Source organism: Microbacterium sp. UBA3486 (assembly GCF_002377845.1).
Lineage (GTDB): Bacteria > Actinomycetota > Actinomycetes > Actinomycetales > Microbacteriaceae > Microbacterium > Microbacterium maritypicum_A.
The window spans coordinates 1-54630 of the sequence record NZ_DFQP01000088.1 but is presented as its reverse complement, the minus strand read 5'-3'; the positions used below and the strand labels follow the sequence as shown (position 1 = coordinate 54630).

Annotated in this window: 57 protein-coding genes, 1 tRNA gene, 2 pseudogenes and 2 riboswitches; of the genes and pseudogenes, 28 read left to right on the top strand and 32 right to left on the bottom strand. The window is 68.3% G+C overall.

Going from position 1 to position 54630, the window contains the following annotated elements; translation table 11 throughout:
• The 6 genes and pseudogenes from B2869_RS14180 to B2869_RS14155 all read right to left on the bottom strand — a co-directional run.
• A pseudogene (locus tag B2869_RS14180) lies at positions 1–728 on the bottom strand (glycine cleavage system protein T); the annotation flags it as partial.
• A 54-nt stretch (positions 729–782) separates the two neighbouring features.
• A riboswitch (glycine riboswitch) is annotated at positions 783–881 on the bottom strand.
• 1 nt (position 882) lies between these two features.
• Positions 883–977: riboswitch (glycine riboswitch) on the bottom strand.
• Positions 978–1122: 145 nt separating this feature from the next.
• Entirely contained in the window at positions 1123–1998 is an 876-nt protein-coding gene (locus B2869_RS14175; RefSeq protein WP_292767869.1) for an ABC transporter ATP-binding protein, read from the bottom strand.
• Complete coding sequence (locus B2869_RS14170; RefSeq protein WP_292767867.1) at positions 1995–2846, bottom strand: ABC transporter ATP-binding protein; 852 nt, start codon at positions 2844–2846, stop codon at positions 1995–1997. The genes B2869_RS14175 and B2869_RS14170 overlap by 4 nt, the downstream gene beginning before the upstream one ends.
• Positions 2843–3820, bottom strand: coding sequence for an ABC transporter permease (locus B2869_RS14165; protein ID WP_021199588.1), 978 nt, complete (start codon positions 3818–3820; stop codon positions 2843–2845). Before B2869_RS14165 ends, B2869_RS14170 begins: the two co-directional genes overlap by 4 nt.
• Positions 3813–4808: an ABC transporter permease gene (locus tag B2869_RS14160; protein WP_021199587.1), complete on the bottom strand. Its 996-nt coding sequence runs from the start codon at positions 4806–4808 to the stop codon at positions 3813–3815. Before B2869_RS14160 ends, B2869_RS14165 begins: the two co-directional genes overlap by 8 nt.
• 40 nt (positions 4809–4848) lie before the next feature.
• Positions 4849–6537, bottom strand: a complete 1689-nt coding sequence (locus B2869_RS14155) for an ABC transporter substrate-binding protein (RefSeq protein WP_021199586.1) — start codon at positions 6535–6537, stop codon at positions 4849–4851.
• A 269-nt stretch (positions 6538–6806) separates the two neighbouring features.
• Here B2869_RS14155 and B2869_RS14150 point away from each other — a divergent pair, with 269 nt between their 5' ends.
• Genes B2869_RS14150 through B2869_RS14120 form a run of 7 tightly spaced genes read left to right on the top strand, consistent with a single transcriptional unit; the run spans position 6807 to position 14176 of the window.
• Complete coding sequence (locus tag B2869_RS14150) at positions 6807–7523, top strand: NUDIX hydrolase (RefSeq protein WP_292767860.1); 717 nt, start codon at positions 6807–6809, stop codon at positions 7521–7523.
• Entirely contained in the window at positions 7520–8857 is a 1338-nt protein-coding gene (gene nadA / locus B2869_RS14145) for a quinolinate synthase NadA (RefSeq protein ID WP_292767857.1), read from the top strand. Before B2869_RS14150 ends, nadA begins: the two co-directional genes overlap by 4 nt.
• Positions 8854–10377: an L-aspartate oxidase gene (nadB, locus tag B2869_RS14140; RefSeq protein WP_292767854.1), complete on the top strand. Its 1524-nt coding sequence runs from the start codon at positions 8854–8856 to the stop codon at positions 10375–10377. The genes nadA and nadB overlap by 4 nt, the downstream gene beginning before the upstream one ends.
• Positions 10377–11228 (top strand): carboxylating nicotinate-nucleotide diphosphorylase, encoded by an 852-nt coding sequence (nadC, locus tag B2869_RS14135; RefSeq protein ID WP_292767851.1) that lies wholly within the window; start codon positions 10377–10379, stop codon positions 11226–11228. The genes nadB and nadC overlap by 1 nt, the downstream gene beginning before the upstream one ends.
• A 35-nt stretch (positions 11229–11263) precedes the next feature.
• Positions 11264–12400: a cysteine desulfurase family protein gene (locus tag B2869_RS14130; protein ID WP_292767883.1), complete on the top strand. Its 1137-nt coding sequence runs from the start codon at positions 11264–11266 to the stop codon at positions 12398–12400.
• Positions 12401–12422: 22 nt separating this feature from the next.
• Positions 12423–13370, top strand: a complete 948-nt coding sequence (locus tag B2869_RS14125) for a glycosyltransferase family 2 protein (protein ID WP_292767847.1) — start codon at positions 12423–12425, stop codon at positions 13368–13370.
• 32 nt (positions 13371–13402) lie between these two features.
• Complete coding sequence (locus tag B2869_RS14120) at positions 13403–14176, top strand: SDR family NAD(P)-dependent oxidoreductase (protein WP_292767844.1); 774 nt, start codon at positions 13403–13405, stop codon at positions 14174–14176.
• A gap of 50 nt (positions 14177–14226) precedes the next feature.
• Here the strand turns inward: B2869_RS14120 and B2869_RS14115 are convergent, their stop codons facing one another.
• Positions 14227–16284, bottom strand: a complete 2058-nt coding sequence (locus B2869_RS14115) for an ABC transporter ATP-binding protein (protein ID WP_292767880.1) — start codon at positions 16282–16284, stop codon at positions 14227–14229.
• A 165-nt stretch (positions 16285–16449) separates the two neighbouring features.
• Between B2869_RS14115 and B2869_RS14110 the strand changes: the two genes are divergently transcribed.
• Positions 16450–17928 carry a DHA2 family efflux MFS transporter permease subunit gene (locus tag B2869_RS14110; RefSeq protein WP_292767841.1) on the top strand — a complete coding sequence of 493 codons (1479 nt, stop codon included), beginning with the start codon at positions 16450–16452 and terminating at the stop codon, positions 17926–17928.
• Positions 17929–17962: 34 nt separating this feature from the next.
• On the opposite strand, the gene B2869_RS14105 is transcribed toward B2869_RS14110, so the two are convergent.
• Positions 17963–18109, bottom strand: a complete 147-nt coding sequence (locus tag B2869_RS14105; RefSeq protein ID WP_168441045.1) for a hypothetical protein — start codon at positions 18107–18109, stop codon at positions 17963–17965.
• Between the two features lie 95 nt (positions 18110–18204).
• Here B2869_RS14105 and B2869_RS14100 point away from each other — a divergent pair, with 95 nt between their 5' ends.
• Complete coding sequence (locus B2869_RS14100; RefSeq protein WP_292767837.1) at positions 18205–18798, top strand: 1-acyl-sn-glycerol-3-phosphate acyltransferase; 594 nt, start codon at positions 18205–18207, stop codon at positions 18796–18798.
• 25 nt (positions 18799–18823) lie between these two features.
• Here B2869_RS14100 and B2869_RS14095 read toward each other — a convergent pair whose 3' ends face one another.
• Entirely contained in the window at positions 18824–19027 is a 204-nt protein-coding gene (locus B2869_RS14095) for a hypothetical protein (RefSeq protein WP_021199574.1), read from the bottom strand.
• Between the two features lie 69 nt (positions 19028–19096).
• Here B2869_RS14095 and B2869_RS14090 point away from each other — a divergent pair, with 69 nt between their 5' ends.
• Entirely contained in the window at positions 19097–19624 is a 528-nt protein-coding gene (locus B2869_RS14090) for a DUF6328 family protein (RefSeq protein ID WP_167254566.1), read from the top strand.
• Between the two features lie 26 nt (positions 19625–19650).
• On the opposite strand, the gene B2869_RS14085 is transcribed toward B2869_RS14090, so the two are convergent.
• Entirely contained in the window at positions 19651–20193 is a 543-nt protein-coding gene (locus B2869_RS14085) for a Dps family protein (RefSeq protein WP_167254567.1), read from the bottom strand.
• Positions 20194–20317: 124 nt separating this feature from the next.
• On the opposite strand from B2869_RS14085, the gene B2869_RS14080 reads away from it, so the two are divergent.
• From B2869_RS14080 to B2869_RS14065, 4 genes are all read left to right on the top strand, one after another.
• Positions 20318–20824: a GNAT family N-acetyltransferase gene (locus B2869_RS14080; RefSeq protein WP_373695382.1), complete on the top strand. Its 507-nt coding sequence runs from the start codon at positions 20318–20320 to the stop codon at positions 20822–20824.
• Between the two features lie 107 nt (positions 20825–20931).
• A complete protein-coding gene (locus B2869_RS14075; RefSeq protein WP_017828684.1) occupies positions 20932–21231 on the top strand; it encodes a hypothetical protein in 300 nt (99 codons plus the stop codon).
• Between the two features lie 122 nt (positions 21232–21353).
• Positions 21354–22016: a hypothetical protein gene (locus B2869_RS14070; RefSeq protein WP_292767829.1), complete on the top strand. Its 663-nt coding sequence runs from the start codon at positions 21354–21356 to the stop codon at positions 22014–22016.
• A 60-nt stretch (positions 22017–22076) separates the two neighbouring features.
• Entirely contained in the window at positions 22077–22421 is a 345-nt protein-coding gene (locus B2869_RS14065) for a helix-turn-helix domain-containing protein (protein ID WP_292767826.1), read from the top strand.
• Between the two features lie 39 nt (positions 22422–22460).
• On the opposite strand, the gene B2869_RS14060 is transcribed toward B2869_RS14065, so the two are convergent.
• The 6 genes from B2869_RS14060 to B2869_RS14035 all read right to left on the bottom strand — a co-directional run bounded on the left by B2869_RS14060 (position 22461) and on the right by B2869_RS14035 (position 27786).
• The gene (locus B2869_RS14060; RefSeq protein WP_292767823.1) at positions 22461–23036 is read right to left on the bottom strand and encodes an alpha/beta fold hydrolase; all 576 of its coding nucleotides are present in this window, start codon (positions 23034–23036) and stop codon (positions 22461–22463) included.
• Positions 23037–23193: 157 nt separating this feature from the next.
• Positions 23194–23748: a GNAT family N-acetyltransferase gene (locus tag B2869_RS14055; RefSeq protein ID WP_292767820.1), complete on the bottom strand. Its 555-nt coding sequence runs from the start codon at positions 23746–23748 to the stop codon at positions 23194–23196.
• On the bottom strand, positions 23745–25406 hold the full coding sequence (locus B2869_RS14050) for an ABC-F family ATP-binding cassette domain-containing protein (protein WP_292767818.1): 1662 nt from the start codon (positions 25404–25406) through the stop codon (positions 23745–23747). Before B2869_RS14050 ends, B2869_RS14055 begins: the two co-directional genes overlap by 4 nt.
• A gap of 133 nt (positions 25407–25539) precedes the next feature.
• Positions 25540–25683: a hypothetical protein gene (locus B2869_RS14045; RefSeq protein ID WP_292767815.1), complete on the bottom strand. Its 144-nt coding sequence runs from the start codon at positions 25681–25683 to the stop codon at positions 25540–25542.
• Positions 25684–25911: 228 nt separating this feature from the next.
• Positions 25912–26994, bottom strand: coding sequence for a redox-regulated ATPase YchF (ychF, locus tag B2869_RS14040; protein WP_292767812.1), 1083 nt, complete (start codon positions 26992–26994; stop codon positions 25912–25914).
• Positions 26995–27045: 51 nt separating this feature from the next.
• Positions 27046–27786, bottom strand: coding sequence for a class I SAM-dependent methyltransferase (locus B2869_RS14035; protein ID WP_292767809.1), 741 nt, complete (start codon positions 27784–27786; stop codon positions 27046–27048).
• Positions 27787–27845: 59 nt separating this feature from the next.
• Between B2869_RS14035 and B2869_RS14030 the strand changes: the two genes are divergently transcribed.
• Together B2869_RS14030 and B2869_RS14025 are read left to right on the top strand one after the other, a co-directional pair.
• Positions 27846–28448: an exonuclease domain-containing protein gene (locus tag B2869_RS14030; RefSeq protein ID WP_021199560.1), complete on the top strand. Its 603-nt coding sequence runs from the start codon at positions 27846–27848 to the stop codon at positions 28446–28448.
• A 96-nt stretch (positions 28449–28544) separates the two neighbouring features.
• Positions 28545–29840, top strand: coding sequence for a DNA recombination protein RmuC (locus tag B2869_RS14025; protein ID WP_292767805.1), 1296 nt, complete (start codon positions 28545–28547; stop codon positions 29838–29840).
• A gap of 30 nt (positions 29841–29870) precedes the next feature.
• Here B2869_RS14025 and B2869_RS14020 read toward each other — a convergent pair whose 3' ends face one another.
• Complete coding sequence (locus B2869_RS14020; RefSeq protein WP_029260379.1) at positions 29871–30155, bottom strand: hypothetical protein; 285 nt, start codon at positions 30153–30155, stop codon at positions 29871–29873.
• Between the two features lie 180 nt (positions 30156–30335).
• Positions 30336–31322 carry a class II fructose-bisphosphatase gene (glpX, locus tag B2869_RS14015; protein WP_017828697.1) on the bottom strand — a complete coding sequence of 329 codons (987 nt, stop codon included), beginning with the start codon at positions 31320–31322 and terminating at the stop codon, positions 30336–30338.
• Between the two features lie 185 nt (positions 31323–31507).
• Between glpX and fbaA the strand changes: the two genes are divergently transcribed.
• Positions 31508–32536: a class II fructose-bisphosphate aldolase gene (gene fbaA, locus B2869_RS14010; protein WP_021199556.1), complete on the top strand. Its 1029-nt coding sequence runs from the start codon at positions 31508–31510 to the stop codon at positions 32534–32536.
• A 93-nt stretch (positions 32537–32629) separates the two neighbouring features.
• Here the strand turns inward: fbaA and B2869_RS14005 are convergent, their stop codons facing one another.
• The 3 genes from B2869_RS14005 to B2869_RS13995 form a co-directional block, all read right to left on the bottom strand.
• A complete protein-coding gene (locus tag B2869_RS14005; RefSeq protein WP_292767797.1) occupies positions 32630–33169 on the bottom strand; it encodes a DUF6264 family protein in 540 nt (179 codons plus the stop codon).
• 247 nt (positions 33170–33416) lie between these two features.
• On the bottom strand, positions 33417–34208 hold the full coding sequence (locus tag B2869_RS14000) for an IclR family transcriptional regulator (RefSeq protein ID WP_167254585.1): 792 nt from the start codon (positions 34206–34208) through the stop codon (positions 33417–33419).
• 2 nt (positions 34209–34210) lie between these two features.
• On the bottom strand, positions 34211–35290 hold the full coding sequence (locus B2869_RS13995) for a 4-hydroxy-3-methylbut-2-enyl diphosphate reductase (protein WP_172889151.1): 1080 nt from the start codon (positions 35288–35290) through the stop codon (positions 34211–34213).
• A gap of 66 nt (positions 35291–35356) precedes the next feature.
• On the opposite strand from B2869_RS13995, the gene xseA reads away from it, so the two are divergent.
• The 5 genes from xseA to B2869_RS13970 are packed head-to-tail and all read left to right on the top strand — an operon-like array spanning position 35357 to position 39631.
• A complete protein-coding gene (xseA, locus tag B2869_RS13990) occupies positions 35357–36634 on the top strand; it encodes an exodeoxyribonuclease VII large subunit (RefSeq protein WP_292767789.1) in 1278 nt (425 codons plus the stop codon).
• A gap of 36 nt (positions 36635–36670) precedes the next feature.
• Complete coding sequence (locus B2869_RS13985) at positions 36671–36913, top strand: exodeoxyribonuclease VII small subunit (protein ID WP_292767786.1); 243 nt, start codon at positions 36671–36673, stop codon at positions 36911–36913.
• Positions 36910–37554, top strand: coding sequence for a DUF4245 family protein (locus B2869_RS13980; RefSeq protein ID WP_021199550.1), 645 nt, complete (start codon positions 36910–36912; stop codon positions 37552–37554). The genes B2869_RS13985 and B2869_RS13980 overlap by 4 nt, the downstream gene beginning before the upstream one ends.
• Positions 37551–38240, top strand: coding sequence for a carbonic anhydrase (locus B2869_RS13975; RefSeq protein ID WP_029266660.1), 690 nt, complete (start codon positions 37551–37553; stop codon positions 38238–38240). The genes B2869_RS13980 and B2869_RS13975 overlap by 4 nt, the downstream gene beginning before the upstream one ends.
• Positions 38237–39631 carry a class II fumarate hydratase gene (locus tag B2869_RS13970; protein WP_021199548.1) on the top strand — a complete coding sequence of 465 codons (1395 nt, stop codon included), beginning with the start codon at positions 38237–38239 and terminating at the stop codon, positions 39629–39631. The genes B2869_RS13975 and B2869_RS13970 overlap by 4 nt, the downstream gene beginning before the upstream one ends.
• 63 nt (positions 39632–39694) lie before the next feature.
• Here the strand turns inward: B2869_RS13970 and B2869_RS13965 are convergent, their stop codons facing one another.
• The 3 genes from B2869_RS13965 to B2869_RS13955 form a co-directional block, all read right to left on the bottom strand.
• On the bottom strand, positions 39695–41077 hold the full coding sequence (locus tag B2869_RS13965) for a PhoH family protein (protein ID WP_373695383.1): 1383 nt from the start codon (positions 41075–41077) through the stop codon (positions 39695–39697).
• Positions 41078–41235: 158 nt separating this feature from the next.
• Positions 41236–42366, bottom strand: coding sequence for an aminotransferase class V-fold PLP-dependent enzyme (locus B2869_RS13960; RefSeq protein ID WP_292767780.1), 1131 nt, complete (start codon positions 42364–42366; stop codon positions 41236–41238).
• 55 nt (positions 42367–42421) lie between these two features.
• Positions 42422–43201: an isoprenyl transferase gene (locus B2869_RS13955; RefSeq protein WP_029266653.1), complete on the bottom strand. Its 780-nt coding sequence runs from the start codon at positions 43199–43201 to the stop codon at positions 42422–42424.
• A 97-nt stretch (positions 43202–43298) separates the two neighbouring features.
• Between B2869_RS13955 and trhA the strand changes: the two genes are divergently transcribed.
• Complete coding sequence (trhA, locus tag B2869_RS13950) at positions 43299–44030, top strand: PAQR family membrane homeostasis protein TrhA (protein ID WP_292767777.1); 732 nt, start codon at positions 43299–43301, stop codon at positions 44028–44030.
• Between the two features lie 7 nt (positions 44031–44037).
• Here trhA and B2869_RS13945 read toward each other — a convergent pair whose 3' ends face one another.
• A complete protein-coding gene (locus B2869_RS13945) occupies positions 44038–44337 on the bottom strand; it encodes a hypothetical protein (RefSeq protein WP_021199543.1) in 300 nt (99 codons plus the stop codon).
• A gap of 67 nt (positions 44338–44404) precedes the next feature.
• Between B2869_RS13945 and B2869_RS13940 the strand changes: the two genes are divergently transcribed.
• Both B2869_RS13940 and greA read left to right on the top strand, forming a co-directional pair.
• On the top strand, positions 44405–44791 hold the full coding sequence (locus B2869_RS13940) for a DUF4307 domain-containing protein (protein WP_021199542.1): 387 nt from the start codon (positions 44405–44407) through the stop codon (positions 44789–44791).
• 99 nt (positions 44792–44890) lie between these two features.
• On the top strand, positions 44891–45379 hold the full coding sequence (gene greA / locus B2869_RS13935) for a transcription elongation factor GreA (RefSeq protein ID WP_021199541.1): 489 nt from the start codon (positions 44891–44893) through the stop codon (positions 45377–45379).
• A gap of 68 nt (positions 45380–45447) precedes the next feature.
• Here greA and ilvA read toward each other — a convergent pair whose 3' ends face one another.
• Together ilvA and B2869_RS13925 are read right to left on the bottom strand one after the other, a co-directional pair.
• A complete protein-coding gene (gene ilvA / locus B2869_RS13930; RefSeq protein ID WP_029266649.1) occupies positions 45448–46677 on the bottom strand; it encodes a threonine ammonia-lyase in 1230 nt (409 codons plus the stop codon).
• Positions 46674–47870: an AI-2E family transporter gene (locus B2869_RS13925; protein ID WP_021199539.1), complete on the bottom strand. Its 1197-nt coding sequence runs from the start codon at positions 47868–47870 to the stop codon at positions 46674–46676. Before B2869_RS13925 ends, ilvA begins: the two co-directional genes overlap by 4 nt.
• An 87-nt stretch (positions 47871–47957) precedes the next feature.
• Here B2869_RS13925 and B2869_RS13920 point away from each other — a divergent pair, with 87 nt between their 5' ends.
• Entirely contained in the window at positions 47958–49211 is a 1254-nt protein-coding gene (locus tag B2869_RS13920) for a winged helix-turn-helix domain-containing protein (RefSeq protein ID WP_292767771.1), read from the top strand.
• Positions 49208–50113 (top strand): hypothetical protein, encoded by a 906-nt coding sequence (locus B2869_RS13915; RefSeq protein ID WP_292767768.1) that lies wholly within the window; start codon positions 49208–49210, stop codon positions 50111–50113. The genes B2869_RS13920 and B2869_RS13915 overlap by 4 nt, the downstream gene beginning before the upstream one ends.
• Before the next feature lie 25 nt (positions 50114–50138).
• Here B2869_RS13915 and B2869_RS13910 read toward each other — a convergent pair whose 3' ends face one another.
• The 3 genes from B2869_RS13910 to B2869_RS13900 form a co-directional block, all read right to left on the bottom strand.
• Positions 50139–50705, bottom strand: a complete 567-nt coding sequence (locus B2869_RS13910) for a LemA family protein (RefSeq protein WP_021199536.1) — start codon at positions 50703–50705, stop codon at positions 50139–50141.
• Positions 50706–50793: 88 nt separating this feature from the next.
• Positions 50794–52107, bottom strand: a complete 1314-nt coding sequence (locus B2869_RS13905) for a D-arabinono-1,4-lactone oxidase (RefSeq protein ID WP_292767761.1) — start codon at positions 52105–52107, stop codon at positions 50794–50796.
• On the bottom strand, positions 52104–53351 hold the full coding sequence (locus B2869_RS13900; protein WP_292767758.1) for an alanine racemase: 1248 nt from the start codon (positions 53349–53351) through the stop codon (positions 52104–52106). The genes B2869_RS13905 and B2869_RS13900 overlap by 4 nt, the downstream gene beginning before the upstream one ends.
• 86 nt (positions 53352–53437) lie before the next feature.
• On the opposite strand from B2869_RS13900, the gene B2869_RS13895 reads away from it, so the two are divergent.
• Positions 53438–53510: transfer RNA gene (locus tag B2869_RS13895), tRNA-Leu, on the top strand.
• Positions 53511–53534: 24 nt separating this feature from the next.
• On the opposite strand, the gene B2869_RS13890 is transcribed toward B2869_RS13895, so the two are convergent.
• Positions 53535–54200, bottom strand: coding sequence for a DedA family protein (locus B2869_RS13890; RefSeq protein ID WP_292767755.1), 666 nt, complete (start codon positions 54198–54200; stop codon positions 53535–53537).
• Between the two features lie 6 nt (positions 54201–54206).
• Positions 54207–54630 (bottom strand): annotated as a pseudogene (locus B2869_RS13885) (hypothetical protein); the annotation flags it as partial.

Sequence of the window (54630 nt, the reverse complement as noted above, 5' to 3'; positions counted from 1 at the left end):
CCCGCCTCGAGCCGCAGGGTGTCGCGCGCGGCGAGTCCGGCGGGGACGAGGCCGTGCGGCGCGCCCGCGGCGAGCAGCGCATCCCAGAGCGACGCGGCGCGGTCGGCGGCGACCAGAAGCTCGAAGCCGTCCTCGCCGGTGTAACCGGTGCGCGCGAGGAGGACGGGCACGCCGTCGAAGTTCGCGGACGCCCAGGCGTAGTACTTCTGCTCGGTCCAGGGAATGCTGACGTCTGTGATGCCCGGCGTCTCGGCGAGGATGGCCTCGGCGTTCGGCCCCTGCACGGCGATGAGTGCATAGTCGTCGGAGACGTCCTGCACCACGACGTCGAAGCCGTCGGTGCGATCGCGAAGAGCAGCGGAGACGGCGTCGCGGTTGCCCGCGTTGGAGATGATGAGGAAGTCGTCGCCCTCGAGGCGATAGACGATCACGTCGTCGATGATCCCGCCGGACTCGGCGAGCAGGAGCGAGTACTTCGCCTTCCCGACGGCCAGCGCCGAGAGGCGGCCGGCCAGGGCGTTGTCGAGGAAATCGGCGGACCCGCTGCCCTGGACCGTGAACTCGGCCATGTGCGAGATGTCGAAGATGCCCGCGCTCTGGCGCACGGCGTGGTGTTCGGCGAGGTCGGAGGTGTACCGCACCGGCATCTGCCAGCCGCCGAAGTCGGTGAACGATGCGCCGAGCGCCTCATGGCGTGCGCGCAGCGGGGTGTAGCGGGGGTCGGACATGGAGTTCTCCCGGGCTGTGTCGGGCGGAACGGCGGCACCGTCGTTCCTCGGAACTCCCCCTCTGTCATGGGCCTGAGAGCTTCACCCGTGCACGGAGGCGGGGCTTTCACCGTCGGCGGATCCGCAGAGTCGCCGGATCGCTTTTCAGAGTGGCCGGAACCGCGCGGTACGCGTACCTGAGAGATTGGCGGGGAGGCTTGCTCCTTCGGTGCCCGGCTGCGTTCGCCGGGGCTCTCCCGCGTGGTTCATTCGGCCTGTCTTCAATTGTGGGTCCAGTCTAGCCGGTCGGATCCTCGGTGCCGGATTCTCCGGAAGCGCGTTCGAATCGCGCGAATGGTCCCGTTCCGGGGTCAGACGCGACCATTCACGCGATTCGAAGGCGGAGCGCCGGCCGTCAGCGGGTGATGCCGAGTTCGGCCCGCACCTCGTCGCGCAGGCGGCCGAGGTTGTCGGGCTCTGGTGCTGCACCGAGGAGCGTCTTGGTGTATTCGTGCTGCGGGTTGAGGATGACCTCGTCCGCGGGGCCGCGCTCGACGACATCACCCTTGTAGAGCACCATGATCTCATCCGAGAAGTGCCTCGCCGTGGCCAGGTCGTGTGTGATGTACAGCACACCCAGGTTCTCCTCGCGCTGCAGATCAGCGAGAAGGTTCAACACCCCCAGCCGGATCGACACGTCCAGCATCGAGACCGGCTCGTCGGCGACGATGAACCGGGCGCCCGGGGCGAGAGCCCGCGCGATCGCGACACGCTGTCGCTGCCCGCCCGAGAGCTCGTGCGGGCGCCGCTCCGCGAAACTCTCCCCTGGGGTCAACCGCACCCGCTCCAACAGCTCCACCGCGCGCTCCCGCACCTGCGCCCGCGACAGCTCCGGGTGGTGCAGACGGATCGGCCGCTCCAGATGATGAACGATCGTGTGGAACGGGTTCAACGACGCGAACGGGTCCTGGAACACCATCTGCACGTCCGCGCGGTAGCGCTCCAACGCCCGCCCCCGAGCCCCGGACACCTTCCCGTCCAACAGGATCTCGCCGCTGGTGGGCGTCTCCAGCTTCATCAGCATCCGGGCGATCGTCGACTTCCCCGACCCCGACTCCCCCACCAGGGCGACCGTCTTGCCCGCCTCGATGGTGAACGACACGTCCTTCACCGCATGGAGGATGCTGGTCTTGAATCCCGACCGCAGGTGGAAATCCTTCACCAGATTCCGCGCTTCCAACGTCGCCACCTGCGGCCCGGCCGCGGTGGAGCTCGTGATGCTCGTGGTCATCGGACGCCCTCCTGGCTCACACCGGTGCGGACGAAGTCGCCCCGCTCGCCCTTGAGCGACGGGAAGCTCGACAGCAACCGCTTCGTGTACTCGTGCTTCGGAGTCCGGTAGATCTCCTCCGCCGTTCCCTCCTCGACGATCTGCCCCTGCAACATGATCGCGATCCGATCACTGATCTCGATCAGCATCGGCAGATCATGCGTGATGAAGATCACCGCGAATCCGAGCTTCTCCCGCAGCCGCATGATCTCCCGGATGATGCCCCGCTGCACGACCACGTCCAGCGCCGTGGTCGGCTCGTCCATGATCATCACCTGCGGATCGAGGGCCAGAGCCATCGCGATCATCATGCGCTGCCGCATGCCACCCGACAGCTCATGCGGGAAACTCGACAGGCGGTTGGGGTCCACGCCGACGAGCGTCAGCAGTTCCTCCGCCCGCGCCGTCTTCGCCTTCTTGCTCATCCCGGGCCGGTGCGTGTCGAAGATGTCGAAGATCTGTGCCTTGACACTGATCACCGGGTTCAACGAGTTCATCGCCCCCTGGAACACCATCGAGATCTTGTCCCACCGGAACGCGCGCAGACCCTCGCCGTCCAGTCCCACGATGTCGATGTCATGACCATCCCGGTCATGGAACACGATCTCCCCGCCCGTCATCAGAGCCGGAGCCTTGAGCAGACGGTTCATGCCGTAGGCCAGGGTCGTCTTCCCGCAGCCCGACTCCCCCGCCAACCCCAGGATCTCGCCCCGGTTCAACGTCAGCGACACATCCCGCACGGCCTTCACCGGCGGATCCACCTCATACTCGATCGACACGTTCCGCGCCGTCAGGACCGGCTCGCTCATGCGGTGACTCCCTTGGTCTTGGCGGCCTTGCGCACACGCCGCGCGGCTTCGGGCGCATTGCGCAGCTTCGGATTGATGACCTCGTCGATCGCGAAGTTGATGAGCGACAGGCCGGCACCGAGAATCGCGATCATGAGCCCCGGCGGGACGAACCACCACCAGGCACCGCGTCCGAGGGCCTGCCCCGACTGCGCGTCGTTGAGGATCGATCCCCACGTGATCGAGGAGTTGGGGCCGAGACCGAGGTAGGACAGGCCGGCCTCTCCGAGGATCGCGAAGATGATCGCGAAGAGGAACTGGGCCGTGAGCAGCGGCAGGAGATTCGGCATGATCTCGACCAGGATTACGCGGAACGACCGTTCCCCTGCGACCTTCGACGCATAGACGTAGTCACGCGTGCGGAGCGATCGTGTCTGGAGCCGGAGCACATATGCCGCCCCGGCCCAGGAGGTGATGCCGAGCACGAACGCGACGAGCTGCCAACTGCGCTGCGGCACGAACGAGGCGATGACCATCACCAGCGGAAGCCCGGGGATCACGATCATCACGTTCGTGAGGAGTGCGAGACCGTCTTCGCGCCAGCCGCCCAGATATCCGGCCAGAACGCCGAAGAACAACGACAGCACGATCGCGATGCCGCCGGCGGTCACACCGATGAGCAGGGACCCCTGAGCGCCGATCGCCAGTTGCGCGAACATGTCGTTGCCGAGCTTGGTGGTGCCGAGCCAGTGTTCCGCGGAGGGCGGCTGGAGCGCAGGGTTCGCCGTGCTGCGCGGGTCCTGCGAGAAGATCGGCGCGATGATCGCGAACAGCACGATGGCCGCGACCAGGATCACGCCGACGATGAACTTGGGCGAGGTGCTGGGAAGGATGCGACGACGCTTGCGCCCCTGCTGCGTGGCGAGCGAGACCGTGCTGGCCGGGGCGGTGACGGGCGGTTCCTGGGTCAGGAGCGGGTTCTTCGTGTCAGACATTCTGGCGAGCCCTCGGGTCGATGAAGCCATAGACGAGGTCCATGATGAAGTTGGCGGCGAGCACCGTCAGGGTGATGACGAGGAACAGTCCCTGCATCAGCGCGTAGTCGTTGTTGGTCACGGCCTGGAACATCAGCTTGCCGATTCCGGGGTAGGTGAACACCTGCTCCATCACGATCGAGCCGGCGACCACGAAACCGAGCGTGATCGAGAAGCCCGCGATCGAGGGGATCGCCGCATTGCGGGCCGCGTAGGTGGTGAGCACGCGACGGGGCCGGAGACCCTTCGCCTCCGCCGTCAGCACGTAGTCCTCGGCGAGCGTGGAGACCATCATGTTGCGCATGCCGAACATCCACCCGCCGACCGAGCTGATCACGATCGTGATAGCGGGCAGGATCGCGTGCGCGACGGCGTCGGTGAAGAACGCCCAGGTCGGCTCGGGGCCGTCCGGGTAGTCGAAGACGTCGTACCCGCCGAAGATCGGGAACCAGCCGAGACCGACCGCGAACACCGAGACGAGGATCAGCGCCAACCAGAAGTACGGGATCGACTGGAGCACAGTCGTGACGGGGATCAGGTGGTCGACCCAGGTGCCTCGTTTCCATCCGGCCCAGGCGCCGAGCACGACGCCGAGGACGAAGGAGATGACGGTCGCGGTGCCGACTAGGACGAGCGTCCAGGGAAGCGCACCGGCGATGAGCTCCGTCACCGGAGTGGGGAACTTGGTGACCGATACTCCGAGATCGCCCTGGAACATGCGTCCCCAGTAGGACAGATACTGCTCCCAGAGAGAGGAATCGTCGCCGCCGAGCAGCAGCTTGATGTTGCGGATGGCGGTCTCGGAGACCTCACCGCCTGCTCGCTGCATCTTGGCGATCATGATGTCGGCCGGGTTCCCCGGCATGAGCCGGGGAAGAAGGAAGTTGATGGAGATCGCGGCCCAGAGCGTGAACGCGTAGAACCCGATTCTTCGTGCATAGAACTTCATGTCACTGTTTTCCTGACTTCCTTCTTCCCCGACTCCTTTACTACTTGACCGGCTGCAGCTGCGTCAGCACGTAGCCTGCCGCGATCGCACCCCAGGACGGCGGGAAGGCGTAGAGGTCTTCCTCGGTCGGCCAGCCCGTGTAGTCCTTCGTGTTGTAGAAGGTCTGCGTCGCGTTGATCACGAGCGGGATGTAGGGCAGGTCACGGACGATCTCGGTCTGAATCGTCGCGTACAGCTCCTTCTTCGTCGCCTCGTCGTTCGTGCTGATCGCCGACTGGATCGCGGTGTCGACGACCGGGTTGCTGTAACGGCTGAAGTTCCAACGGCCTGCCGGGACCTCCGTGCCGACGGGGCTCGTCGACTCGACGGCGGTGCCGCCGAACCAGTCGCGGTAGATCTGGAACGGGTCGGCGACGGACGTGCCGATCACACCGCCCATGATCAGCTGGAAGTCGCCACCCTGACGGGAGTCGGAGAACTCCTGCCACTGCACGGTCGATGCCGTGATCTTGATACCGGCGGCCTCAGCCTGCTCAGCGATCAGCTTCGCGGCGTCGTTGTAGTCGGTCCAGCCGTCGACCGAGGTGAGCGTGAGCTCGAGCGGCACACCGTCCTTCTCGTAGATGCCACTGGAGCCCTTGGTGTAGCCGGCGGCCTCGAGGATAGAACCGGCCTCGGCGGCGTTCGCCTCCTGCGGGCTGACCTCGTTGGCCGGATCGGCGAGCCACTTCTCGTCGCGCGGCAGCAGAGTGAACGCGGGAGAGATGTCGCCCGTCAGCCCGACGAACGCCTTGTCCTTGATGGTGGAGCGGTCGATTGCGACGTTGAGCGCCTGACGCACGGCGACGTCGGTCTGCGGACCGGTGCAGCCGAGGTCGGCGTTCGAGCAGGTGTAGAGAACCGTCGGGTCCTGGGGCGTGTTGATCCAGTCGATCTTGCCGTTGCCGGTCACGTCGTCCGGGTTCGGGATGAACATGCCGGTCCAGTCGAGCTTGCCGGCGGCGAGCAGATCCTGAGCGGTCTGGTTGTTGTCGACCGCGATGTACTGGACCTTCTTGATGCCGAGCTTGTCGGCATCACGGTAGTTCTCGTTGGCCACCAGCGTGTAGGACTCGCTCGTGGTCTTGTCGACGACGTAGGGGCCGGATCCGACGGGGTCCTCGTTCGTGAAGTTGGCGAAGTCCTTGACGTCTTTCCACACGTGCTCGGGGAGGATGTAGCTCGACCCCATCCGCTGGAATTCCGTGGTGTACTGCGCGGACGAGTAGGTCAGGACGGCGGTCGTGTCGTCGGTGGCCTCGGCGGAGACCAGACCGTTGCCTTCGGGGTTGTTGGCCTCGTAGTTGAACGAGAACGCCACGTCCTTGGCCGTGAGCGGCTCGCCGTCGCTCCACTTGAGGTCGGGCTTGATGGTCACGGTGATGACCGTGCCGTCCTCGTTGTACTCGAACGAGTCACCGATCAGGCCGACCGGCTCGGAGTCCGCGGTCTTGTTGTAGAAGAACAGCGGTTCGTAGATCGGTCCGAGCGCGCCATGGAGCACTGTCGGTGCGAACGGGTTGTAGTTCGCGGCGATCGGGGTCTGGCTGCCGGCCCAGACACGCAGGGCCCGGTCGCCATCGGCGTTGCCGCTGTCGCTGCCGCCACCACAGGCCGTGAGGCCCAGGGCGAGGACGGATGCTCCGGCAATCGCGGTGAGCGCAATCTTGCGCCTTCCGTTACGGATCATTTCTCTTGTTTCCTCTCGGTGCTGCACTGCAGGAGGGATCGCTCCGGATGGAGCAGAACCCCGGAGGTGGGGTTCCTGGGCCCTGGGAGGCAGCCGGTCGGCTCCTCCCGAAGGGGTTTGTTAGGACAGTAACCTAACAAACCCCGCCCCGCCGAACAAGCTTCCCTGCGCCCACGAGATAACGTTTCGGACTCGACGCGGACCGCCGTCATCTGCGCCCACTAAGTGTCCGAATGACACTAAGATCGGTCTCGGAGGTTAAGGTGTCCATGACTCAAACTAGCGACATCCGGGTCGCCGTCTCGACGGTCATCCTGACGTTGCGTCGCACGGACGACGGACGCGCGGTCCTCGCGCTGCCCCTCGTGCGGCGCACCCGCGAGCCGTACGCCGATCAATGGGCTCTCCCCGGCGGCTGGCTCACCCCGACCGAATCGCCCGTCGACGCCTCGGCACGCACCCTGGCCGAGACCACAGGACTCTCCCCCAGCTACCTCGAGCAGCTCTACGCCTTCGGCGCCGTCGACCGCTCCCCCACCCGGGTCGTGTCGATCGTCTACTGGGCGCTGCTGCGACAGGACGATGTGACAGCGCAGAGCGCGGCGCATCGCGCGTCCGGTCACGCCCCCGAGAACGTGGAGTGGTTCGACATCGACGAGCTGCCGCAGCTGGCCTTCGACCACGCGAAGATCGTCGAGTACGCGCTGTGGCGTCTGCGCAACAAGGTCGGCTACAGCCGCGTCGCCCAGGGATTCCTTCCTACGGAGTTCACCCTCGCCGAGCTGCGCGAAGCCTACGAGGCGATTCTCGGCCGCACCCTCGACCCCGCCAATTTCCGGCGTCAGGTGGAGGCCGCGGGCAACCTGCTCCCCACCGACCGGTTCCGCACCGGAAGCCACCGACCTGCACGTCTGTACCGCGACAACACCGACGTCGAGCTGGCCGATCGCGGCCCGCTCGGTCCCGAAGAAACGAGCACCCGATGAGTATCACCTTCGTCCCCGCGCCGGCCGTCCCGCCGCTGGACGCCTCGGTCGACCATGCGATCCAGGCCATCGTCAGCGGCGCGTCGACCGACGCCACGTGCACCACCGACCTCGCTGCCGGCCCGTGGGACTTCGACGCGCGACCGGGCTACGGACCCGGCTCTTCCATGGGCGACGTGATCCCGACGGGGGCGCCGCGTCAGGGAGAGCTGCCCACCGAGTACCGAGAGGCGACGGAGGAGGAGCTCGACAGACGGATCCGCGCCGCGAAGGCCACCCTCGGCGACAGCGTCGTGATCCTGGGCCATTTCTACCAGCGCGAGGAGGTCGTGCAGCATGCGGACTACGTCGGCGACTCGTTCCAGCTCGCGACCGCGGCCAAGGGACGGACGGATGCCGAAGCCATCGTGTTCTGCGGCGTGCACTTCATGGCCGAGACCGCCGATCTGCTCTCGCAGCCCGACCAGGCGGTGATCCTGCCCAACCTCGCCGCCGGATGCTCGATGGCGGACATGGCCGACATCGACCAGGTCGAGGACTGCTGGGAACAGCTCGAAGACGTGCTCGGCGACCTCGACGCCGTCGACGCCGACGGCCGCGTGCCGGTGATCCCGGTGACGTACATGAACTCCTCGGCGGCGATCAAGGGCTTCGTCGGACGGCACGGCGGGATCGTCTGCACCTCGTCCAACGCTGAGACCGTGCTCGAGTGGGCTTTCGAGCGTGGGCGCCGCGTGCTGTTCTTCCCCGACCAGCACCTGGGTCGGAACACCGCGAAGGCGATGGGCGTGCCGCTCGAACAGATGCCGATGTGGAACCCACGGCGAGCGCTCGGCGGATCCTCCGCCGCAGAGCTGCTCGACTCGCGCGTGATCCTGTGGCACGGCTTCTGCTCGGTGCACCGGCGCTTCACCGTCGGCCAGATCGACCAGGCCCGTGCCGAGCACCCCGGCGTGCGCGTGATCGTGCACCCCGAGTGCCCGATGGAGGTCGTCGACGCCGCGGATGAGGCCGGTTCGACCGAGTACATCCGCCGAGCGATCGACGCGGCCACCGAGCCGACCACGTTCGCGATCGGCACGGAGATCAACCTCGTCCGCCGGCTCGCCGCCCAGTACCCGCAGCACGAGATCTTCTGCCTCGACCCGGTGGTGTGCCCCTGCTCGACGATGTACCGCATCCACCCCGGATACCTGGCCTGGGTTCTGGAGGAGCTGGTGGCCGGCCGCACGCCGAACCGGATCACGGTCTCCGACGAGGTGGCCGACCCCGCGCGTGTGGCGCTGGAGCGGATGCTCGCGGCGAGGCCTCCGGTGGTCGCGGGCGCGCGATGAACGTCATCGTCGTCGGGTCGGGCATCGCGGGACTCACCGCGGCGCTTCACGCGCACGAGGCCGGACACGACGTGACGATCGTCACCAAGCGCGACCTCGGAGACGGCTGCACCGGGCTCGCTCAGGGTGGCGTCGCCGGCATCTACGGTCCGGACGACTCCGCCGCACTGCACGCCGCCGACACCCGAGACGCCAGTGCGGGACTGTCGGACCGGGACGCCGTGCAGGTGCTGGTCACGGACGGAGCGGCACGGATCGCCGAGCTGATCGCACGCGGTGTCGGCTTCGATCGTGCGGTGGACGGCACCCTGCTGCTCGGGCGTGAGGCCGCCCACCGCCACGCCCGCATCGTGCACGCGGGAGGTGACGCCACGGGCGCGGCGATCTCCGCGGCGCTCGTCGCGTCCGTACGGCGGACGGACATCCCCCTCGTCGAACATGCCTTCCTGGTCGACCTGCTGAGGCACGAAGGCGCCGTGCGCGGAATCCGGATCCTCCTCGGCGGTGAGGTCTCCGAGATCCCCGCCGATGCCGTCATCCTCGCCACCGGCGGCGCCGGCCACCTCTACGCGCACACGACGAACGCGGCAGGGACGACCGGAGACGGCATCGCCGCCGCGATACGGGCGGGCGCTGCGGTCGCCGACCTGGAGTTCGTCCAGTTCCATCCGACGATCCTGGCGAAGGGCCCCGCGTTCCTCATCTCCGAGGCGGTGCGCGGCGAGGGCGCGACCCTGGTCGACGACGACGACCGTCGGTTCGTGTTCGACAGCCACCCCGACGGCGAGCTCGCACCGCGCGACGTGGTGGCGCGAGCGATCGCACGCCGCGCCACGGCTCAGGCCGCCCCGGTCAGGCTCGACGCCACGATGCTCGGCGCCGAGACCCTCGCGCGGAGGTTCCCCACGATCGACCGGGTGACGAGAGAACGCGGCTTCGACTGGGCCCGCGAACCGATCCCCGTGACGCCGGCCGCGCACTACCTGATGGGTGGCGTGGTCACCGACCTCGACGGCCGCACCACCGTGCCCGGCCTCTTCGCCGCGGGCGAGGTGGCACGCACCGGGGTGCACGGAGCAAATCGTCTGGCGTCGAACTCGCTGCTCGAAGGCGCGGTGTTCGGGGCCCGTGCGGCGGCGGCGTTGACGAGACCCTGGGCGGATGTCGCGCACGGCTCCCCTCAGGCCTGCCCCCGTGCGGAAGGGAGCCGCGGTGCGATCACCCCCGCGTTCAGCCGCTCCGCGCTGCAGCGGCTGATGTGGGAAGACGTCGGACTGCTGCGGAACAGAGACGGTCTCTCCCGCACGCTCGACGTCCTGCAGACCTGGACCGCGGAGAGCTCGGCGCCGACGACGATGTCGGCGCACGAAGACGCGAACCTGCTGCTGCTCGCCCAGGCGACAGCCGCCGCAGCGCTCGCCCGCACGGTATCCGTCGGCGCCCACCATCGTGTCGATGCGGCCCGACCCGCCGCCGATGCCTCTTCCCGCCTCCCCTCATCGATCCTGGAGACCGTCTGATGCTGACCACCGCCACCATGAACCGCGTCGTCGGCGCGGCCCTCGAAGAAGATGCGCCCTGGGGGGACGTCACCAGCACCACGCTGCTGCCAGCGGATGCCACCGCGACCGCCGATCTCGTCGCCCGGGAAGCCGGAGTCTTCAGCGGTGGAGAGGTCTTCGCCGCCGCGTTCCGGCTCACCGACGCGACTCTCGACATCGACCTGCACGTCGGTGACGGCGACGAGTTCGCCGCGGGCGACGTGCTCGCCTCGGTCTCGGGGTCGGCCCGCAGTGTGCTCACCGCAGAGCGGGTCGGCCTGAACTTCACGCAGCGGATGAGCGGTATCGCCACCCTCGCCGCCGCGTACGTCGCCGCGATCGAGGGCACTGGTGCTCGCATCGCCGACACCCGCAAGACCACGCCGGGACTGCGGGCGTTCGAACGGCATGCGGTCGAATCGGGCGGCGGTCACAACCACCGGTACTCGCTGTCGGATGCCGTGATGGCTAAGGACAACCACCTGGCCGTGCTCACGCGTTCGGGGCTCGACCTCGCGACGGCGCTCCGCGAGGCGCTGTCCCGCCTCCCGCACACGACCCACGTCGTCGTCGAGGTCGACCGGCTCGACCAGATCCCGGCCGTCCTCGACGGTGGTGCCCACACCGTGCTGCTCGACAACTTCTCGCTCGCCGACCTGCGCGCGGGGGTGGCCCTCATCTCCGGCCGTGCCACGGTCGAGGCCTCGGGAGGCGTGAACCTCGACACGGTCGGCGACATCGCCCGCACCGGAGTGGACGTGATCTCTGTGGGGGCGCTGACGCACTCCGCGCCCGCCCTCGATCTGGGCCTGGATCTGCGGATCGACTGAGCGCGATGTCGCCCTCGGACCTGCCCCGCACCGGCATGCTCTACCTCGATCACGCCGCGTCCTCCCCGGTACGACCGGAGGTGCTCGAAGCGATGCGGCCGTTCCTCTCCGGCGTGTTCGGAAACCCGTCGAGCCGTCACACGGCCGGCGAGGCGGCGGCGGACGCGCTCGACGATGCCCGTGCACGGGTGGCGCGCGTGCTGGGGATGCGGACGGGCGACGTCGTGTTCACCGCCGGCGGCACCGAAGCGAACAACCTCGCGGTGAAGGGCATCGTGCTCGCGGCTCTCGAGACGGGGCGGCGGCATCTGGTGATCTCGCCGATCGAGCACGAGTCGATCCTCGAGTCCGCCGACTATCTGCGACGCTTCCACGCCGTCGAGGTCTCCTTCCTGCCGGTGGACTCGCGGGGAGGGATCGACCCGGATGACCTGGCTGCGGCGATCAGGGACGACTCGGCTCTGATCTCGATCGGCCATGCCAACAACGAGATCGGCACCGTCCAGGATGTGACGGCGCTTGCGGCCGTCACCCGTGCCGCCCGCGTGCCCCTGCATCTGGATGCCGTGCAGTCGGCGGGGTGGCTCCCTCTGCATGACCTCGGCGCCGACGCGGTGTCGATCGCCGGGCACAAGCTCGGGGCACCCAAAGGCATCGGCGCCCTGGCCGTACGCGGGCGCGTGCCGGTGGAGCCGCTGCTGCACGGCGGCGGCCAGGAGCGCGGGAGACGCTCCGGCACCGAGAACGTCGCGGGCGCCGTAGCACTCGCGACGGCGCTGGAACTCGCCGAGACGGAACGCGAGACGGTTGCGGCGCAGGTCGGCTCGGCGACCGCGCGGTTCATCACCCGGGTGCTCACGAGCATCCCCGAAGCCACGCTCACCGGGGATTCCCGAGGCCGTCTGCCCGGAACGGCGAGCTTCACGTTCGCCGGCACCAGCGGGGAGTCGATTCTGCTCGAGCTGGAGCGCCGCGGGGTCATCTCGTCGAGCGGATCGGCATGCGCGGCGGGCAGCGACGAGCCGTCGCACGTGCTCCTCGCCTGCGGTGTGGCCCCCGAAGTGGCGCAGACCGCCGTTCGTTTCACGTTCGATCGCGCGGCTCTACCCTTGGATGCTCCCGAACGGCTGGCTGTGCTCGTCGCCGAGTCGGTACGCGCGGCCCACGGCTGAGCCACGGTCATAGACTCAGCAGGTGACTGCCTCCGCCCCGATCGTGACGCTGATCGTCCCCGGACGCGACATCGCGGCCTTCGCCCCCGCCGCTCTCGACTCGCTGCGCGCGCAGACCGAGTCACGATGGCGGGCGATCCTCGTCGACGACGGCTCGACGGATGACACAGGAGCGATCTTCGACGCCGCCGCAGCCGAAGACCCCCGCTTCACGACGATCCGCCACGGGGCCTCCCGAGGTCTCGGCGCCGCGCGCAATGTCGGTCTGGAGCTCGTCGACACCCCGTACCTCGGTTTCCTCGACGGCGACGACGAACTGCTGCCGAACGCCCTCGCCCGCATGACGCAGACACTGGGCCGGACCGGAAGCGACTTCGTCGCCGGCGCCTACGTGCGCTCGCGGGTCCTCGGTGACGGCTACGTCGCCGGCCGCGTGCAGCCCTGGGTCGCTGCGGCCACGTCTCCGGAGCGACTCGGCACGACCCTCGCCGCGCACCCCCTGGCGGTCTCGAACATCGTCGCCTGGTCGAAGGTGAGCCGCACCTCGTTCTGGCACGACCTGCGCTTCCCCGAGGGGGTCGCCTACGAAGACCAGGTGGTCGCGCAGCTCATGTACACCCGGGCACGCGCATTCGATGTGATCCCCGATGTGGTCGTGCGCTGGCGGCTCCGCGCCGATGGCACCTCGATCACTCAGGGCAAGGCACAGCTGCCGGTGCTGCGCGACTACCTCGCGGCCCTCCGCGGCGGCATCCACGTGCTGCACGAGGCCGGTGCCCGCGCCTCGGTGACCGCTCGCATCGAACTCATCCTCGCGATGGACGTCGCCTCGCTCCTCGGGATCGCCGAGAGCCATGCCGACCCGACCTACGCCGCCGAGGTCGACGCCTTCATCTCGGAGCTGCGGGCCCTCCCCGAGTTCGCCGACGCCGCGCCCGACCCCGCCATCGCCGCCGCGCTCGCGTGGTGATCCCCGCCCTCCGAACCCCTGACGGTGAACACATGAACGACTACCTCTCCTCCCTGTTCTCACTCGACGGTCGCACCGCCGTCGTCACCGGCGGCAGCTCCGGGATCGGCCGGGGGATCGCCACCGCACTCGCTCGCGCCGGAGCGTCGACGGTCATCGTCGCGCGCGGTGAGGATCGCGTCCGCGCGACGGTCGACGAGCTGCGCGCGCTCGGATGCCGCGCCCACGGCGTGATCGGCGACCTCAGCACGAGGGACGGGATCCACGCCGTCGGCGAAGCAGCGGCCGCACCGTTCGGCGCGCCCGACATCCTCGTCAACTCCGCCGGCATCAATATCCGCCCGCCGTTCGCGGAGATCACCGAAGACGACTGGGACGCGACGATGACAGTCAACGCCCTCGCGCCGTTCCTGCTCGGTCAGCGCTTTGCGCAGGGCATGGCCGCACGCGGGTACGGTCGACTCATTCACATCAGTTCCCAGCAGGCCCACCGCGCCTTCGTGGGCAGCGGCATCTACGGCGCGTCGAAAGGCGCGGTGGAATCGCTCATGCGCTCCGAGGCCGAGGCCTGGGGTGGAACCGGCGTCACCAGCAACACGCTCGTCCCCGGCTTCGTGCTCACCCCGTTGAACGCCCGGCTGCAGCAGGACCCGGAGAAGGTCGCGGAGCTCGCCGCGCGCACGATGATCGGGCGCAACGGTCTGCCGAGCGACTTCGCGGGGGCCGCGGTGTTCCTTGCCGGAGCCGGCTCGGCCTACGTCACCGGCCAGTCGCTGTTCGTCGACGGCGGCCTCTCGGTGCACTGACGCTCGCCGCCACGACGCCGCCTCAGGGTGCAGTACTCAGGGCTCAGGGCTCAGGGCTCAGGCGGGTAGACCCGTTCGTCCGGTCGAGGCTCGGCGAGCAGCGGCACCGCAGCGGTGATGGTCGCGACCGCATCCGCCCCCGCGGAATCGGCGGGCGCCTTGTCCGCGCGGCGATCGGCGAGGGGTGCCACGGTGCCCCCGGTCACTTCGTCCTCGACGGCGGCCTCGGTCTCGAGCACGCGCGACGCCGCCACCTGCTCGGCCGCGAGCTCGGCATACAGACCGCCGCGGGCGAGCAGTTCGACGTGCGAACCCGACTCGACGATGCGCCCGGCCTCCAGAACGTGGATCACGTCCGCGCCCATCACGGTCGAGAGCCGGTGGGCGATGGAGAGGGTCGTGCGCCCCTTCGCGGCCTCGTCGAGCGCCTCCTGCACCACGCGCTCCGAGACCGTGTCGAGTGCCGAGGTCGCTTCGTCGAGGAGCAGCACCGGGGGGTCTTTCAGCAGCACCCTGGCGATCGCGATGCGCTGTTTCTCGCCACCGGAGAGCCGGTAGCCGCGCTCCCCCACCACGGTGTCGTAGCCCTGCTCGAAGCCAGCGATGATGTGGTGGATGTTCGCGGCGGTGCAGGCGGCGATCAGTTCTTCCTCGGTCGCATCGGGCTTGGCATAGCGCAGGTTCTCACGGATCGTGGCATGGAAGAGGTACGTCTCCTGCGACACGATGCCGACGTTGTCGATGATCGACTCCTGAGTGAGCGCGCGCACGTCGGCACCGGCGAACATCACGGCTCCGCCCTTCGCCTCGTACAGGCGCGGAGCCAGATACAGGATCGTCGTCTTGCCGGCGCCCGAGGGGCCCACGAACGCGACGTGCTGGCCGGGTTCCGCCACGAAGGACACTCCGTCGAGCGTCGGGCGGGCGTCGGAGGACGCGTCCGGGTAGCGGAACACCACCTCGGCGAACTCCAGGCGTCCTCGCGGCCCGGGTGCGTCGTCGACCGTGATCGCGTCGGGCGCATCCTGGATCTCCGGGACGAGGTCGAGGTATTCGAAGATGCGCGCGAACAGCGCCGACGACGTCTGCAGATCGAGCGACACCCGCATCAGCCCCATCAACGGCATGAGCAGCCGCGCCTGCACCGTGGTGAACGCGACGACGGTTCCTGCGGTGATCACCCCCGTGCCGCCGGCGATCAGGTATCCGGAGACGAGATAGATCACGGCAGGAACGCTGGCCATCAGCACCTGCACGACGGCGAAGAATCCCTGGCCGCTCATCGCCCGGCGCACCTGGAGGACCACCTGGTTGCGGTTCTCCGCCTGGTAGCGCTCCGACTCGGTGCGCTGGCGGTTGAAGGCCTTCGACAGCAGCATGCCCGAGACGCTCAGCGTCTCCTGCGTGATCGAGGTGAGCTCGGACAGCGATTCCTGCGTCTCTCCGGCGATACGTGCCCGCACCTGTCCCACCTTGCGCTGGACGACGATCAGGAACGGCATCATGATCACGGCGATGAGCGTGAGACGCCAGTCGATCAGGATCATCGCGACGAGCGAGGCGATCACCGTGACGACGTTGCCCAGGATGCTGGTGACGGTGTTCGTCAGCACGCCGGAGACGCCACCCACGTCGTTCTGCAGGCGTGACTGGATGACGCCCGTCTTGGTGCGGGTGAAGAAGCCGAGTTCCATCGCCTGCAGGTGCTCGAACAGCTTCACACGCAGGTCGCCGGTGACGCTGTTGCCGACCGTTGCCGTGAGCCAGGTCTGGGCCACTCCGAGAGCGGCGGAGAGCAGGAAGAGACCGATCATGGCGGCGACGAGCCAGGCCAGCAGTTCGAGGTGCGGCCCTCCCCCGGCGACGGGGAACAGCGCATCGTCGAAGATCCGCTGCACGATCAGCGGCGGCACGACGGCTATCGCGGCGCCGACCACCACCAGGATGCCGGTGGAGAAGATACGCCAGCGATACGCGCGGAACAGCGAGACGACCCGCGCACCGAGGCCGTTGATCCGGGGGGCCTCGGCATTCAGCTTCCGCTGCGCGCTCTCGTCGACCCCGCGGAAGCCACCACCCCGCGGGCCACCGCCCATGCCGCCGCCCATGCTCATGGCGCCAGCGTACTCACGTGCGGGGACACCGAGGCCCGCGCCTCCGCCGTCGGCGGATATCTGTGAATTCGGAATGAAATGTCCGCGGCTGCCGTTACGCTGAGTGACTCTTGCGAACTCTCGCGATACTCCGTTTCTTCTTCGCCCTGGAGGCCGCCCATGTCTGCCGTCGATACCGGCTCCATCTCGACGACCCCCGCAGCGGCAGGGGGCGAGATCTCCCGCAAGGACATGCGGGTGATCTGGCTGCTACTGGTCGCCGCCTTCGTCGCCATCCTCAACGAGACCACGATGGGGATCGCGATCCCTCATCTGAACACCGACCTGGGCATTCCGCCCGAGCTCGGCCAGTGGCTCACGAGCGCCTTCATGCTCACCATGGCCGTGGTCATCCCGACCACCGGGTTCATCCTGCAGCGGTTCACGACGCGTCAGGTCTTCATCGCCGCGATGATCGCGTTCTCGCTCGGCACGCTCGTGGCGCTCGTCGCCCCCGGCTTCGCCGTGCTGCTCGTCGGCCGTGTGATCCAGGCGGCCGGTACCGGCATCATGATGCCGCTGCTCATGACGACGATCATGAACGTCGTGCCGCCGCAGTCCCGCGGTCGCATGATGGGCCGTGTCGGCCTCGTGATCTCGCTCGCTCCCGCCATCGGCCCGACCCTCGCGGGTGCGGTGCTCGAACTCGCCAGCTGGCGCGCGCTCTTCGGAATCATCCTCCCGATCTCCCTCATCGCCCTGTTCATGGGCGTCAAGTGGATGACGAACCTGGGTGAGACCCGCGCCGTGCCGCTCGACGTGCTGTCGATCCCGCTCGCGGCGCTCGGCTTCGGCGGCATCGTGTTCGGACTCAGCCAGTTCGGCGGCGAGGGCGGATCGGGCGAGACCGCCGGCATCATCTCGCTGGTGGTCGGCGCGGTGTCGCTCGGCCTGTTCGTCTGGCGTCAGCTCGTGTTGCAGCGCGTCGACGACGCGCTGCTCGATCTGCGCGTGTTCCGCTCCAGCAACTTCACGCTGTCGGTGATCATCATGTCGATCCTGGCGCTGTCGATGTTCGGCACGCTGACGCTGCTTCCGCAGTATCTGCAGAACGTCGCCGGTCTCAACCCGCTGCAGTCCGGCCTGATCCTGCTTCCGGGCTCGCTGCTCATGGGGCTGCTCGGGCCCGTCATGGGCCGTGTCTACGATGCGCGCGGCACGCGTCCGCTGCTCATCCCCGGCACGATCCTGGTCTCGGCGTCGCTCTTCTTCTACTCGACGGTGGGCGAGCACACCGTATGGTGGGTTCTCATCATCGTGCAGGCGGCGATGTCGGTCGGCCTGGCGATGTCGTTCACGCCGCTGTTCTCCGCCTCGCTCGGGTCGCTCCAGCGATCGCTGTACTCGCACGGTTCTGCGGTACTGAACACGCTGCAGCAGGTCGGCGGCGCGGCCGGTGTCGCGCTGCTGCTGGTGACGTACTCTTCGATCCTGCACGCGGGCGAGCAGGAGGGGCTGTCGACCGCGGTCGCCGGCGCTCCCGGCGCGCGCATGGCGTTCCTCATCGCGGCGATCATCTCGATCGCGGCGGTGGCGCTCAGCCCGTTCGTCCGCAAGCCCGCCGACGATGCCGGCGAGGGTTTCCACGGCGGTCACTGACCCTCCGTAGACGGCCTGCGATGGCGTCTGCCGCTTACTCGCTCTTCGGGGCGGGGAACTGGCAGACGCCATTGCTGCAATAGCCGACAGCATCGCCCTCGAGCAGATTCAGAGAGTCCAGGAGCGGCTGCAGCCCGACGGGCGCTTCCTGCTGCACGGAGTCCTGCTGCGTTTTCTTCATCCCTCGATCGTACGCCCGCCCGGAGGCGGTGGCGCCGAGCCTGCCCGGTGGGCGTCGACAGCGGGCGGACAGCTGTTCTCCCCTACGGTTGATCCATGGTCACACGACTCCTCGCCCGCATCTTCTGGGCGTTCAGCAGATGGACGCTCGTGAGCGAGGCCGCGCCGACGCGCCCGACCGTGCTCGTGGGCGCGCCCCACACCTCTAACTGGGATTTCGTCCTGATGCTCGCCATCGCTTGGAAGCTCGATATCGACGTGCACTGGCTGGGGAAGAAGAGCCTCTTCCACGGCTGGCGAGGGCCGGTCATGCGTCGCCTCGGTGGCATCCCCGTCGACCGCGCCGATCCGGCACGCGTGGTGAAAGACGTCGTGAGCCAGGTCCACGACGGCACGGTCTTCGGCCTGGTGGTCACTCCGGATGGCACCCGCGGCGGCAACGAGTACTGGAAATCGGGCTTCTACCGGATCGCCCGAGAGACAGGCATGCCGGTGACGCTCGGGTTCGTCGATCGGACGACCATGACCACGGGACTCGGCCCGACGATCGACCTGACCGGCGATGTCGCGTCGGACATGGACCGGATCCGCGCGTTCTACGCCGACAAGGCCGGCGTGCGCCCGGAACGACGCACCGAACCGCGGCTACGTGAAGAGGATGCGGGCACGTCCGAGACCGACGCCGCGTAGGCAGCCGAGCCGTGCACGCAGGAGGTCATTCCTCGTGCTCGGCGTGCGAGCGGGCGTACTCGAGGTCGTCGTCGCTCAGGGACTCCACCATCCCGACCACGGCGCCGGTGATGACGCGGATCTCCTCGCGCACCTCCTCTTCCAGGTGCGGGGTCTTGCTGTCGAGCACCGCCCGGCGCCCGTCTTCCGAGAGTTCGGACCACCAGTCGCGGATCGGCGGGAGCGTCATCGTGCCTTCTTTCGTTCTGCAGGTGCACGCGTCTGGACAGCACCGGAGTGCGGAATCCACACTGAGACCATGACATCAGAACCATCTGGTCGTGGGGACGGTCTCGACGACCGTGCCGACGGACGCGACGAGACCGCGAATGAACGCGCGGATCGCAACTGGGACGAGCTGTTGCAGGAGTTGCGCGTCATGCAGACCGGTACGCAGATCCTCACTGGATTCCTCCTCGCCGTTGCCTTCCAGCCGCGTTTCACCGACATGGACGAGCTCCAGCGAGATCTGTACGTCGTCCTCGTCGCTCTCGCTGCGGTGGCGACCATCCTCGCACTCGCGCCGGTGGGGATGCATCGTGCACTGTTCGGCCGCCGTCGCAAGCCCGACCTCGTCCGCATCGCCGCCCGGATCGTCCGTATCGACCTGGTCGTCATCGGTGCCCTGACCATCGGCGTGACGACCCTGATCGTCGATTTCACGGTGGACCGTACGGCGGGGATCATCGCTCTCGTCGCAGCGGTCGTGCTGGTGGTATCCCTGTGGGTGGCGCTGCCCCGCGTCATGCGGGGCCGTCCTCTCGTCCGCGGAGCCGCCGACGAGTGACGGCGACTCCGCGGACGCGAGAGGGCTCAGCGACCCGCCGGACTCCGGTTCTCCGCACTGACCATCCACGCGAACTGCTCGAGCCGCTCGATGATGGCGTGCAGGAGGTCGGCCGAGGTCGGGTCCTCTTCGTCGACGGCGTCGTGCACGTCGCGCACCGTTCCCACCGCGGCCTCGAGGCGCTCGGTGATCAGGTCGATGGTCTCCGTCGTCGACACCTCCCCCGCAGGGAACTCGGGAAGCGACGTCGTCTTCGCGATGGTCGCGCTGCGCCCGTCGGGGACGGCGTGCAGTGCACGCATGCGCTCCGCGATCGTGTCGCTGAAGGTCCGCGCATCGTCGATGATCTCGTCGAGCTGGCGATGCGTGTCGCGGAAGTTGCGTCCGACGACGTTCCAGTGCGCCTGCTTTCCTTGGATCGCGAGATCAAGCAGGTCGACGAGCACCGCCTGCAGGTTGTTCGCGAGCGTCGTCGAGGCGGTGAACCCCTTCTCCGCGTTCTGCTGCCTGGTCGTCTTCGCCGCGCCCTTCGTCGAGCCGCCGGTCTTCGTGGTCTTGCTTTCAGCCATGGTGTGACCTCCTACCGGTGACGCTAGCCGGGGCGGAGACGCGCGGCGAGGGGGTTGACACCGTCGGGAGGCGACCCCGAATGTGGCTCGGGTGAATGACGCAGACAACGTGAAAGCAGACTCCGTGAACGCAGACTCCGTGAACGAAGATCCGAGCAGAACCCGGCCGGAGATCGTGATCTCCCCGATCGGCGACGAGGATGCCGGCGAGGTGCTGACCGTGCAGCGCGCCGCCTTCGTCTCGGAGGCTGCGATCTACGGGAGCGTCGACATGCCTCCGCTGACCCAGACTCTCTCCGAGATGGAGGCGGAGCTGCGATCGGAGTCCGGGCTGACGGCGCGCATCGACGGGCGCCTCGTCGGCGCCATCCGCTACGTCGAGAAGGACGGTCTGCTCCTGATCGGCAGGATCGCGATCGCCCCCGATATGCAGGGCGAGGGAATCGGGAGGCTGCTGCTCGAGAGCGCCGAGAAGGCGTCGGGCGCAGACGTCGCCGAGCTGTTCACCGGAAGCCTGAGCGAGGCGAACATCCGCCTGTACGAGTCGTGCGGCTATGAGGAGCATGAGCGGGTGCCCGACGGCGACGGCACCGCGCAGGTGTTTCTGCGCAAGAACCTGCGAGCAGGGTAAGAGCCTCCTCCGAATCCGCGCAAGGGGGTTGAGACGATCTCCGAGGTCCGGCATCGTGGCCCGGACATGCCGCGACCGTGGCATGCCCCAACCGGAAGGAGAGTCTCGTGCTCACCCTCACCGACAACGCCTCCGCCATCGTGACGACCCTTGTCAGCCGTCAGACCGACGCACCGGATGCCGGGCTCCGCATCCACTCCACCGAAGCCCAGGGCCCCGAGGGCGGTGCACGCCTCGCCGTGCTCGTCGCCGCGGACCCTGAGCCGCAGGACCAGGTCGTGGAGGTCGCCGGCACCCGGCTGTTCCTCGATGAGTCGGCGGCCGCTGCGCTCGACGACAAGATCCTCGATGCCGGCGTCGACGACGAAGGCTCCGTGTCCTTCGCCGTCACCCCTCAGGTCGCCTGACCGAAGGATTCCGGATGCCGCGGCCGATCGGGTCGCGGCATCCGTCTGTCTGGGGAGGTCACGATCTGGACTCCGTGCTCCGTCCAGCGCGAAGGACGCTGTTGAGTCAATACAATTCGAGCGTGCGACACTCTCTTGCCTCTGCCGTGGCCCTGGCCGCCTCCGCCCTCCTCCTCATCGGGTGCACGTCCGCCCCCTCAACGACCGGGCCGTCGACAGCTCCCACCGCGGCGCCCTCGCCGACCCCGAGCGCGACGGCAGAGATCGAACCACAGATCGTCGTCTCCCTCGACGGAATCGCCGTCACCGACGAATCCGGCATCCGTCGCGCTGACTTCGCCGACCTCGACGCAGTCCTGAACCTGGTCGGCGAGGTGGCCGGCGGGCTCCCGGAACCGGAGAAGGTCGAGGACCCCCCTGGCTATGAGTACGGGATGGTGAACTACACGTGGGACGGGCTGAAGGTCTTCACGGATACGGCGCACGAAGCTCCGGCATCCGTTGCGATCACCGGCTCATCGCTCAACGGCGTCCCGATCATGACCGAAGAAGGTGTCGCCGTCGGATCCACACGCGAGGAACTCATCGACGCGGGCGCCTGGGCACTCGTCGACGCGGAAGACCCGCGCACCGCGGAGTTCGTCGGTGTGGGCGGGCGCGAGGCCCCCGGGACCGAGTCGCTGACTCACCCCGGCTCCGTCGGGATCATCTTCACGCTGTTCTGGTTCGACGGTGACGTGGTCAAGCAGATCCAGGTGCCCTCGAACGATTACAGCGATATCTGAGAGGCCCACCGCGTAACCTGGAGCGAGCTCGCACGCTCGTGCGAACACTGAAAGGCCACCGTGAAGATCTCCCTGCTCCGCCGCTTCGTCGTCCTCGCGGAGGAACTGCATTTCCCGCGTGCGGCGGAGAAGCTCGGCATCCCGCTGGCCTCGCTCTACACCTCGATCGACAAGCTTGAAGCCGAGGTCGGTCATCCGATCGTCCATCGCGAGGGCCCGACCCGGCTCACCCCTGTCGGCGAACTCCTCCTCGTCGAAGCGAAGGCAGAGGTCGCCGCGGCTCCGGCGCCGGTGCGCAATGCACCCGCCCCCGCCGGAGGCAAGGCCAAAGCCTCGAAGGGCAAGGGTCGCACGCCCGCGGTGAAGGGGCAGCCGAAGCCCTACAAGAAGCGTCAGGGTCGATAGAGGATCAGGTCGCTCGGCGAGGGCCTCTGGGCGAAGGCCTCAGTCCCAGTCGAGGTACTCCTCGATGACGACGGCGGTCTCGATCGGGTGCGTCATCGGGAACAGGTGATCGGCTCCGTCGATGCTCTTCACGCTCGCACGCTCGGGCGCGGTGGACTGCAGCTGCTCACCGTTGGCGAACGGAGCGTCGATGTCCTTCGTGCCCTGGATGATCAGAACGGGCATCACGGGTGCGAGCGGGGTGTCGTTCTCCTCGACAGCCAGCAGCGCCAGACCGTTCACTCGGTCGGCATGCGCCAGGGCGAACGCCCGCGCGACCGTGCCGCCGAAGCCATGGCCGCCGATCCACGTGTCGCCCAGTCCGACGTGATCGATCACGGCGAGTACGTCTTCGACCCGATCCTCCAGCGAGACCTCTTCGTGCTTGACCTCGGCGCGATGACCGATGCGCAGCACGTGGAAGCCCGCCTCCTCGGCGAGGTAGTGCGCGACGACGCCGAGAACATCAGCCGCCAGATCGCGCTCCTGGATCAGGACGAGCTTGACGGGACCGTCGCCCTCGTCGACGAAGGGGATCGCGCGGCCGTCGGGCTCGAAGATCTGGGTGTCGGTCATCGGCGTCAATCTCCTCGTGCCGTCAGGGTCGGGAACTCCGGCGGAACGTCCACGGTGGACGCCAGCGACCGAACCGCGGCCGAAGCCGCCATGTTCCAGCGTATCCCGACCCGGCGGTCAGGGAGACGTTCCGGCAGCGGATCAGCAGAGCCGGCCGCTACCAGGCCCGTCCGCGAAGATCGATCGTGCCCTCGGGCCACCTGCGCGGTGGGGAGCCGAGCGCGAATGTCAGAATCGGCGGCCCCGGAGCCTGCGTGGTGGGCTGACCGGCGCGATCGATCGAGTGCTCCGCTGCGGAGACGCGGTGCCATCCGCAGGATTCGTAGAAGGCGACGACCTCTTCACGGCACCCGAGGTACCCGAACTCGATGCCCCCGGCCTCCGTCATCGATGCGGCTGCGCGCTCCATGAGCCGGGCGCCGGCCCGCTGTCCTCGTGCCTGCGGGGAGATCAGAACCCCGCCGACTCCGGCGATCACGACCTCCGCCGTACCGACGCTGATGGTGCGCCGCGCCCAGCCGACGTGTCCCACCACGGCATCGTCGAGTCGGGCGATGACATGGAGGTCGTGAGGCGCATAACCGTAGGGCTGATCAGGATTCCACGCCCCGAACTCCGCGGAGTACTCGATGTCGAACAGCTCCCGCAGCCGTGCCAGGTCGTTCGTGGTCAGCAGATCGTGCGGGACACTGTCGATGACGAGGCTCGTCATACCTCGGCGACCTTTCCCGCCTCCACCCGCCAGTGCCGGTCGGTCTGCACCGTGGCGAGCATGCGACGATCGTGGGTGACCAGCAGCAGCGTTCCCTCGTAGGACTCGAGCGCCTGTTCGAGCTGCTCGATCGCGGGCAGGTCAAGGTGGTTCGTCGGCTCGTCGAGCACGAGCAGGTTGACGCCCCGCGCCTGCAGCAGTGCCAGTCCCGCGCGCGTGCGCTCACCCGGCGAGAGCTCATCGACGGCGCGTGTCACATGATCCGCCTTGAGCCCGAACTTCGCCAGGAGTGTGCGGACCTCACCCGACGCCATCTCCGGCACGAGGTCCTCGAAGGCGACGGCGAGCGGCTGCGTGCCGACCAGCAGTGCGCGGGCCTGGTCGATCTCGCCGATCTGCACGCTCGCACCGAGACTCGCCGTTCCCTCGTCCGGAGCCTGCCGTCCCAGCAGTCCGCGCAGCAGCGTCGACTTCCCGGCGCCGTTGGGACCGGTGATGCCGATCCGCTCCCCCGCGTTCACCTGGAGCGACACGGGCCCGAGCTGAAAGCTTCCCTGCCGGAACACGGCCGAGCTCAGTGTCGACACGACGGAGCTGGAACGCGGCGCCGAGCCGATGGTGAACTCGAGCTGCCACTCCTTGCGCGGCTCCTCGACCTCTTCGAGCCGGGCGATCCTGCTCTCCATCTGACGCACCTTCTGCGCCTGCTTCTCACTCGACTCGGCCGACGCCTTGCGTTTGATCTTGTCGTTGTCCGGAGCCTTCTTCATCGCGTTGCGCACACCCTGGCTCGACCACTCGCGCTGGGTCCGGGCACGAGCGACGAGGTCGGCCTTCTTGTCGGCGAACTCGTCGTACTTCTCACGCTGGTGTCGCCGGACCGTGGCCCGCTCCTCCAGGTACGCGTCGTAGCCACCGCCGAACACCCGGTTGCTGTTCTGCGCGAGATCGAGTTCCAGCACGCGGGTCACGCAGCGCGCGAGGAACTCGCGGTCGTGGCTGACAACGACGACACCGCCACGGAGTCCGCGCACGAAGGCCTCCAGCCGCTCGATCCCGTCGAGGTCGAGGTCGTTGGTCGGTTCGTCCAGCAGGGCGATGTCGAAACGCGAGAGCAGGAGTGCGGCGAGACCGACGCGGGCGGCCTGTCCGCCCGACAGCGACGTCATCATCGCTGCGGCCGGGTCGGCGCCCAGGTCGAGTCCGAGGTCGGCGAGCACCACCGGAAGTCGCTCGTCGAGGTCGGCGGCACCGCTCGCCAGCCAGCGGTCCAGCGCGACGGAGTAGGTGTCGGCAGGATCGGTGCCCGGCGCGGCGAGAGACGGGTCCCCCAGGGCCGCTGCGGCAGCATCCATGGCTTCGGTCGCGGCCGCGCAGCCGGTGCGACGGCCGATGTAGTCGACGACGCTCTCTCCGACGATGCGTTCGTGCTCCTGCGGCAGCCAGCCGACGAAGGCATCCGCCGGTGAGAGCCGGATCGTGCCGGCCTGGGGCTCGTCGACACCGGCCAGCAGCTTCAGAAGGGTCGACTTCCCCGCCCCGTTCGCCCCGACGAGACCGACGACGTCACCCGCTGTGACGGTCAGGTCGAGCGAGTCGAACAGGGTGCGGTGGCCGTACCCGCCGGCCAGCCCTTGGGCCACGAGTGTTGCGGTCATCCGTCAATCCTGTCATCCGTGCAGGTGGTGCACAGACGCGGGGCCTCAGCGGGCGCCGATCCGCGATCTCTCGAGTCGACGCGTGAGCACGAGCGCGATGGTGACGATGATCAGGCAGAACAGGCCGGCGAATCTACACGAACGGGATCGTGAATCCTCCGGAGAACATCACCGCAGCCAGGCCCACGATCGCCAAGCCCACGAGCATGACATAAGCAACAGCCCGCACCCACCCGTTCGAACGACCGGCTGCGGTAGTGAGGACCAGGATTCCCATGGGCACCAGCATCAGCCCTCCGAACAGCAAAGCGGGCGCAACACGAACATCGGGAGCCGGGCACGGCGATGCCAACGCACACAGCGTCGGCATGTGCTGCGCCGCCCACAGAGCCGCCCACGTCACGAACAGAATCGCCACGGCGGGAAGCATCTTCAGCGCGTGGCTCCGACGAGAGCGTTCCACAGTGTCCACAGGGTTACCCTGGCAGGCGCCCGACGAATCGCGCTAGTTGTTGAAGCGGAACTCCACCACGTCGCCATCCTGCATGACGTAGTCCTTGCCCTCGAGGCGGGCCTTGCCCTTGGCACGGGCCTCGACGACGGATCCGGTCTCGACCAGATCCTCGAACGAGACGATCTCGGCCTTGATGAACCCCTTCTCGAAGTCGGTGTGGATGACACCGGCCGCCTGAGGGGCCTTCGACCCCTTGGGGATCGTCCAGGCGCGAGCTTCCTTCGGCCCAGCCGTGAGGTACGTCTGCAGACCGAGCGTGTCGAAGCCGATGCGGGCGAGCTGGTCGAGGCCGGACTCGTCCTGGCCGGTCGAAGCCAGCAGCTCCGCCGCATCCTCCGGGTCGAGGTCGATCAGTTCCGACTCGATCTTCGCGTCGAGGAAGATGGCCTTCGCCGGAGCGACGAGAGCGGCGAGCTCCGCCTTACGCGCGTCGTCGGTCAGCACGGCCTCGTCGACGTTGAAGACGAAGATGACGGGCTTCGCGGTGAGCAGACCCAGCTCGCGGATGGGCGTCAGGTCGATGCCGGCGACCGAGAGCAGCACGCCGCGCTCCAGCGCATCCTTCGCCGCATTCGCAGTCTCGAGCACGACAGGCTCGATCTTCTTGCCGCGGACTTCCTTCTCGTACCGGGCGATCGCCTTGTCGACGGTCTCCAGGTCGGCGAGCATGAGCTCAGCGTTGATCGTCTCCATGTCGGATGCCGGGTTGACCGTGCCGTCGACGTGCACGACGTCGTCGTCAGCGAAGCCGCGAACGACCTGCGCGATGGCGTCGGCCTCACGGATGTTGGCCAGGAACTTGTTGCCCAGGCCCTCCCCCTCGCTCGCACCGCGCACGATACCGGCGATGTCGACGAACGACACGGCGGCGGGGAGGATCCGCTCGCTGCCGAAGATCTCCGCGAGCTTCTCCAGACGCGGATCGGGCAGGTTCACCACACCGACGTTGGGCTCGATCGTCGCGAACGGATAGTTCGCCGCGAGCACGTCGTTCTTGGTGAGTGCGTTGAAGAGGGTGGACTTGCCGACGTTGGGNNCGTTGGGCAGGCCGACGATGCCGATAGTGAGAGCCACGGGGCACGAGTCTACCTGGCCGGTGCCCGGCGATCCTGCGGGAGCTGTGCGTCAGTCGCGGACGGCGCGGTACGCACGGGTCACGTACGGAAGGTCGATGGTCGCATCGCCATGCAGGTCGAGCTCATCGAAGAGGGCGTCGAGCTCCCGGCGGATGCGCTCCTTCTCCTCGTCAGGGGCGGTGATGATGTAGCTCCGTGATGCCGCCATCCGGTGCAGCACGTCGCGGATGACGGGGCGGACCCATTCCCACCGCTCCTGCTCGATCGGGCCGAAAGGTGCGGCGACGACAGGATCGCCCTCGGCGAGCATGATCTCGGCGTGACTGCCGTGCATGATCTCGGTGAGCCTGCGGACCCACTCGACACGATCGTCGCGGATGTTCCAGATGAGGCCCAGCACTCCCCCGCTGCGCACGGTGCGCCCGATCTCCGCGGAGCCGGCGACCGGATCCACCCAGTGCCAGGCTTGCCCCAGTACGACGGCGTCGACGCTCGCGTCCGGCAGCGGCAGCTGCTCCGCGGACCCGACGAAGGTGGGCACCCCCGGAACCGCACCGCGGAGCGTGGCGAGCATCTCCGGATCGGGGTCGACCGCGACGACCTCGGCGTCGGGAGCCTGCGAGAGGACGCGCGTGAGCTTGCCCGTTCCTGCGCCGACATCGGCGACGCGGCGGGAATCCGCGGGCATCCGCTCGAGCATCCACGCCACCGCCTCGAACGGATAGTCGGGCCTTCCGGCCTCGTAATCCCCGGCCTGCGCTCCGAACGACGTCGCCATGTCCTCAGCCATGTCGCCAGCATACGGCGAGTCTCCGACCCCTCTGCGAGCCGCCGGGGGAAAGTGGGGATGTGCCACTGGATTTCACTGCGATCGACTTCGAAACCGCGAACTCCAGTCCGGCGTCTGCCTGCTCCGTCGGTCTCGTCCGCGTGCGCGGCGGAGAAGTCGTCGCGACCACGGGATGGCTGATCCAGCCACCGCCAGGGCACGACGAGTTCCAGGAGTGGAACGTCCGCATCCACGGCATCCAGCCCGAGGACGTGCTGTCGGCCGCCACGTGGGTCGATCAATTCGATCGCCTGTGCGCGTTCGCCGGGGCCGACGTGCTCGTGGCGCACAATGCGGGCTTCGACCTCAACGTCCTGCGTCGCGCCTCCGAGGCGACCGGGCAGCTCTGCCCGCCCTACCGCTCGCTGTGCAGCCTGCAGGTCGCCCGCAAGACGTACACACTCGATTCGTATCGCCTGCCGATCGCCGCCGCCGCTGCCGGATTCGAGGAGTTCGCGCACCACGACGCCCTCGCCGATGCCCGCGCCTGCGCGCAGATCGTCATCGATGCTGCCGCGAGGGCCGGCGCGGCCGACGTGTTCGCACTCGCCGATGCCCTGAGCCTGCGCGTGACCGCCCCCGTCGCACCCGTCGCACCTGTTCTGGAGCGCGCCGTCGCCTGAACCGCCGCGCCTGAATCACCGCAGCGCGTACGACTCGTCACGCGGATCCGTGCGCGGCGACCCGGGAATGTCGGATGCCGGCCGCATCATGAACACATGGATGCTCTGGCTGTCGTTCTCCTCCTCGTCGCCCTCGCGGCGGGTGTCGCCGTGGGCTGGTTCCTCCGTGCTGGTCGCGGGGCAGCCGAACTCGCGCGTGCTCAGGCCGAGCTCGCGTCCGCGCGCGACGATCGCGACCGGCAGTACGACCTGTACCGCGACGCCGTCGAGCATGCGCGGAACGAGCAGCGTGCGGAGGCGCAGCGGGTGCAGCAGCAGAACGCCGTGCTGACCGCCCTGGCTCCGGTCCGCGAGAGTCTGCAGCAGATGCAGACCAAGGTCACGGCGATCGAGCGGGAGAGGCACGCCCAGTTCGGCACTCTCGAAGAGCAGTTGCGTCGTGCCCAGGAGTCCGACGAGGCGCTGCGGGCGACGACGGAATCGCTGGCCGGCGCTCTGCGTTCCACCGCCACGCGCGGTGTCTGGGGAGAGACCCAGCTGCGCCGCGTGGTGGAGGCTGCCGGACTCACCCGTCACATCGACTTCGACCTGCAGGCGACGATCTCCTCCGACCGCGGTCAGGGGCGACCCGACATGGTCATCCGCCTCGCCGGCGGCAGCTCGATCGCGGTCGACGCCAAGGTCCCTCTCGACGCCTACCTCGAGGCCTCCGCTCTCCCCGGGGGCGACGCGCGAGAGCCGCAACGCCGCACGCTGATGCAGAAGCACGTCAAGGCGGTCCGTGCGCACATCGACGCCCTGGCGAAGAAGGCCTACTGGGCGGGACTCGATGCCAGTCCCGAGTTCGTGATCTGCTTCCTGCCGAGCGAGTCGCTGCTGGCCGCCGCCATCGATGAGGACCCGACCCTGCTCGACTATGCGTTCAGCCGCCGGGTGGCGCTCGCCTCCCCCGTCAACCTCTGGGCGGTGCTGAAGACCGTCGCCTTCACCTGGACGCAGCAGGAGGTGTCGACCGAGGCGCGCACGCTGCTCACCCTCGGCACACAGCTGTACGACCGGCTGGGTACGCTCGCCGGGCATGCCGACGACCTGCGTCGGGCGCTGGAGCGCACCGTCGACAGCTACAACCGATTCGCCGGCTCACTCGAGACGCGCGTGCTCGTCACCGCCCGCCAGTTCCCGGGCGTCGATGCCTCTGCGCTCGCGACCGCATCTGCCACCACGGTGGGCGCGGCCAGAAGATTCACCGCCCCTGAGCTCATCACGACGGATGACACCGCCTCCGGCGATCATGCGTCGCAGACCAGCGGGATCGATGCTCTCGAGGCCACGCGTGGCGAGACGGTCCGCGCGGATGTCGGCGACGTGCGGAATCGACTCGACGAGGGATGATGCGGGCGGATCAGCGACCGAGGACGGCCCTCAGGCGATGCCGGGAACGCCGCTGAGCAGCAGGATGACGAGACCGCTGGTCGCGAGGAACGCGCCGATCATCCACCAGGCGCTGATCTCGTGTCCCTCGTCTCGACGCACACGGAAGAGCACGTCGGCCCGGCGAGCCGGATCGACCACCGAAGCGGCCGGTGTGGCGACGGGCGGTGCCGGAACGGATTCCGCATCGGCGCTCACCCGCAGGATGCGACCCGTGTTGGTCGTGATGATCTTCGTCGGGGCGGCCTTCGAGCCGCTCGTGTGCTGCGTTGTCATCTGTTCGCCCTCCTGTGCCTGCGGTGCCTGGCGGCTCCGTCGACGGCGACAAACCCAGTGACAATTGTGACACGGCGCCCCGGAGAACCGTGGATCGCGCCCCTGCCGGGCGATACCGGCTCGATAACGATGCCGCCGGCTCCCCGGCCGACGATCACGTGACGGTAGGCTCCCGAACGATCAGAGCCACTTCGAGACGAGGTGCTCCGATGCGATGCGCCGAAGGGTTCCGGATGCCCCGCGGAGCACGACGCTCTCGGTGTAGACATAGCCGCGCTCGCGACGGACGCCGGCGACGAGCTGCCCGTCGGTGACACCGGTCGCGACGAAGATCGTGTTGTTCCCCTGCACCAGGTCGTCCGCCTCGTAGACCTTGTCCATGTCGAGTCCGGCATCGATGCCGCGCTGACGCTCGTCATCGTCGCGGGGCCAGAGGCGACCCTGGATGTGCCCGCCGAGAGCCTTGATCGCACACGCCGTGACGATGCCCTCGGGACTGCCGCCGACCCCGACGCACATGTCGGTGCGCGCATCGTGACGGGCGGCGTTGATGCCACCGGCGACATCACCGTCGCTCATCAGACGGGTGCCGGCGCCGGCGTCGCGGATCTCCTGGATCAGCTGCTCGTGACGCGGGCGGTTCAGCACCGAGACGACGATCTCGTCGACGGGCTTGTCGAGCGCACCCGCGAGCTTGCGGATGTTCTCACCGATCGGCAGACGGATATCGACGACCCCGACACCTGCCGGGCCCGTGACGAGCTTGTCCATGTAGAACACGGTCGAGGCATCGAGCATCGTGCCACGATCCGAGACGGCGATCACGGAAAGGGCGTTCTGCCGACCGGCGGCCGTGAGAGAGGTTCCGTCGATGGGGTCGACCGCGATGTCGCACAGAGGTCCGCGGCCCGTGCCCACCACCTCGCCGTTGAAGAGCATCGGGGCGTTGTCCTTCTCCCCCTCGCCGATGACGACGCGGCCCTGGAAGTCGACCGTGCCGAGGAAGGCGCGCATGGCATCGACAGCCGCACCGTCCGCCGCCTCCTTGGCACCGCGGCCGATGAACGGCACCGCGCGTATGGCCGCGGCCTCCGTCGCACGCACCAGCTCCATCGCGAGGTTACGGTCGGGACGAAGAGGGCTCAGATCCGCTGTCAGACTCACCATGCGGTCAGCCTAGCCAGCGACGGGTCCGAATCCGGCCCCTTTCGGCCCTTATCCTGCGAAGGATTCGCGATTCTTAACAAGGAAGCAGAAGCCGTCTCGCGCACTGGAGGTCATGACTGCGGTAGAGGCCCACACGCCCCGATAGAGTGGCAGCTGTCCCGGCTTCCCCTATCGCAGGAGTTCTCATGCCCGTCGCCACCCCGGATCAGTACGCCGAAATGCTCGACCGCGCGAAGGCCGGCGGCTTCGCGTACCCCGCATTCAACGTCTCCAGCTCGCAGACGATCAACTCCGTCCTCCAGGGGCTGACCGAAGCCGGCTCCGACGGCATCATCCAGGTCACCACGGGTGGAGCCGACTACTTCGCCGGCCACACGGTGAAGGCCCGCGCCACGGGCGCCCTCGCGTTCGCCCGCTTCGCCACCGAGGTCGCGAAGAACTACCCGATCACCGTCGCACTGCACACGGATCACTGCCCGAAGGATGCGCTCGCGGGCTTCGTCGAGCCGCTCATCGCCGCGTCCGAAGAAGAGGTCAAGGCCGGTCGCAACCCGATCTTCCAGTCCCACATGTGGGACGGCTCGGCAGTTCCCCTCGCGGAGAACATCGAGATCGCGAAGGACCTGCTCCCCCGCATGAAGAACATCAACGCCATCCTCGAGGTCGAGATCGGCGTCGTCGGCGGCGAAGAGGACGGCGTGCAGCACGAAGGCTCGAACGAAGCCCTCTACACGACCTTCGCCGATGTCGACCAGGCCGTCCAGGCACTGGGCCTCGGCGAGCAGGGCCGCTACATCGCCGCCCTCACCTTCGGCAACGTGCACGGCGTGTACAAGCCCGGTGGAGTGAAGCTGCGCCCGGAGCTCCTCGGCGAGATCCAGGCCGAGGTCGCCGCCAAGTACAACACCGGCGCCAAGCCGCTCGACCTGGTGTTCCACGGCGGATCGGGTTCCACCGATGAGGAGATCGCCCTCGCGGTCGCCAACGGCGTGATCAAGATGAACATCGACACCGACACGCAGTACGCCTACACGCGTGCGATCGCCGACTACATGTTCAAGAACTACGACGGCGTCCTCAAGGTCGACGGCGAGGTCGGGAACAAGAAGCAGTACGACCCGCGCGCCTGGGGAAAGATCGCCGAGTCGGCGATGGCTGCCCGCGTGGTCGAGTCGACCCGTCAGCTCGGCTCGTACGGCCAGTCCCAGAGCTGATCGGTCGCGAGACGACAGAAGGGGCCCGGCATTCCTGCCGGGCCCCTTCTTCGTAGCCGAGGGGCGTCGTGCGTCGACGCCGACGGGATGAGGTCAGGGAGCCGTCATCTGCTCGAGGTGGGCGACGAACGCCGGATCGCTCATCATCGGCACCGCGATGCAGATCGACACCACGCCCATCGTGATGATCGCGCCGACGATCGGGAGCCACCAGGTGATCCGTCCTCGACGCAGGCGACGGATCGAGAGCGCGGCGGTGACAGACCATCCGACCGCGAGCACGATCGCGGCGATCGTCCCCCAGGTCTTCCCCTGCGCGAAGTTCGTGAACTCCCCTTCGATGCCGAGGACCTTCATCGTCTGGTTCATGACCGTGGGCAGGTCGAGGTAGGACAGACCGGTGACGACGATGTTGATCAGCCCGTAGGCGAGCATCGCGATCGTCGCGAAACGATCGAGAGGGTGCGATCGCTTCGTCGCGGGATCACTCGTCGAAGGACCTGCCTGTGGAGCAGGCGGCAGGGGCGTCGTGGGCGGTGCGATCACCACGTCTTCGAGCGGCGGCAGACCGGCCGCTCGTCGCTGCTCCTCGGGAGTCGCGATTTCGCCGTACCGGGGCCGTTGTTCACTCATCTCGCCATGCTAACGGCCCCACCTCCGGCCGGTTCACAGCCGATCGCCGCGGGAACGCGCGCCCGAAACGATAGCGGCCCCGGAGAAGTGGGGACTTCTCGGGGCCGCGGACGTGGAGCACTGGGGACGCTCCTCATCCAGATCGATCGCCAGCGCTGGGGACGCTGAAGGCGATCAGTAGCGTTCATGTATGCCGCTACTCTCCCCATAGTAGGAAAACGCATGCCGCAATACCAGGGGTCGTACTTCAGATAGTGAACTCCGCTCCGGAGCTCCCCTCGTCCAGCGCATCCGCCCCCAACTGCAGCGAGAGCTTCCGCGCGGTCTGCTGTAGAGCCGAGACGAGCGTGCGATCCACGACGGCCCGATCCGCCGGCAGTGATATCGCCAGGGACGCGGTGATCCCCGGCGCGATGACCGGCACGGCGACGCAGGTGGCGCCGATGGCGTATTCCTCCCGATCGATCGCCCAGCCCGGCGAGCGGTCCAGCTGAGTGAGCAGCGCCCTGCGGTCGGTGATCGTCCGCGGGGTGAGCTCCGGCAGACGGTGCCTCGAGAGGTAGTCCAGGCGATCGGCTTCCGGCAGGGCTGCGAGGATCTGCTTCCCCAACGCCGTCGCGTGGGCGCTCGACTGCAGCCCCACCCATAGTTCGATGCGGGGGTTGCGGACCGCGTCGACGATATCGACCAGGTGCATCTCCCCGTCGTCGAAGCGTGAGAGATAGGCCGTGGCACCCACGTCTTCCGTCACCTCGCGGAGCGCAGCGCGCACGCGGGCGAGGAACACGCCCCGCGAGCTGATCTGCTCCTGGAAAGACGGAAACCGGGCGCCGAGCACGACCCCGTCGGGTTCCGACGCGAGATACCCCTCGTGCACGAGCGTGCGCACCAGGTTGTAGGTGGTGCCCGGGGTCAGACCGGTGATCGCCGCGAGCATCTTGGGCGGAAGAGGACGAGGAGAGTTGGCGACGATGTCGACCAGCCGCAGAGCGCGTTGCACCGACCCGATGAGGGTGGGCTCCGCCTCCGCGGCGTTCACCGCTACGCGCCTCCTCCTGATGCACGACCGCCGAGTGCCCGCGCGTCGCGCTGTCCCGCAGCGTCCTGACGCAGTTCCTTGGGCAAGGAGAACATGAGGTCCTCCTCTGCCGTCTTCACCTCTTCGACGTCGCGGTAACCGGCGTCGCCGATCGCGTCGAGCACCTCGCGCACCAGGACCTCGGGCACCGAGGCGCCGCTGGTCACGCCGACGGTCTCGACGCCGTCGAGCCACTCCTGCTGGATCTCCTCGGCGTAGTCGACGCGATAAGCGGCCTTCGCCCCGTACTCGAGCGCGACCTCGACGAGGCGCACACTGTTGGACGAGTTCGACGAGCCCACGACGATCACGAGATCCGCACCGGCGGCGACCTTCTTGATCGCCACCTGGCGGTTCTGCGTGGCGTAGCAGATGTCGTCGGACGGCGGGTTCTGCAACTCGGGGAAACGAGTGCGCAGGCGGTTGACGGTCTCCATCGTCTCGTCGACCGAGAGCGTGGTCTGCGAGAGCCAGACGACCTTGTTCGGATCCTTCACGACGACCGTGTCGGCCTCTTCCGGAGAGTTCACGACCGTCACATGCTCGGGAGCCTCACCGGCCGTTCCCTCGACCTCTTCGTGGCCGTCGTGGCCGATGAGCAGGATCTCGAAGTCGTCCCGGGCGAAACGCACGGCCTCGCGATGCACCTTCGTGACCAGCGGGCACGTCGCGTCGATCGCGTGGAGTCCGCGATCGGCGGCTGCGTTCACGACCGCCGGCGAGACGCCGTGAGCGCTGAAGACCACGTGAGCGCCCTCGGGGACCTCGTCGACCTCTTCGACGAAGATCGCGCCCTTCTCCTCGAGCTCCGTCACGACATGGATGTTGTGCACGATCTGCTTGCGCACGTAGACCGGAGCGCCATAGCGCTCGAGGGCCTTCTCGACGGCGACCACGGCACGGTCGACGCCGGCGCAATAGCCGCGCGGTGCGGCGAGCAGAACGCGCTTGTGTCCGGCCACCGGGTTATCCTGAAGCCGCCCGGCCGCCGCACGCACTCGTGGAAGGCGGGGCACGGGGAGATGAACGGCAGTCGAAGTCACCCTTGAATTCTACCGTCGCACAGCTGTGCGCGGCCGGGGAGGTTCAGGGGCACGGAACGGGAGCGGATGACAGTCTTCGAAGCGACGACGGGCCAGGGCGAGACCCCTCCGGCCGATTCCGTCGCACCCCGCGACTCGACCGCTGACGCCCCCACCTCGGTCACGCGTCTGAATGCGACCATCCGCGACTTCATCGCCCGGTGGAACACCGTCTGGGTCGAGGGCGAGATCACCTCCTGGAACGTCCGCGCCGGCAACGTGTTCGCGCGGCTGAAGGACACCCGCTCCGATGCGCAGATCTCCATCCGGGTGTGGTCGAGCGTGCGCGGACGCATCCCGTCCGACATCGGCGTCGGTGATCACGTCGTCGCCGCAGTGAAGGCCGACTACTTCGTCAAGGCCGGCGACTTCAGCTTCGCGGTCTCCGCGATGAAGCACGTCGGGCTCGGCGACCAGCTCGAGCGGCTCGAGAAGCTCCGCGTGCAGCTGCGGCAGGAGGGGCTGTTCGACCCGGCCAGGAAGAGACGCCTGCCCTTCCTCCCGCACGTGATCGGTCTGATCACCGGTGAGCGGTCCGACGCCGAGAAGGATGTCCATCGCAATGCCGAGCTGCGCTGGCCGCAGGTGCGCTTCCGCACCGAGTACGCCGCTGTGCAGGGCGACCGCTGCGTTCCCGACACGCTCGCGGCCCTCGCTCGACTCGACGCCGACCCCGAGGTCGACGTGATCATCATCGCCCGCGGCGGCGGCGACCCGCAGACGCTGCTCGGCTTCAGCGACGAGAAGCTGCTGCGAGCGGTCGCCGCGGTCTCCACCCCGGTGGTGAGTGCGATCGGGCACGAGAACGACCACCCGCTGCTCGACGACGTGGCCGATCTGCGCGCCTCGACCCCGACCGACGCCGCGAAACGCGTCGTGCCCGACGTCGGCGAACAGCGTGCGCTCATCGCCCAGCTGCGGTCCCGCGCCACCACGCGGCTGACGCAGCGACTCACCCACGACATCGCGCAGCTGGAGCAATTGCGCTCGCGCCCCGTGCTGCGTTCGCCCGCGCCGATCATCGACGCACGGGCCCAGGAGATCTGGCTGCTGCTCGGACGCGGACGAGACGCCGTGAACCGACAGCTCGACGACGCCGGCCGCCGCACCGGCGAGCTCCGCGCGTCGCTGCGTGCGCTCTCCCCCGCGGCGACGCTGGCCCGGGGCTATGCCATCGCCCACCTCGACGGCGGCGTGATCCTGCGTGACGCCGCCGACGCGCCAGCCGGGAGCGCGCTCACGATCACGCTCGATCGGGGCTCGTTGAGCGCCCGCTCCGAGGGTGAGATCGCGGAAGACGCCTGATCCGAGCACCCGCGGCACACGACGTAAGATGGAGGAGTGAGCGCCCTGAACGACACCCCTGTGGACACGCTGTCGTTCGAGGCGGCCCGTGACGAGCTGGTCAAGGTCGTGGCCGAACTCGAGCAGGGTTCCCCGACGCTCGAACACTCCCTCGCTCTCTGGGAACGCGGTGAGGCTCTCGCCGCCCGCTGCGAGGAGTGGCTGCTGGGGGCCAAGCGCCGCCTGGATGCCGCCCGTGCCGCGGCATCGGACGCCGAGAGCCCGGCGGGAGACTCATGAGCAAGCAGCCCCCGATCATCGCCGAACTCGGCCGCCCCGAGACTCCGGACGAGACCGCCGCGCGCAAGGCCGCATCCAGCAAGGCCTACCGATCGAGCCAGACGGTGCGCAACCTCGTCGCCGCGCTGCTGGTCACTCTCGCCGTGGTCGCCGTCATCATCTTCGCCGTGCCTCGCGGCGCCCCCGTCGAGCAGAAGCCCCTCGACGTCGCCGCCGTCGCCGAAGGTGTGGAGTCCTCGATGGACCGCCCTGTCCTCATCCCCGAGCTCGGCGACTTCTGGCGTGCGAACGGTGCAGAGATGCAGGGTGGAGCCACCGTGGTGTGGGAGGTCACCCTCGCTCCCAAGTCCGACAAGGAACGTGGTTTCATCAAGGTCGCCCAGGCGTTCGACGCCGATTCCTCCTGGGCACCGCAGCGCCTGAACGGCATCGCCCCCACCGACACGGTGCGCATCGGCGGACTCGACTGGGACGTCTACAAGCCGGGCAGCGCCGAATCCAACGCGAACGTCACCTATGCCATCGGCACCCAGGCCGGCGACGACTACATCCTGCTCTACGGATCGCGGTCGGCGGATTCGACCGCTGAGCTCGCCGAGTCGCTCATTCCGCAGATCCGCACCATCTCGGAGGCTTCATGACGCACCCGCTGACCCCCACCGCCGCCTGGAAGCAGATGCAGGACGGCAACCGCCGCTTCGTGCAGGACGAGCCTCGGCACCCGAACCAGGACGTCGCCCGCCGCAAGGATCTGACAGCGGCCCAGCACCCGGTCGCGACGCTCTTCGGCTGCTCGGACTCGCGTCTCGCCGCCGAGATCATCTTCGACCTCGGCCTCGGCGACCTGTTCGTGGTGCGCAACGCCGGACAGGTGATCGGCGAGTCGATCGTCGCGAGCCTCGAATACGCCGTCGCGGTGCTCGAAGTGCCCCTGATCGTCGTTCTCGCCCATGACTCCTGCGGCGCCGTGCGCGCAGCGATCGACGGCACCGCGATCGACGCCGCTCCCCTGCCGCCGCACATCTGGAAGCTGATCGCCCCGATCGTCCCCGCGGCGCGGAAGGTGCTGGCCGAGAACGGCGGAACCACCGTCGCCGAGATCGACTCGGAGCTCGTCGGCATCGAACACCTGCGCAACACGGTGAGCGACCTGCTGCAGTCGTCCGAGATCATCAGCGACGCCGTCTCCGCGGGCCGCCTGGGCATCGTCGGCGCCAACTACCGTCTGGCCGAGGGCACCGCGGTGCCCGTGATCACGGTCGGAATCGACGCCGACGGCGTCACCACCGAGGGAACTGACCCCGCAACCGAGGAGGGTTCGGAATGACCGAGCAGGACTACCGCATCGAGCACGACACCATGGGTGAGGTGCGGGTGCCCGTGAACGCGCTCTACGGAGCGCAGACCCAGCGCGCCGTGGAGAACTTCCCGATCTCGGGCAAGGGACTGGAGTCGACGCAGATCGCCGCCCTCGCCCGCATCAAGAAGGCCGCGGCGCTCGCCAACAAGGAGCTCGGCACCCTCGACGGCGCCATCGCCGACGCCATCGCCCAGGCCGCCGATCAGGTGGCGTCCGGCGCCCATGACGGAGAGTTCCCGGTCGACACGTACCAGACCGGATCCGGTACCTCGTCGAACATGAACATGAACGAGGTGCTGGCGACGCTCGCGACACGCATCCTCGGCGCGACGGTTCACCCCAACGACCACGTGAACGCCTCGCAGTCGTCCAACGACGTGTTCCCGACCTCGGTGCACATCGCGGTCACCCAGGCCCTCATCGACACTCTCATCCCCGCGCTCGACCACCTTGCCGTCGCCCTCGAGGCAAAGGCGGAGCTGTGGAAGGACGCGGTCAAGTCCGGTCGCACGCACCTCATGGACGCGACGCCCGTCACGCTCGGCCAGGAGTTCGGCGGTTACGCCCGCCAGATCCGCCTCGGCATCGAGCGCGTGCAGTCGGCCCTCCCCCGCGTCGCCGAGGTCCCGCTCGGCGGCACCGCAGTCGGCACCGGCATCAACACCCCGCTCGGCTTCCCGCAGAAGGTCATCGCGCTGCTGGCAGCCGAGACCGAACTGCCGATCACCGAGGCCAAGGACCACTTCGAGGCGCAGGCCAACCGCGACGGTCTCGTCGAGGCCTCCGGCGCCCTGCGCACGATCGCGGTCTCGCTGACCAAGATCAACAACGACCTGCGCTGGATGGGCTCCGGCCCCAACACGGGTCTCGGAGAGCTGCACATCCCCGACCTGCAGCCCGGATCCTCGATCATGCCCGGCAAGGTCAACCCGGTCGTGCCCGAAGCCGTGCTGATGGTGTGCGCGCGTGTGATCGGCAACGACGCGACCGTCGCCTGGGCCGGCGCATCCGGATCCTTCGAGCTCAACGTCGCCATCCCCGTCATGGGCACGGCCGTGCTCGAGTCGATCCGTCTGCTGTCGAACGCCTCGCGCGTGCTCGCGGACAAGACGATCGACGGCCTGCAGGCCAACGTCGAGCGTGCCGCTGCCTTCGCGGGCATGAGCCCGTCGATCGTGACCCCGCTGAACAAGCTCATCGGCTACGAAGCCGCAGCGAAGATCGCCAAGCACTCGGTCGCCAAGGGCATCACGGTGCGCGACGCCGTGATCGACCTCGGCTACGTGGAGCGCGGCGACCTCACCCTGGAGCAGCTCGACGAGAAACTCGACCTGCTGTCGATGACGCACCCGGGCTGACCCATAGCGCGAGACAGCGGATGCCGCGAGGACTCTTCCTCGCGGCATCCACTGTTTCCGTCGTCAGCTGAGCTCTCCACCCTCCAAGAGCTCGGTGACGAGGGCGGCGATGGCCGAACGCTCGGAGCGCGTCAGAGTCACGTGCCCGAAGAGGTCGTGCCCCTTCAGCGTCTCGATCACGCTGGCGATTCCGTCGTGACGTCCGACCCGGAGGTTGTCGCGCTGACCGACGTCGTGGGTGAGGATCACTCGGGAATTCTGGCCCATCCGACTCAGCACCGTCAGCAGCACGTTGCGCTCGAGCGACTGGGCTTCGTCGACGATCACGAACGCGTCGTGGAGGGAGCGGCCGCGGATGTGGGTCAGCGGGAGCACTTCGAGCAGTCCGCGCTCGATGACCTCCTCGATCACGTTTCCCGACACCACCGAGCCCAGCGTGTCGAACACCGCCTGACCCCAGGGCCCCATCTTCTCGCCCTGGTCGCCGGGAAGGTAGCCGAGCTCCTGCCCGCCGACAGCGAACAACGGCCGGAACACGATGATCTTCTTCTGCTGCTGCCGCTCCAGCACCGCTTCGAGCCCGGCGCAGAGCGCGAGCGCCGACTTGCCGGTACCGGCACGTCCGCCGAGGGAGACGATGCCGACCTCCTGATCGAGCAGCAGGTCGATCGCGACGCGCTGCTCGGCAGAGCGGCCGTGCATACCGAAGATGTCGCGGTCTCCTCGTACCAGTCGGTACTCGCCGTCGCCCGTGACCCGGCCGAGCGCGGAACCGCGCTCGGAGTGGATGATCAGTCCGGTGTTCACCGGGAGACCGCGTGCCTGCTCGCTGATGCCGACCTCGCTCTCGTAGAGGTCGCTGATGTCATCGCCGGAGAGGTCGAGCGTCGAGATGCCGGTCCACCCGGAGTCCACCGCCTGCTCGGCCAGATACTCCTCAGCGCGCAGGCCGAGAGAGGCGGCCTTGACGCGCATCGGCAGGTCCTTCGAGACGATCGTGACGTCCTGCCCGTCCTGCGCGAGGTGCATGGCGACCGAGAGGATGCGCGTGTCGTTGTCGCTGAGGCGGATGCCGGCGGGGAGCACGGAGGAGTCGGTGTTCGCGAGCTCGACGCGGAGCGTGCCACCCTCGCCGACCTCCACCGGGAAGTCGAGCCGTCCATGCTCGATGCGCAGATCGTCGAGGTGGCGCAGGGCCTGCCGCGCGAAGTAGCCGATCTCCGGGTCGTGGCGTTTGCCCTCGAGTTCCGTGATCACGACGACGGGAAGGACGACCGAGTGCTCCGCGAAACGGAAGAACGCCTGCGGATCGCTCAGCAGGACAGAGGTGTCGAGGACATACGTGCGCAGATCCTGATCCGGATCGGCGGACGATGCCCGGCTCGACGTCTTACGGGTGGACTGCTGCGCGGTGCTGGTGGCCTGCTGCGCTGTACGTGTGGTCACGACCCACTCCCGACCCGGGGAATCCCGGCTATTCGAACGAGTCGACCAGGGGGTCACGAGTCGTCAACCTGAGGCCGACTCGAACGGGCGCCTTGCCCGATGCCTAGAACGTACGACCGTGCGGGTGATTAACCCGAATTCGACACGCCAATGATTCGTTACGCGCTGATGAACGTCTCGTTGCCGAACGCCCGCAGAGCATCGTCGAGGAGCTCGAATGTCGCGGCGTCGGTGCCCGCGTGCGGCGCGATCCGCACCGAGGCACCCCGTGCCGTGACGACCACTCCGGCGTTGGCGAGTGCCGCGGCGAGTCGCGCGGGCTCCTCCGGAGCGAGCGCGACGATGCCCGCACGCTGGCCGCGCTCGCGCGGGGAGCTCACCTCGATGCCGTGGCGGTCGGCGATCTCGATCACGGTGTCGACGTTCTGGGCGAGCCGCTCCTCAATCGAGACGACGCCGGCATCACGCACGTCACGGACGCCGATCGCGAGTCGGCCGGCCGCGAGCGTGTCGGGCTGGCTCACGGTGAAGGCGCGGGCCGACGGCGCCGGCGCGGGCAGTTCGTCGACGAAAAGCCCCGCAGCCGTCGTGCCGGTGATACCGGACAACACGGGGGTGATGCGCTCCCGTGCGCGGGGCGAGAACCACGCGAAGGCGCTGCCACGACCCGCGCGCAACCACTTGTAGCCGTGTCCGACCACCACGTCGGCAGCGGAGTAGTCGGCGTCGATCACACCGAACGACTGGACGGCGTCGACGATGAGCAGGCGGTCGGGCCCGATCGCCTCGCGAAGCGCCGCGAGATCGACGCGGAATCCGGTGCGGAAGTCGACGTGGCTCACCGCCAGAGCGACCACCTCGTCATCGAGGGCCTCGATCACGGTGTCGGGTGTCACCCGCCCGTCGTCGGGTGTGATCCAGCGCGGTGCAACCGTTCGATCCGATGCCGTGGATGCGCGTTCCAGGGTCAGACTCACGCTCGGGAATTCGGCGGTGCTCGCGACCACGTCACCGGAGAGACCGAACAGCGCGTGCATGAGCCCGTGGGTCGACGACGGCTGCAACGTGACATCGTCGGCCTCCGCGTCCAACAGCTCGGCGACGAGCTCCTGGGCCTGACCGATGCGCTCGGCGACCAGGGAGAGCGATGACGGCCGCCCGCTGCCGAGCAGATCGGCGTCGGCGAAGACCTCTTCACGGACGGACGGCGACAGCGGACCGAAGGCCGCCCAGTTCAGATAGCCGGACTCGGTGTCGAACGTGTCGACATAGTCCTGGAAAGTGCTCACTGCGTCATTGTGGCACGGCTCACAGGTCCCTGGTCCCCGGCCTCCCGACACCCGTTCAGCGCCCGAAGCGTCGGTCCCGATCGGCGTAGTCGCGGATCGCACGGAGGAAGTCCACCTGTCGGAGATCAGGGCCCAGCGCCTCGACGAAGTAGAACTCGCTGTGCGCGCTCTGCCACAACAGGAAGTCGCTCAGCCGCTGCTCCCCACTCGTGCGGATCACCAGGTCGGGGTCGGGCTGACCGCCGGTGTAGAGGTGCTCGCCGATCATCTCGGGCGTGAGATGGGCGGCGAGGTCTTCCAGCGTCCCGCCGGATGCCTCGTGCTTCGTGATGATGCTCCGCACCGCGTCGACGATCTCATTGCGTCCGCCGTAGCCGACGGCGAGATTCACGTGCAATCCGGTGTGATCCTTCGTGCGCTTCTCGGCGTCGGAGAGCACGCGCGCGAGTTCGGCCGGGAGGATGTCGGATCGGCCGACGTGCTTGACCCGCCAGTTGCCTTCACGCGACAGAGCCTCGGCGAGTTCGGCGATGATCTCTATGAGGTCGGCGAGCTCCGCGGAATCGCGCTTTCGCAGGTTGTCGCTCGAGAGCAGATACAGCGACACCACGCGCACACCGAGCTCGTCGCACCAGCCGAGGAACTCGCGCATCTTGGCGGCGCCCGCCCGGTGGCCCTCTGCGGGCGTGTCCAGTCCGAGCTGACGCGCCCAGCGACGGTTGCCGTCGATCATCATGGCGACGTGATGCGGCACCCTGCTCGGATCGAGGTGGCGACGCAGCCGGCTGGTGTAGAGCCGATACAGCGGCCCTCGCCCCGGGCTCTCGCGTGACATCACCTCCCTACGCTACCGTGCCGAGGCGTGCGGCATCGTGTGTGCACGCTGGGGATATGTGCCCTGTGGGGTATGCGCGTCGGCTTAGAGTGAGCACGTGAGCACTCCCGAGCCCTCCGGCCCCGATGTCCCCCAGCTGCCCCTGCTCGAAGCGGCCGCCGTGGATGCGGCGACCGAGGTCAAACCGACCTGGCGCGGATGGATCCACGCCGGCACGTTCCCGGTGGCTCTGATCGCGGGCATCGTCCTCATCGTCGTGGCCGACGGCGCCCCGGCGAAGTGGGCCTCCGCCGTGTTCATGCTCACCTCGCTGCTACTCTTCGGCAACTCGGCGCTCTACCACCGCATCGACTGGCGGCCGAAGGTGAAGGTGCTGCTCAAGCGCATCGACCACGCCAACATCCTGCTGCTGATCGCCGGTACCTACACTCCCCTGGCGGTTCTGGCGCTCCCGCCCTCGAAGGGCGTACTGCTCCTCTGCCTGGTGTGGGGCGGAACCCTCGTCGGCATCCTTTTCCGGGTCTTCTGGATCCACGCGCCCCGCTGGCTCTATGTCGCCCTGTACCTGCTGCTCGGCTGGGCAGCCGTGATGTACATCGTCGACCTCATGAACGCGAACTTCGCGATGATGGTGCTGGTGATCGTGGGAGGCCTTCTCTACACGGGGGGCGCCGTCGTCTACGCGCTCAAGAAGCCGAACCCCTGGCCGGGGCACTTCGGGTTCCACGAGATCTTCCACGTGTGCACGGTGCTCGCGTTCCTGTGCCACTGGACCGCGTGCCTGCTCATCGCGCTGTCACCGCTGTCGCCTTCGCTGGGCGCACCGTGACGGTCGATCAGCGAGCGGGCGTGTCGCCTTCGCCCTCCGCTGAGGTCGTGCCGTCGGCTGTGGATTCGTTCGCTCCGGGTGCAGCGGCACCGCCCTCGGCCCGCGCCGCTTCTTCGGCGTCCAGCTCGTCACGCACCTCTTCGCGGTACCGGACCCGGCGGATGCGACGGTTCATGTCCCAGATCAGCAGGATCACCGCGATCACGACCACGACGATCGCGGCGAAGCCGACGAACCCCGGGGTGACCGACACCGGATCGACGGTCATGCTCGGCGTCGGCATCGGGGTCTCGGACAGAGAGAACATGAATCGGCCTTTCGTACGCAGGTCGCATAACCTGGTAACACCAGCCTAACGACCGGAAGACCCACCTGTGACGACCGCACAAGAGCTCGACGAACGCTATGGCCGAACCCGACGACGCCGGACGCCGTGGATCATCGGTGGCGTGATCGCGCTGTTGATCGTGGGCGCGTTCAGCTGGATGACCGTCGCCCAGTCGATGGCGTCCGTCGACGCGGACGACCTGGGCTTCGAACTCGTCGACGAGCACTCCGTGAACATCAGCTTCCAGGTGACCGGCGTGCAGGGCAAGGATGTCGTGTGCGCCGTCGAGGCACTCGACGAGGAGTTCGGCGTGGTGGGTTGGAAGATCGTCGAGATCGAGGCCGGAGACAGCCACTCCCAGGCCCGCTCCGTCACCATTCCGACCGTCTCGGCGGCCACCACAGGTTTGGTGAACGCCTGCTGGGTCGCTTAGACTCGTGCCAGACAAGACGACGCCCCGGCACCGTGCCGGGGCGTCTTGGCATATCCCCCTGCAGCATGCCGGAGGGATCCCGAAAGAAGGAGCTTCGTCATGTCCACCGATGCTCAGGTTCCCTTCCTCACGCAGGAAGCGTATGACCGGCTCGTCGCCGAGCTGGAGCACCTGTCCACCTTCGGCCGCGACGAGATCGCCAAGCGCATCGAGGCGGCCCGCGAAGAGGGCGATCTCAAGGAGAACGGCGGATACCACGCCGCCAAGGACGAGCAGGGCAAGCAGGAGGCGCGCATCCGCACTCTCGAAGGCCTGCTGAAGACCGCCAAGGTCGGCGAGGCTCCTGCCAGCCGCGGGATCGTCGAGCCCGGCACCGTGGTCACCGCCCTCGTCGCGGGCGGTGAAGAGGTCTTCCTCCTCGGCAGCCGTGAGATCGCGGCCGGCAGCGACCTCGACGTGTACAGCGAAGCCAGCCCCCTCGGCCAGGCCATCCTCGGCCTGAAGGTCGGCGAGAAGTCCTCCTACGAGGCTCCCAACGGGCGCTCGATCAGCGTCGAGATCGTGAACGTCGAGACCTACACGGGCTGAGCATCCTGTCAGAAGCGCCCCCGCATCCTGTCGGACGCGGGGGCGCTCTGCGTGATCGATCGGTGTGCTCAATCGGGGACGAGGATGGGCTCGAAGCCGGCGCGGCGCAGCGTGTCGAGCGTGTGCTCCGAGTGCTCGGGTCCACGCGTCTCGACGCTGAGCTCGAGGATGACCTCGCTGATCTGGAGGCCGTGGCCGTGGCGGGTATGCATCGCCTCGATCACGTTCGCACCGGCCTCGGCGATGAGCTCCGACACGCGGGCCAGCTGGCCGGGACGGTCGGGCAGAGGGATGCGGATCGTGAGGTAGCGACCGGAGGCGGCGAGTCCGTGGGAGACCACGCGCTGCAGCAGGAGCGGATCGATGTTCCCGCCTGACAACACGGCCATCGTGGTCCCCGTGGCCGACACCTTGCCGGCCAGGATCGCCGCCACACCGGCCGCACCGGCGGGCTCCACCACGACCTTCGACTGCTCGAGCAGGATGAGAATGGCCCTCGCCAGGTCGTCGTCGGAGACGGTGACGACTTCGTCGACGAGCTCTTTGATGATGTCGAAGGGGACGGCGCCCGGGCGAGCGACCAGGATGCCGTCGGCGATGGTCGGTCGCGTCACGATGTCGACGGGCTCTCCGGCCTCGAGCGAGGGCGGGACCGCTGCCGCGTTCTCGGCCTGCACGCCGATGATGCGGACCGTGCGCCCGAGCTCGGCGGCGCGTGCCTTCACCGCCGCGGCGACGCCGGCGATGAGACCTCCCCCGCCGATGCCGAGCACGACGGTGTCGACGTCGGGTGCATCTTCGAGAAGCTCGAGACCGAGCGTTCCCTGCCCGATCACCACGTCGCGGTGATCGAACGGGTGGATCAGCACCGCCCCCGTGCGCTCCGAGAACTCGGCGGCGAGACGCAGCGATGTCGCCACCGTCTCGCCCTCCAGCACGACCTCCGCTCCGTAGCCACGCGTGGCGAGCAGCTTCGGCACGGGAACGCCCAACGGCATGAAGATGGTGGCGGGGATGCCGAGCTCCTGCGCGGCGAGCGCCACTCCCTGCGCATGGTTTCCCGCGGACGCCGCGACCACGCCGCGCGAGCGCTCCTCGGCGCTCAGCTTCGACAGCCGGTACGCCGCCCCGCGGATCTTGAACGACCCGGTGCGCTGGAGATTCTCCATCTTCAGCAGGACGGGGGCTCCGAGGATGTCGGAGAGGGCTCGCGAGGGCAGCGTCGGCGTGTGCGAGATCACCTCAGCCAGACTCTGAGCGGCGTGCTCGAACTCGGTCAGGCTGGGGACTGCGCTCATCGATTCCTCCGTCTCCGCTCGCGCGGAACTGTGCTCCAGATAAGGTCTCCGCTCGGCCCGACGCCGGTTCGCCAGGAGCCCGAGCTGATGGTCACCGCGGCGACATTGACGAAGGCCGCCAGCGGCACAGCGAAGAGGGCGCCGGGGATGCCGGCGATCATCGCGCCACCCGCCACCACGAGGACGACGGCGAGCGGGTGCACCTTGACCGCAGAACCCATCATGATCGGCTGCAGGATATGCCCCTCGATCTGCTGGACGGCGAGGACCACCACGAGCATCCAGAGCGCGATCCACGGACCGTTGTACACGAGCGCGAGGAACACGGCGACGGCACCGGTCACCACCGCACCCACGATCGGGATGAACGAGCCGAGGAAGACGAGCACGGCGACCGGGAGCGCGAGGGGCACCTGGAGGAGGAACGCCCCGAGGCCGATGCCGATCGCGTCGATGGTGGCCACGAAGAGCTGGGTGCGCGCGTAGTTCACGATCGTGGTCCAGCCGTTGCGCGCGGCACCATCGACGGCCGGGCGGGCGCGACGCGGGAAGATCTTGAGGGTCCAGCGCCAGATCCCCGCACCATCGGCCAGCAGGCAGATGAGGATGAACAGCGCGAGCAGGGCGCCCGTGGCGACATGACCGACCGTCGTGCCGATGGCGAGCGCGCCCGTCCAGAGGACCTGCGCCTGCTCGCTGATGAGATCCAGACCCTGCTGGAGGTAGTCGGCGATCTGCGTGTCCGAGAGGTTCAGCGGACCGTCGTGCAGCCACACCTGGAACTGATCGAACGCTTCGGTCGAGCGCGCCTGCACGTCGGGAAGCTGAGCCCGCACCTGCCAGACGACGAGCCACATCAATCCGGTGACGATGGCGGCCGTGCCGATCAGCGAGAGAGCGATCGCCAGCCAGCGCGGAAGACCACGTCGCAGCATCCACGAGAACGCCGGCCACAGCAACGCCGTGATGAGGATGCCCACCATCAGCGGGATGACCAGGAGCTTGAGCAGCATCACCAGCCAGATGAAGACGCCGATCGCGGCGGCGATCAGGAGCAGCCGCCAGGCATATCCCGCCGTTATCCGCAGGGGCAGGGGCACCGCCTCGTCGGCCTCGGTCGTCACGGTGCGGTCGGTGGAGACCGGGCGCGGACGGAACAGATCTCGCAGCCGGGGTCGCTGGTCCTCGCTCATCGCCCAAGTCTACGGTCATGCCGTATGCCGTCGGACGCATCTTTCCTCCGAGGGTGGCATGTCGGCGGTCGGAGATAGCCTGGCCGTGTGACCGACACCCTCAGCTCCACCCAGGCACGCCGCATCGCTCTGGCTGCTCAGGGCTTCACCCGCACCCGCCCCGCATCGGTCACGGGCCGGCACGTGCACCGGGTCATGGACCGGCTCGGGGTGCTCCAGATCGATTCGGTCAACGTGTTCGCCCGGTCCCACTACCTGCCGCTGTTCTCGCGGCTCGGCGCATATGAACCCGCTCTCCTCGACCGCGTCTTCCTCTCCCGCACGACCCACTACGTGGAGTACCTCGCGCACGAGGCGACCTTCATCCCGATCCAGGACTGGCCGCTGTGGCGGTTCCGCATGGAGGACTTCCGTCGGCGGTGGGCTGGCGACGACTCATGGATGAGCAGCAACGCGCGCACAGTGCAGTGGGTGCAGGACGAGTTGCGCGCGCGTGGGCCGCTGCGGCCGGCCGACCTCCGCGCCGATGCACCCCGAGAGCGGGGAACGTGGTGGGACTGGGACGATGTGAAGCTCGCCCTCGAACACCTGTGGCGTGTCGGCGACGTCGCGATCAGCGGGCGCCGCGGTTTCGAGCGCACGTATGCGCTGGCCGAGCATGTGATCCCCGACGGCATCCGCTCGGAGGAGGTCTCCCGCGGCGATGCGATTCTCGAGCTGACGCGTCGCGCGGCCCGTTCGAGCGGTGTCGCGACGCAGTCCGACCTCGCAGACTACTACCGGATCCGCGACCGGGCGGCCGTCGCCCGCTCGATCGCCGACCTCGCCGATGCGGGCGAGTTGCGGCCGGTGCAGGTGCGCGGCTGGGAACGTGGCGGGCGTCCGCTCGCGGCCTGGCGGCATCGCGACGCGGTGCTTCCCCGGGGAATCGATGCGGCCGCGATCCTGACCCCGTTCGACCCCGTCGTGTGGTTCCGCGATCGAGCACTCCGCGCGTTCGAACTCGACTACCGCATCGAGATCTATGTGCCGGCGGAGAAGCGTCGGTACGGCTATTACTCCTTGCCCGTCCTCGTCGGCGACCGCATCGTGGCGCGGGTCGACCTCAAGGCCGACCGCGCGACGTCGACGCTGCAGGTCCAGTCCGCCTGGTGGGAACCGCAGGCGCGCCCCGGCGATGCGGAACCGATCGCGGCAGAGCTCACCCTCGCGGCGGAGTGGCAGGGTCTGGAGAACGTCTCGGTCTCCGGCTGGGGCGACGCCACCGATGCCCTGCATGCAGCGCTGGCGAACAGCCGTGCCGTGGGCCGTCATCTGCATGCGCGGGAGAACCGGACGTGAGAAGGGCGCGCTGGTGGCTCATCGGCGGTGCCGCTGGACTCGTCCTGGCCGCCGCGGGCCTGTGGATCTGGCAGTCGACAGCCCATTCGTCCACTCCCGAGGAGGCGGCACTCGACTACCTGCACGCCCTGGAATCCGGCGACCCCGATGCTGTGGCAGCCACCGGGATGAAGGTCTCGACGACCGCCCTCGACGCGTTCGACGCCGCGACCTCACTGATCGAGGATGCCAAGGTCACGCGCGTCCGTGAAGACGCCGACGGAGCATCCGCCGTCGTCGACATCTCCTTCCGCCTCGACGGCGCGTCGCAGGAGGCGCAACTGAGCCTCGGCGCCGTGGAGGACCGTTGGATCGTCGACTCCGCGGGTCTGGGCAGCCTGACCATCGAATCGAGCATCGGCTCCGACGTGGCGATCGGCGACGCGACCATTCCGGCAGGGAAGGGTATTCCGCTGCTGCCTGCGACCTACACCGTGGCTGTCGCGCCGACGACGCTGCTCGACGGCGAGAGCTCGGTGTCGGTGCTGCCCGGCGCGAAGACCACGGCGACGGTCGATGTCGCCGTGCGCCCGGAAGCGACTGCTGCCGCACAGGACAGTCTCGACGAGCTCCTCGAGACCTGTACCGCCCCAGCCACCACGGAGGCGGAGGGCTGCGGAATCCGAATCCCCTGGGGGACGGAGTTCCGCGAGGTGACCGGCATCCGCTATCGGATCGACGAGTCACCGACCATCACGCTGTCCCCAGCCGGTTTCACAGCGGAGGGTGGAGTTCTCGTGGCCACCGTCACCGGGACCGGCCAGAACGGCGAACCTCGCACCACCACGTATCGCACCGACTCCTGGAGCCTGCGCGGCGATGTCTCATTCACCGCCGACGGTCTCGTGCTCTCACCGTGGTGAGAGGGGTCTGGTCAGGCGGAGGTCATCAGAACTGCACGCGCGGTGGCTCGGAGATGGCGCTGCTGTCGGCGACCTCGAAGAACTCCCGCTCGGAGAAGCCCAAGCCCTTCGCGAACAGGTTGTTCGGGAACACCTTGATCTTGGTGTTGAGCTCGCGCACACCGCCGTTGTAGAAACGGCGTGCGGCCTGGATCTTGTCCTCGGTGTCGACCAGTGCCTGCTGCACCTGGAGGAAGTTCGTGCTCGCCTGCAGCTGCGGGTACGCCTCGGCGACCGCGAACAAGCTGCGCAGAGCCTGTTGCAGGTGTCCCTCGGCGATGCCTGCTTCCCCGGGGCCTCCCGCCGACAGCGTCTCGGCACGCGCGCGAGTCACGTTCTCGAAGACGGCCTTCTCATGGGAGGCATATCCCTTGACCGTCTCGATCAGGTTGGGGATGAGGTCGGCTCGTCGCTTCAGCTGCACCGTGATTCCGCTCCACGCCTCATCGACGCGGACGTTCAGCTGCACCAGCGAGTTGTACGTGGCCCACAGATAGATGCCGACGAGCAGGATCACTCCGACAACGATCAGTACCGGCACGAGCCATTCCATCAGAGGCCCACCCTTCCTCGTGTTTCTCTCATCCTAGACGCGCAGCCTGCACGTGGACTGGGCATGCCCGGCGACGACCGCAGACCGATCAGCTGCCGAGGACCCGTTCGAGATAGCGGTTGGCGAATCGACGTTCGGGGTCGAGGCGATCGCGCAGCGTGACGAAATCGTCGAACCGCGGGTACCGCTCCCGGAGCGTCTCCGCGGTCAGCGTGTGGAGCTTGCCCCAGTGCGGGCGTCCCCCGTATTCGTGCATGATCTCTTCGACGGCACCGAAGTACTCCGTGGGGTCGGCTCGCCAGTACCGGTGCACGGCGATATAGGCGCTGGCACGCCCATGGGCCGTCGACAGCCAGCGGTCGTCGGCGGCCGCGAACCGCACCTCGATCGGGAACTCGATCCGCCACCCTCGTCGGTCGATGAGCGCCCGGACCGCCTGGAAGGCGGCCACGGCGTTCTCGGCGGGGATCGCGTACTCCATCTCGCGGAATCTCACGGTCCTGCTCTGGATGAGCACCCGGTGCGACAGCTCGGTGTATTCGCGATCGCCCGTGAGCTTGACGGCGAGCCGGCTGAAGGGGGGAGTGATCGCGGGGATGACCTGGCCCGCCGCGCACACCACGCGATACACGCCGTTCGAGAGCAGGGTCTCATCGACCCATCGCCCGACCGGCGGGAGCGGCTTGCGGACCGTCGCCTCCGGCATGCGCGTCTGGCGCTTGGTCAGGGCCACATCGGTGTGAGGGAACCAGTAGAACTCGAAGTGATCGGCTGCAGCGACGCGCTCGTCGAGGCTGGCCAGCACCTCGTCCAGGGCCACCGGCTCGTCGATCGCGTGCATGACGAACGCGGGCACGCACTGGAGAGTCACCTCGACGATGATGCCGAGCGCGCCGAGGCCCAGCGCCACGGCGGGCAGGAGCTCGCTCTCGTGCTCCTCGTCGATGCGGAGGAACTCGCCGGCCGCCGTGACCATCGTGACACCGACCACCTGGGTCGCGATGCCGCCGTACCCGGCTCCCGTTCCGTGCGTGCCCGTCGATATCGCACCGGCGATCGACTGCCGATCGATGTCGCCGAGATTCTCCATCGCGAGCCCGTAGGGCGCGAGCAGAGCCGGGATGCGGTGCAGCCGAGTGCCGGCGAGCAACGTCACGCGCCCGGTGGCGGCGTCCGCGGAGACGAGGCCCTGCAGGTCGTCGAGCTCGAGCAGGACGCCCGGGGCCACCGCGATGCCCGTGAAGCTGTGACCGGCGCCGACGGCTTTCACCGGCAGCCCGTGCTTGACTGCGGCGATCACCGCGCGCTGCACCCCCTCCGGGCTGCGCGGACGCTCCACACGCACGGGTCTGACCGAGGCCGAGCGGCCCCAGTTCTGCCAGGTGCCGCCGATTCTCGTCACAGGAAGGCCTTTCCCTCGCCGCGGTAGGTCGGCAGCTCGTCGATGATCTCGTCGCCCGAGACCAGGTGGTAACTCTCGATGCGCTCGGCCGGTTCGCCGCTCTTGGCATGGCGGAACCAGACCCGGTCCCCCACACCCAGCGACGTGGCCGTCGGACCCTGGAGCGGTGTCTGCACTTCTCCGGCCGCTTCCCGGGAGAGCGTGTGGAGCCCCTCCGGCCACACGGCACGCGGCTGACGGGACCCGACTGCGGGTCCGGAGGCGATCCAGCCTCCGCCGAGCACGGTGGCGATGTCGACGGCCGGCCGCCGCACCACGTCGAACGCGAACGCCGAGGCTGGAGCAGGTCGGAACGAACGGTACCCGTCGAACAGATGGCCGCCCAGGAGCCCGCTCCCCGCACTCGCCTCGGTGAGGGACTCGTCGCTTCCGGTGAACTCGAGCGATCCGGTGCCACCGCCGTTGAGGATCTCCAGCGGAGCGATCGCGCCGACGGCGGAGACGATGGCTGCCCGGCGTTCCCGCAGTTCATTCCGCGAGCGCGCCTGCACCATCCGGATCAACGGCGCATCGGGGCCGGCGTCGTCGCCCTGGCCCGCGATCTGCGCGTCGTACATCTGCAGTCCGACGAGTCGGAATCCTGGCCGCGCGACAACCTTGCGAGCGAATGCCGCCACCTCTCCGGCGCTGAAGAGCGCCGAACGACGCACGCCGATGTGGCCGAGGAGCGACGAGCGCCAGGAGGCGTCGACGTCGATCGCGACGCGGAGTTCGGGGCGCGACCCCGGGCCGGCGACGCTGTCGATCAGATCGAGATGCACGAGGTCGTCGACCATCAGGGTGATGCGCTGCGCGGCCTGCTCATCGGCGAACAGCCGCTCCAGTCCCCGGCGATCCACGGTCGGATAGCCGAGCATGATGTCTTCGTGAGTCTCGGCGAGCCAGAGCGCTTCCTCCAGCGTGAAGGCGAGGATGCCGTGGAACCCGGGCAGCGCGAGCACGGCATCGAGCACGGAGCGCACGCGCACCGACTTCGAGGCGACACGGATCGGCAGCCCGCCGGCCCGCACCAGAAGGTCCATGGCGTTGTAGCGGAGTGCCTCCCGGTCGATCACCGCAACCGGGGCGGGGAGATGACCGGTCGCGGCGGACAGGCGCGGCCAGTAGCGGGCCGGGTCCTCCCACTCGGGGGCGACCGCGGGCGCACCATGGACGGGGCTCAGTTCGTCGATGAGGTCGAGCACTCCCCCACCCTAAGGCCTCATCGGACTCGGGATCACCCCCTGCGGCACCGCGTCGCATGCGGGCACGGCGATAGGCTGGCGGCGAGGCCCCCGTAGCCCAATGGCAGAGGCAGGCGACTTAAAATCGCTTCAGTCTGGGTTCGAGTCCCAGCGGGGGCACACCGGGGTTCGGCCCCCGCCCTCTCAGTCTGCGACGTCGACGGTTTGCTTCTTCTCGCCCGAGGCCTCACGGATCCTCCGCACGATCAGGACGACGAGTGCGATCGCGATCGCCGAGTACACGACGTAGTCGAGGTAGCCGAGATACTGCTCCAACTGCTCGTGCTGCGTGCCCAGCGCTGCGCCGACGCCCAACAGGAGCGTGTTCCAGAGGCCGCTGCCGATGACCGTGTAGATGCTGAACGTCACGAGGTTCATGCGGGATGCGCCCGCGGGGATCGAGATGAGGCTGCGGACGCCGGGGACCATCCGCCCGACCAGCACGGTCCAACCGCCGCTGCGCACGAACCAGTCCCCTCCCCGCTCGAGGTCGGACCGGCTCACCAGCCGAGTGGCCGCCAGCATGCGCACGGCCCGATCCATGCCGATCGCGGCACCGAGCCCGTACAGCAGCAGCGCACCCAGCAGGGACGCGAGAGTGCTCCAGAAGATCAACCACCCCAGGTTCAGGGCACCGCTCTGGCTGAGATACCCCGCGAACGGCAGGATGACCTCGCTCGGGATCGGGGGCACCAGGACTTCGAGGAAGACCAGCACGCCCACCCCGATATCCCCGAGTGCGGTGAGGACGTCGGCCGCGAATCCGGTGAGCCCGGTGAAGCCGTGATCGGCGGCAGCAGTGAGGACCATCCGCGATCAGCGCCCGAAGATGTCGCCGATACCGGGGATGCCGAGATTGCCGAGTTGCTCGCCCCACCCGCTCGCCGCATCGCCCAGCCCCGACACGGTCTCGCCGGCCGAACCCAGGAGCTCACCGGCTCCTCCCGTGAGCGACTCGACGTCGATGCCGGCGGCCAGGGACTCGACGTCGATGCCCTCCGCCATCGCGCCGAAGTCGACGCCGATGTTCGCGGCCTGCTCCAACAGGGGCCCCGCCACGGTGCTGAGGACGGCCCCGCCCGCCACCACGCCGAGCAATCCGACGGCCGCGCCACCAGCCGCGACCGCCGCACCACCGCTGCCGGCTCCACGCACTCGCGACAGCAGTCCGCGCATCCGGCCCGGCTTCATGGCCTCAGCACGTCCGGCGGCGCGGGCGAGGTCGTCCGCCGACGAGGAC

What these genes read in the sequence shown, in the direction of transcription:
- B2869_RS14175 (WP_292767869.1), bottom strand. Translation starts at nt 1,998, where the DNA reads ATGACCACGAGCATCACGAGCTCCACCGCGGCCGGGCCGCAGGTGGCG.
- B2869_RS14170 (WP_292767867.1), bottom strand. Translation starts at nt 2,846, where the DNA reads ATGAGCGAGCCGGTCCTGACGGCGCGGAACGTGTCGATCGAGTATGAG.
- B2869_RS14165 (WP_021199588.1), bottom strand. Translation starts at nt 3,820, where the DNA reads ATGTCTGACACGAAGAACCCGCTCCTGACCCAGGAACCGCCCGTCACC.
- B2869_RS14160 (WP_021199587.1), bottom strand. Translation starts at nt 4,808, where the DNA reads ATGAAGTTCTATGCACGAAGAATCGGGTTCTACGCGTTCACGCTCTGG.
- B2869_RS14155 (WP_021199586.1), bottom strand. Translation starts at nt 6,537, where the DNA reads ATGATCCGTAACGGAAGGCGCAAGATTGCGCTCACCGCGATTGCCGGA.
- B2869_RS14150 (WP_292767860.1), top strand. Translation starts at nt 6,807, where the DNA reads ATGACTCAAACTAGCGACATCCGGGTCGCCGTCTCGACGGTCATCCTG.
- nadA (WP_292767857.1), top strand. Translation starts at nt 7,520, where the DNA reads ATGAGTATCACCTTCGTCCCCGCGCCGGCCGTCCCGCCGCTGGACGCC.
- nadB (WP_292767854.1), top strand. Translation starts at nt 8,854, where the DNA reads ATGAACGTCATCGTCGTCGGGTCGGGCATCGCGGGACTCACCGCGGCG.
- nadC (WP_292767851.1), top strand. Translation starts at nt 10,377, where the DNA reads ATGCTGACCACCGCCACCATGAACCGCGTCGTCGGCGCGGCCCTCGAA.
- B2869_RS14130 (WP_292767883.1), top strand. Translation starts at nt 11,264, where the DNA reads ATGCTCTACCTCGATCACGCCGCGTCCTCCCCGGTACGACCGGAGGTG.
- B2869_RS14120 (WP_292767844.1), top strand. Translation starts at nt 13,403, where the DNA reads ATGAACGACTACCTCTCCTCCCTGTTCTCACTCGACGGTCGCACCGCC.
- B2869_RS14115 (WP_292767880.1), bottom strand. Translation starts at nt 16,284, where the DNA reads ATGGGCGGCGGCATGGGCGGTGGCCCGCGGGGTGGTGGCTTCCGCGGG.
- B2869_RS14110 (WP_292767841.1), top strand. Translation starts at nt 16,450, where the DNA reads ATGTCTGCCGTCGATACCGGCTCCATCTCGACGACCCCCGCAGCGGCA.
- B2869_RS14105 (WP_168441045.1), bottom strand. Translation starts at nt 18,109, where the DNA reads ATGAAGAAAACGCAGCAGGACTCCGTGCAGCAGGAAGCGCCCGTCGGG.
- B2869_RS14100 (WP_292767837.1), top strand. Translation starts at nt 18,205, where the DNA reads ATGGTCACACGACTCCTCGCCCGCATCTTCTGGGCGTTCAGCAGATGG.
- B2869_RS14095 (WP_021199574.1), bottom strand. Translation starts at nt 19,027, where the DNA reads ATGACGCTCCCGCCGATCCGCGACTGGTGGTCCGAACTCTCGGAAGAC.
- B2869_RS14090 (WP_167254566.1), top strand. Translation starts at nt 19,097, where the DNA reads ATGACATCAGAACCATCTGGTCGTGGGGACGGTCTCGACGACCGTGCC.
- B2869_RS14085 (WP_167254567.1), bottom strand. Translation starts at nt 20,193, where the DNA reads ATGGCTGAAAGCAAGACCACGAAGACCGGCGGCTCGACGAAGGGCGCG.
- B2869_RS14060 (WP_292767823.1), bottom strand. Translation starts at nt 23,036, where the DNA reads ATGACCGACACCCAGATCTTCGAGCCCGACGGCCGCGCGATCCCCTTC.
- B2869_RS14055 (WP_292767820.1), bottom strand. Translation starts at nt 23,748, where the DNA reads ATGACGAGCCTCGTCATCGACAGTGTCCCGCACGATCTGCTGACCACG.
- B2869_RS14050 (WP_292767818.1), bottom strand. Translation starts at nt 25,406, where the DNA reads ATGACCGCAACACTCGTGGCCCAAGGGCTGGCCGGCGGGTACGGCCAC.
- B2869_RS14045 (WP_292767815.1), bottom strand. Translation starts at nt 25,683, where the DNA reads ATGGGAATCCTGGTCCTCACTACCGCAGCCGGTCGTTCGAACGGGTGG.
- B2869_RS14035 (WP_292767809.1), bottom strand. Translation starts at nt 27,786, where the DNA reads ATGGCTGAGGACATGGCGACGTCGTTCGGAGCGCAGGCCGGGGATTAC.
- B2869_RS14025 (WP_292767805.1), top strand. Translation starts at nt 28,545, where the DNA reads ATGGATGCTCTGGCTGTCGTTCTCCTCCTCGTCGCCCTCGCGGCGGGT.
- B2869_RS14020 (WP_029260379.1), bottom strand. Translation starts at nt 30,155, where the DNA reads ATGACAACGCAGCACACGAGCGGCTCGAAGGCCGCCCCGACGAAGATC.
- glpX (WP_017828697.1), bottom strand. Translation starts at nt 31,322, where the DNA reads ATGGTGAGTCTGACAGCGGATCTGAGCCCTCTTCGTCCCGACCGTAAC.
- fbaA (WP_021199556.1), top strand. Translation starts at nt 31,508, where the DNA reads ATGCCCGTCGCCACCCCGGATCAGTACGCCGAAATGCTCGACCGCGCG.
- B2869_RS14005 (WP_292767797.1), bottom strand. Translation starts at nt 33,169, where the DNA reads ATGAGTGAACAACGGCCCCGGTACGGCGAAATCGCGACTCCCGAGGAG.
- xseA (WP_292767789.1), top strand. Translation starts at nt 35,357, where the DNA reads ATGACAGTCTTCGAAGCGACGACGGGCCAGGGCGAGACCCCTCCGGCC.
- B2869_RS13980 (WP_021199550.1), top strand. Translation starts at nt 36,910, where the DNA reads ATGAGCAAGCAGCCCCCGATCATCGCCGAACTCGGCCGCCCCGAGACT.
- B2869_RS13975 (WP_029266660.1), top strand. Translation starts at nt 37,551, where the DNA reads ATGACGCACCCGCTGACCCCCACCGCCGCCTGGAAGCAGATGCAGGAC.
- B2869_RS13970 (WP_021199548.1), top strand. Translation starts at nt 38,237, where the DNA reads ATGACCGAGCAGGACTACCGCATCGAGCACGACACCATGGGTGAGGTG.
- B2869_RS13955 (WP_029266653.1), bottom strand. Translation starts at nt 43,201, where the DNA reads ATGTCACGCGAGAGCCCGGGGCGAGGGCCGCTGTATCGGCTCTACACC.
- B2869_RS13945 (WP_021199543.1), bottom strand. Translation starts at nt 44,337, where the DNA reads ATGTTCTCTCTGTCCGAGACCCCGATGCCGACGCCGAGCATGACCGTC.
- greA (WP_021199541.1), top strand. Translation starts at nt 44,891, where the DNA reads ATGTCCACCGATGCTCAGGTTCCCTTCCTCACGCAGGAAGCGTATGAC.
- ilvA (WP_029266649.1), bottom strand. Translation starts at nt 46,677, where the DNA reads ATGAGCGCAGTCCCCAGCCTGACCGAGTTCGAGCACGCCGCTCAGAGT.
- B2869_RS13925 (WP_021199539.1), bottom strand. Translation starts at nt 47,870, where the DNA reads ATGAGCGAGGACCAGCGACCCCGGCTGCGAGATCTGTTCCGTCCGCGC.
- B2869_RS13910 (WP_021199536.1), bottom strand. Translation starts at nt 50,705, where the DNA reads ATGGAATGGCTCGTGCCGGTACTGATCGTTGTCGGAGTGATCCTGCTC.
- B2869_RS13890 (WP_292767755.1), bottom strand. Translation starts at nt 54,200, where the DNA reads ATGGTCCTCACTGCTGCCGCCGATCACGGCTTCACCGGGCTCACCGGA.